Origin of the sequence: Ensifer sp. 22521 (assembly GCF_052044795.1) — a bacterium.
GTDB lineage: Bacteria > Pseudomonadota > Alphaproteobacteria > Rhizobiales > Rhizobiaceae > Ensifer.
The window spans coordinates 1-43244 of record NZ_JBQENM010000040.1; the positions used below are offsets into that span (position 1 = coordinate 1).

The 43244-nt window shown below is 62.6% G+C and carries 40 protein-coding genes, 1 tRNA gene and 1 pseudogene; 17 read left to right on the forward strand and 25 right to left on the reverse strand.

The annotated features are described in order from the left end of the window. Positions 1 to 616: 616 nt before the first annotated feature. The gene (locus ACTJKE_RS33945) at positions 617 to 2578 is read left to right on the forward strand and encodes a M23 family metallopeptidase (RefSeq protein WP_058325811.1); all 1962 of its coding nucleotides are present in this window, start codon (positions 617 to 619) and stop codon (positions 2576 to 2578) included. A 77-nt stretch (positions 2579 to 2655) separates the two neighbouring features. Here ACTJKE_RS33945 and clpB read toward each other — a convergent pair whose 3' ends face one another. Next, positions 2656 to 5262: an ATP-dependent chaperone ClpB gene (gene clpB, locus ACTJKE_RS33950; RefSeq protein WP_057254809.1), complete on the reverse strand. Its 2607-nt coding sequence runs from the start codon at positions 5260 to 5262 to the stop codon at positions 2656 to 2658. A 270-nt stretch (positions 5263 to 5532) separates the two neighbouring features. After that, the gene (locus ACTJKE_RS33955; protein WP_058325812.1) at positions 5533 to 6555 is read right to left on the reverse strand and encodes a hypothetical protein; all 1023 of its coding nucleotides are present in this window, start codon (positions 6553 to 6555) and stop codon (positions 5533 to 5535) included. Between the two features lie 129 nt (positions 6556 to 6684). Between ACTJKE_RS33955 and ACTJKE_RS33960 the strand changes: the two genes are divergently transcribed. After that, positions 6685 to 7269: a TetR/AcrR family transcriptional regulator gene (locus ACTJKE_RS33960; protein ID WP_057254807.1), complete on the forward strand. Its 585-nt coding sequence runs from the start codon at positions 6685 to 6687 to the stop codon at positions 7267 to 7269. Between the two features lie 89 nt (positions 7270 to 7358). Here the strand turns inward: ACTJKE_RS33960 and ACTJKE_RS33965 are convergent, their stop codons facing one another. From ACTJKE_RS33965 to ACTJKE_RS33985, 5 genes are all read right to left on the reverse strand, one after another. Next, a complete protein-coding gene (locus ACTJKE_RS33965; protein WP_058325813.1) occupies positions 7359 to 8021 on the reverse strand; it encodes a DUF4167 domain-containing protein in 663 nt (220 codons plus the stop codon). A gap of 333 nt (positions 8022 to 8354) precedes the next feature. Further along, positions 8355 to 9224: a peptide chain release factor N(5)-glutamine methyltransferase gene (prmC, locus tag ACTJKE_RS33970; protein WP_058325814.1), complete on the reverse strand. Its 870-nt coding sequence runs from the start codon at positions 9222 to 9224 to the stop codon at positions 8355 to 8357. A 3-nt stretch (positions 9225 to 9227) separates the two neighbouring features. Further along, positions 9228 to 10310: a peptide chain release factor 1 gene (prfA, locus tag ACTJKE_RS33975; protein WP_057254804.1), complete on the reverse strand. Its 1083-nt coding sequence runs from the start codon at positions 10308 to 10310 to the stop codon at positions 9228 to 9230. Between the two features lie 71 nt (positions 10311 to 10381). Further along, the gene (gene ptsP / locus ACTJKE_RS33980) at positions 10382 to 12649 is read right to left on the reverse strand and encodes a phosphoenolpyruvate--protein phosphotransferase (protein ID WP_057254803.1); all 2268 of its coding nucleotides are present in this window, start codon (positions 12647 to 12649) and stop codon (positions 10382 to 10384) included. A gap of 87 nt (positions 12650 to 12736) precedes the next feature. Then, on the reverse strand, positions 12737 to 14011 hold the full coding sequence (locus tag ACTJKE_RS33985) for an aspartate kinase (protein WP_057254802.1): 1275 nt from the start codon (positions 14009 to 14011) through the stop codon (positions 12737 to 12739). A 642-nt stretch (positions 14012 to 14653) separates the two neighbouring features. Here ACTJKE_RS33985 and ACTJKE_RS33990 point away from each other — a divergent pair. Next, a complete protein-coding gene (locus ACTJKE_RS33990; protein ID WP_058325815.1) occupies positions 14654 to 16186 on the forward strand; it encodes an ABC-F family ATP-binding cassette domain-containing protein in 1533 nt (510 codons plus the stop codon). Positions 16187 to 16256: 70 nt separating this feature from the next. On the opposite strand, the gene ACTJKE_RS33995 is transcribed toward ACTJKE_RS33990, so the two are convergent. After that, complete coding sequence (locus ACTJKE_RS33995) at positions 16257 to 16784, reverse strand: SAM-dependent methyltransferase (protein WP_093236125.1); 528 nt, start codon at positions 16782 to 16784, stop codon at positions 16257 to 16259. Positions 16785 to 16924: 140 nt separating this feature from the next. Here ACTJKE_RS33995 and ACTJKE_RS34000 point away from each other — a divergent pair, with 140 nt between their 5' ends. Beyond that, positions 16925 to 17476, forward strand: coding sequence for a dihydrofolate reductase family protein (locus tag ACTJKE_RS34000; RefSeq protein ID WP_058325817.1), 552 nt, complete (start codon positions 16925 to 16927; stop codon positions 17474 to 17476). A gap of 113 nt (positions 17477 to 17589) precedes the next feature. Beyond that, entirely contained in the window at positions 17590 to 18336 is a 747-nt protein-coding gene (gene ubiG, locus ACTJKE_RS34005; protein ID WP_093236124.1) for a bifunctional 2-polyprenyl-6-hydroxyphenol methylase/3-demethylubiquinol 3-O-methyltransferase UbiG, read from the forward strand. A gap of 26 nt (positions 18337 to 18362) precedes the next feature. Here the strand turns inward: ubiG and ACTJKE_RS34010 are convergent, their stop codons facing one another. From ACTJKE_RS34010 to ACTJKE_RS34030, 5 genes are all read right to left on the reverse strand, one after another. Next, positions 18363 to 18929, reverse strand: a complete 567-nt coding sequence (locus tag ACTJKE_RS34010) for a GNAT family N-acetyltransferase (protein WP_058325819.1) — start codon at positions 18927 to 18929, stop codon at positions 18363 to 18365. A gap of 106 nt (positions 18930 to 19035) precedes the next feature. Continuing rightward, complete coding sequence (locus tag ACTJKE_RS34015) at positions 19036 to 19464, reverse strand: DUF1178 family protein (RefSeq protein ID WP_058325820.1); 429 nt, start codon at positions 19462 to 19464, stop codon at positions 19036 to 19038. After that, complete coding sequence (locus ACTJKE_RS34020) at positions 19461 to 20318, reverse strand: carbon-nitrogen hydrolase family protein (RefSeq protein ID WP_058325821.1); 858 nt, start codon at positions 20316 to 20318, stop codon at positions 19461 to 19463. The genes ACTJKE_RS34015 and ACTJKE_RS34020 overlap by 4 nt, the downstream gene beginning before the upstream one ends. A 71-nt stretch (positions 20319 to 20389) precedes the next feature. Then, positions 20390 to 20647 (reverse strand): glutaredoxin 3, encoded by a 258-nt coding sequence (gene grxC / locus ACTJKE_RS34025; RefSeq protein ID WP_057254794.1) that lies wholly within the window; start codon positions 20645 to 20647, stop codon positions 20390 to 20392. Positions 20648 to 20694: 47 nt separating this feature from the next. After that, positions 20695 to 21471 (reverse strand): ComF family protein, encoded by a 777-nt coding sequence (locus ACTJKE_RS34030; protein ID WP_058325822.1) that lies wholly within the window; start codon positions 21469 to 21471, stop codon positions 20695 to 20697. A gap of 58 nt (positions 21472 to 21529) precedes the next feature. Between ACTJKE_RS34030 and ACTJKE_RS34035 the strand changes: the two genes are divergently transcribed. Next, positions 21530 to 22408: a methyltransferase domain-containing protein gene (locus ACTJKE_RS34035; RefSeq protein WP_057254792.1), complete on the forward strand. Its 879-nt coding sequence runs from the start codon at positions 21530 to 21532 to the stop codon at positions 22406 to 22408. Between the two features lie 26 nt (positions 22409 to 22434). On the opposite strand, the gene ACTJKE_RS34040 is transcribed toward ACTJKE_RS34035, so the two are convergent. From ACTJKE_RS34040 to ACTJKE_RS34065, 6 genes are all read right to left on the reverse strand, one after another. Then, positions 22435 to 22602, reverse strand: coding sequence for a Flp family type IVb pilin (locus ACTJKE_RS34040; RefSeq protein WP_082616149.1), 168 nt, complete (start codon positions 22600 to 22602; stop codon positions 22435 to 22437). 67 nt (positions 22603 to 22669) lie between these two features. Continuing rightward, entirely contained in the window at positions 22670 to 22990 is a 321-nt protein-coding gene (locus ACTJKE_RS34045) for a hypothetical protein (RefSeq protein ID WP_057254791.1), read from the reverse strand. Positions 22991 to 23169: 179 nt separating this feature from the next. After that, positions 23170 to 23583, reverse strand: a complete 414-nt coding sequence (gene mutT, locus ACTJKE_RS34050; protein ID WP_057254790.1) for an 8-oxo-dGTP diphosphatase MutT — start codon at positions 23581 to 23583, stop codon at positions 23170 to 23172. A gap of 4 nt (positions 23584 to 23587) precedes the next feature. Further along, entirely contained in the window at positions 23588 to 24403 is an 816-nt protein-coding gene (locus ACTJKE_RS34055; RefSeq protein WP_057254789.1) for a GNAT family N-acetyltransferase, read from the reverse strand. A 58-nt stretch (positions 24404 to 24461) separates the two neighbouring features. Further along, positions 24462 to 25703 carry a bifunctional glutamate N-acetyltransferase/amino-acid acetyltransferase ArgJ gene (gene argJ, locus ACTJKE_RS34060; protein ID WP_058323919.1) on the reverse strand — a complete coding sequence of 414 codons (1242 nt, stop codon included), beginning with the start codon at positions 25701 to 25703 and terminating at the stop codon, positions 24462 to 24464. A 219-nt stretch (positions 25704 to 25922) separates the two neighbouring features. After that, entirely contained in the window at positions 25923 to 26780 is an 858-nt protein-coding gene (locus ACTJKE_RS34065; RefSeq protein ID WP_058325823.1) for a peptidylprolyl isomerase, read from the reverse strand. Positions 26781 to 27023: 243 nt separating this feature from the next. On the opposite strand from ACTJKE_RS34065, the gene secA reads away from it, so the two are divergent. Continuing rightward, complete coding sequence (gene secA / locus ACTJKE_RS34070) at positions 27024 to 29738, forward strand: preprotein translocase subunit SecA (RefSeq protein ID WP_058323917.1); 2715 nt, start codon at positions 27024 to 27026, stop codon at positions 29736 to 29738. Positions 29739 to 29852: 114 nt separating this feature from the next. On the opposite strand, the gene ACTJKE_RS34075 is transcribed toward secA, so the two are convergent. Next, positions 29853 to 30086 (reverse strand): hypothetical protein, encoded by a 234-nt coding sequence (locus tag ACTJKE_RS34075; protein ID WP_057254785.1) that lies wholly within the window; start codon positions 30084 to 30086, stop codon positions 29853 to 29855. Positions 30087 to 30213: 127 nt separating this feature from the next. Between ACTJKE_RS34075 and ACTJKE_RS34080 the strand changes: the two genes are divergently transcribed. Next, positions 30214 to 31605: an oligosaccharide flippase family protein gene (locus ACTJKE_RS34080; protein ID WP_058323916.1), complete on the forward strand. Its 1392-nt coding sequence runs from the start codon at positions 30214 to 30216 to the stop codon at positions 31603 to 31605. Next, the gene (locus tag ACTJKE_RS34085) at positions 31602 to 32876 is read left to right on the forward strand and encodes a GNAT family N-acetyltransferase (RefSeq protein WP_057254783.1); all 1275 of its coding nucleotides are present in this window, start codon (positions 31602 to 31604) and stop codon (positions 32874 to 32876) included. Before ACTJKE_RS34080 ends, ACTJKE_RS34085 begins: the two co-directional genes overlap by 4 nt. Before the next feature lie 36 nt (positions 32877 to 32912). Here the strand turns inward: ACTJKE_RS34085 and ACTJKE_RS34090 are convergent, their stop codons facing one another. Beyond that, positions 32913 to 34553, reverse strand: coding sequence for an AMP-binding protein (locus ACTJKE_RS34090; RefSeq protein WP_057254782.1), 1641 nt, complete (start codon positions 34551 to 34553; stop codon positions 32913 to 32915). 146 nt (positions 34554 to 34699) lie between these two features. Continuing rightward, positions 34700 to 34784, reverse strand: a tRNA-Leu gene (locus ACTJKE_RS34095). 212 nt (positions 34785 to 34996) lie between these two features. On the opposite strand from ACTJKE_RS34095, the gene ACTJKE_RS34100 reads away from it, so the two are divergent. Continuing rightward, positions 34997 to 35509 carry a disulfide bond formation protein B gene (locus tag ACTJKE_RS34100; protein WP_058325825.1) on the forward strand — a complete coding sequence of 171 codons (513 nt, stop codon included), beginning with the start codon at positions 34997 to 34999 and terminating at the stop codon, positions 35507 to 35509. A 126-nt stretch (positions 35510 to 35635) separates the two neighbouring features. On the opposite strand, the gene ACTJKE_RS34105 is transcribed toward ACTJKE_RS34100, so the two are convergent. Both ACTJKE_RS34105 and ACTJKE_RS34110 read right to left on the reverse strand, forming a co-directional pair. Then, positions 35636 to 36193: an HNH endonuclease gene (locus ACTJKE_RS34105; RefSeq protein WP_034797858.1), complete on the reverse strand. Its 558-nt coding sequence runs from the start codon at positions 36191 to 36193 to the stop codon at positions 35636 to 35638. 107 nt (positions 36194 to 36300) lie between these two features. Next, positions 36301 to 36948: a DNA-3-methyladenine glycosylase family protein gene (locus ACTJKE_RS34110; RefSeq protein WP_057254780.1), complete on the reverse strand. Its 648-nt coding sequence runs from the start codon at positions 36946 to 36948 to the stop codon at positions 36301 to 36303. A 54-nt stretch (positions 36949 to 37002) separates the two neighbouring features. Here ACTJKE_RS34110 and gluQRS point away from each other — a divergent pair, with 54 nt between their 5' ends. Then, positions 37003 to 37884: a tRNA glutamyl-Q(34) synthetase GluQRS gene (gene gluQRS / locus ACTJKE_RS34115; RefSeq protein ID WP_057254779.1), complete on the forward strand. Its 882-nt coding sequence runs from the start codon at positions 37003 to 37005 to the stop codon at positions 37882 to 37884. On the opposite strand, the gene ACTJKE_RS34120 is transcribed toward gluQRS, so the two are convergent. Then, positions 37873 to 38781: a YihY/virulence factor BrkB family protein gene (locus ACTJKE_RS34120; protein WP_058325826.1), complete on the reverse strand. Its 909-nt coding sequence runs from the start codon at positions 38779 to 38781 to the stop codon at positions 37873 to 37875. The two genes, gluQRS and ACTJKE_RS34120, sit on opposite strands and share 12 nt — an antisense overlap. A 182-nt stretch (positions 38782 to 38963) precedes the next feature. Between ACTJKE_RS34120 and ACTJKE_RS34125 the strand changes: the two genes are divergently transcribed. The 6 genes and pseudogenes from ACTJKE_RS34125 to ACTJKE_RS34150 form a co-directional block, all read left to right on the forward strand. Further along, positions 38964 to 39797, forward strand: a complete 834-nt coding sequence (locus ACTJKE_RS34125; RefSeq protein ID WP_113513428.1) for an SDR family oxidoreductase — start codon at positions 38964 to 38966, stop codon at positions 39795 to 39797. A 23-nt stretch (positions 39798 to 39820) separates the two neighbouring features. Then, positions 39821 to 40024, forward strand: a complete 204-nt coding sequence (locus tag ACTJKE_RS34130; RefSeq protein ID WP_057254776.1) for a twin transmembrane helix small protein — start codon at positions 39821 to 39823, stop codon at positions 40022 to 40024. A 186-nt stretch (positions 40025 to 40210) separates the two neighbouring features. Then, on the forward strand, positions 40211 to 40789 hold the full coding sequence (locus tag ACTJKE_RS34135; protein ID WP_058325828.1) for a cob(I)yrinic acid a,c-diamide adenosyltransferase: 579 nt from the start codon (positions 40211 to 40213) through the stop codon (positions 40787 to 40789). Between the two features lie 76 nt (positions 40790 to 40865). Then, positions 40866 to 41657 (forward strand): rhomboid family intramembrane serine protease, encoded by a 792-nt coding sequence (locus ACTJKE_RS34140; RefSeq protein ID WP_058325829.1) that lies wholly within the window; start codon positions 40866 to 40868, stop codon positions 41655 to 41657. Between the two features lie 291 nt (positions 41658 to 41948). Next, positions 41949 to 42698: an electron transfer flavoprotein subunit beta/FixA family protein gene (locus ACTJKE_RS34145; RefSeq protein ID WP_057254773.1), complete on the forward strand. Its 750-nt coding sequence runs from the start codon at positions 41949 to 41951 to the stop codon at positions 42696 to 42698. 22 nt (positions 42699 to 42720) lie between these two features. Then, positions 42721 to 43244, forward strand: a pseudogene (locus ACTJKE_RS34150) (electron transfer flavoprotein subunit alpha/FixB family protein); the annotation flags it as partial.

Genomic DNA, 43244 nt, shown 5'->3' on the forward strand with positions numbered 1-43244 from the left:
AGAAAATAGGTGTAGTCTCTTGTTAAAACGTGACCGCCAAAGTCTCTTTCTGAAAGAACCCTTTCGAGTTCCTCACGAGCTCCGCCGCCCACGTTTCTCTTTCTCTATATTCAATTGTCAAAAAACCGACGAACTCACCGTCCGTCAAACCGTTTCCTCAAAGCCCGAAACTCGCGTCCCAGACCCCAAAATCAGCCTCAGCCAACCAGGGAAACTCTAGAGCGAAGGTCGTCGTCGCCAGCAGCGCCGCCGCCCTCGTCAGTGATCGGGCTTATAGACCCCCATCCTCACAGACGTCAACAGGCTTTTTGGAAAAAAATGACAGATTTCTGACAAAGGCCGGAAACGCAGGGCTTTGAGCCCCCAAAAAAGTTTTACCCTCTCTCCCGGGCCTGTGGAGACACATTTTGGCCCTCACTTTTTCACAATCCGCCGATCTAAGCGAGAACGACGATGCTTCGCGGATGCTTTCGCGCGGGTAGGCGTGGGATCTCTTGGATATCCGCCCTCTCCCCTCCCCCGCGATTTGACTCCGTTACGCGAAAGATGCACATCTTCGCGCAACGTATCGCAGGCAAGAATACGGTTTAGAGAAATCGGGGACACTCAGTTCGGCATGAACACCGACAAGAACATGGTCAGGTCGCTCGGCGATCAGCCGCCGATCCTTGCGCATGGCCGCCGCGCGCCCGACAGGCGTGAGATCTCCCTCCGCTGGCTTTCCGGCACCTTTCTGACCGGCATCACCTCAAGCCTTCTTATGGGCGTTGCTCTTTTTGCAGCACTCGACGGGCGCCAACAGTTGGCCATCCCCGCCGAGGCCTATGCGGCGCTCGACAGCGCGCCGAACGGAGACGAGCAGGCACGCGCGGTGCGCGGCGGTCGCATCCTTTCGCCCAAACTCGTCGCCAAGCCGGCCGACAAGACCGTCATGGAAGTTTCCACCATGACCCATGACGGCGAGAAGGAAGTGGTGCGCAAGCAGCCTTTCGTTCACGTCAAGATGGCGCTTGCCGCCAACCATCAGCCCTCGGAAAACTATCCGGACTTCGATCCGCTGGCGATCTTTTCCACCGACGAGGCGGACGAGGAATCCCCGGTCGCCCGCACCGGTACGCTCTATGGCTCGAACGTCGATTCCGAAGTGGCGCTGAAGACCGTCGATTTCCCGCTGAAAGGCGGCATTGCCTTCGACAGCTCGATGTCGCTCGAAGAGGTCGAGGAAAATGTCCGCACCAACGGTTCGGTCCTGACCGAGGGCAGCACCCAGGTCGCGTCACTCTATTACGTCGATCCGCAGCGCTTCGCGTCGGAGAGCGACGGGCTTGATCTGCTCCAGGGCCTGACCGCCCGCATCGTCGAGCAGAACAAGAGCGATGCCGCCTACGAGACCATCGACGAAGAAAGCACCGAATACGCCGACGACATCATTCCGGTGCGGCGTCAGACCGACATCGCGACCGTCATGGTCAATGCCGGTTATGCCAAGGCGCAGGCCGACGACGCCGCCGGCTATATCGGCGACGCGCTCGGTGCGAACGAACTGAGCGAGGGCGATGTTCTGCGCATCGGCATCATTCAGAACGGCGAAGCGCAGAAGGGCGACGAGGCCCGCATCGTGCGCGCCACCATCTATTCGCGCAACCGCCATGTGCTGACGATGGCGGTCGACGACAAGGGCCGCTTCGTTCCGGGTGCGGAACCGCCGAAGCTCGACGCGGTCGCCACCGCCTTCGATGACAACGGCGCGCCGGTCATGACCAGCAGCCACGATCTGCCGCGCGTCTATGATGGCATCTACCGCGCCGCTCTTTCCTATGGCATGAGCGCCGACATGGTCAGCCTCGTCGTCAAGCTGCTCGCCAGCAACGTCGATTTCCAGGCGCAGCTGAAGCCGACGGACTCGCTTGAAGCCTTCTTCTCCGTGACCGACGAACGCGGCATGGCGACGGAAGAATCCGAGCTTCTCTATGTCCGCGCCAAATTCGGCGATGCGGTCACCGCCTTCTACCGGTTCCAGGATCCGGAAGACAATTCGATCGACTACTTCGATACCGAAGGCAAAAGCATCCGCCAGTTCCTGCTGCGCAACCCCGTGCCGAACGGCCATTTCCGCTCCGGCTTCGGCATGCGCCGCCACCCGATCCTCGGCTTCTCGCGCATGCATACCGGCGTCGACTGGGCCGCGCCGCGCGGAACACCGATCATTGCTGCCGGCAGCGGCGTCGTGGAAAAGGCCGGCTGGGATTCCGGCGGCTATGGCAACCAGACTCTGATCCGCCACGCCAACGGCTACGTGTCGTCGTACAACCACCAGAGCGCCATCGCCAAGAACGTCAAAGTCGGCAACAAGGTCGTCCAGGGCCAGGTGATCGGCTGGGTTGGCACAACGGGCCTTTCGACCGGTCCGCACCTGCATTACGAGTTGATCGTCAACGGCAACAAGGTCGATCCACTGCGCATCCGCCTTCCCGGCGGCAAGTCGCTTTCCGGCGACGCGCTGGCGAAGTTCGAGAAGGAGCGCGATCGCATCGACGAGTTGCTGAACAAGGATGGCGCCGAAGTCGCAAGCAACTAGGCACCCCTCCCCTCTTCCAAAGTCTGCACAAGCAAAAAAGGCCGCCCCGAAGGGCGGCCTCTGTGTTTGATGCCTTGTCAGGCGGCTTCCTTGTCCGCCGTCGCTCCGCGCTTGAAGTTGAGGCGGTCGGAGCCGGCAAGCACCTTGACGGACGAACCATCCGGGAACTCGCCCTGCAGGATCTTCTCGGCGAGCGGATCCTGCAGGTATTTCTGGATCGCCCGCTTCAGCGGACGTGCACCATAGGCCGGGTCGTATCCCTTGTCGGCAAGGAAGGCTCGAGCGTCATCCTCAAGCTCCAGCGTGATCTTGCGCTCGGTAAGCAGCTTGCGCAGCCTTTCGAGCTGGATATCGACGATCGCACCCATCTCCGAGCGACGCAGCCTGTGGAACAGGATGATCTCGTCGACGCGGTTGAGGAACTCCGGCCGGAAGGCCGACTTGACGACATCCATCACCTGGTCGCGAACGACATCGCTGTCTTCGTTTTCGCCAAGTCCGACCAGATACTCAGCCCCGAGGTTCGAGGTCATGATGATCATCGTGTTGCGGAAGTCGACGGTGCGGCCCTGACCATCGGTCAGGCGACCGTCATCGAGCACCTGCAGGAGCACGTTGAAGACATCCGGATGCGCCTTCTCGATCTCATCGAACAGTACGACCTGGTAGGGCCGGCGACGGACGGACTCGGTCAGGGCTCCGCCTTCCTCGTAGCCGACATAGCCGGGAGGTGCACCGATCAGCCGGGCCACGGAGTGCTTCTCCATGTATTCCGACATGTCGATACGCATCAGCGCGGTCTCGTCGTCGAAGAGGAAACGGGCAAGCGCCTTGGTGAGCTCCGTCTTGCCGACGCCAGTGGGCCCAAGGAAGATGAACGAGCCGATCGGCCGGTTCGGATCCTGAAGCCCGGCACGCGAGCGCCTGACCGCACGGGAGACCGCCTGCACGGCGTCGCCCTGGCCAACGACCCACTTCGCCAGTTCGTCCTCCATCCTGAGCAACTTGTCGCGTTCGCCTTCCAGCATCTTGTCAACAGGGATGCCGGTCCAGCGCGAGACGACATGCGCGATGTTGTCGGGGGTCACGACCTCCTGCACCATCGGGTTGGCATTGGCGTTTTCCTGGCTTTCGGCATCGGAAAGCTCCTTCTCGAGCTTCGGAATGACACCGTAGGTCAATTCGCCGGCGCGCTGGAACTCGCCCTTGCGCTGGACGATCGCCAGTTCGTTGCGGGCTTCGTCAAGCTGCTTCTTGAGATCGGCAGCCCGGCCGAGCTTCTGCTTCTCGGCCTGCCAGCGGGCCGTCAGGGCCGATGCCTGCTCTTCGAGCGAAGCGAGGTCAAACTCGAGCTTCTCCAGCCGATCCTTCGACGATGCATCGGTTTCCTTCTTCAGGGCCTCGCGCTCGATCTTCAGCTGGATGATGCGTCGGTCGAGCTCATCGAGCTCTTCAGGCTTGGAGTCCACCTGCATCCGCAGACGCGACGCCGCTTCGTCCATGAGGTCGATCGCCTTGTCCGGTAGGAACCGGTCCGTAATGTAGCGGTTGGAGAGCGTCGCGGCGGCAACCAGCGCCGAATCCGAGATCCGGACCTTGTGGTGCTGCTCGTACTTCTCCTTCAGGCCGCGCAGGATCGAGATCGTGTCCTCGACCGTCGGCTCCTCGACCATGACAGGCTGGAACCGGCGGGCGAGCGCCGCGTCCTTCTCCACGTGCTTGCGATATTCATCAAGCGTAGTGGCGCCAACGCAATGCAGCTCGCCGCGCGCAAGCGCCGGCTTCAAGAGGTTGGAGGCATCCATTGCTCCTTCCGCCTTGCCGGCACCGACCAGCGTGTGCATCTCGTCGATGAACAGGATGATCTCGCCGTTTTCGGCCTGCACCTCGTTGAGAACGGCCTTCAGCCGCTCCTCGAACTCGCCGCGATACTTCGCACCGGCAATCAGCGCGCCCATGTCGAGCGCCATCAGCCGCTTGTCCTTGAGGCTTTCCGGCACGTCGCCATTGACGATGCGCAGGGCAAGGCCCTCGGCGATCGCGGTCTTGCCGACGCCGGGCTCACCGATCAGCACCGGGTTGTTCTTGGTGCGGCGCGACAGCACCTGGATGGTGCGGCGAATCTCGTCGTCACGGCCGATCACCGGGTCAAGTTTGCCTTCACGGGCATCGGCCGTCAGGTCGCGCGCATATTTCTTGAGGCTGTCGAACCCTTGCTCTGCATTTGCGCTATCGGCGGTGCGGCCCTTGCGGATGTCGTTGATCACCTGGTTGAGCTTGGTCGGGGTCACGCCGGCCTTGGCGAGAATGCCTGATGTCGCGGCCGAGCTCTCGATCGCAAGCGCCAGCAGCAGCCGTTCGACGGTGACAAAGCTGTCGCCAGCTTTCTTCGCGGCCTCTTCGGCACTCGAAAAGACCCGGGCGAGCGGCTGCGACAGGTAAACGGAGCCATTGCCACCGGAAACTTTGGGAAGCTTGGCAAGTGCTGCATCATTGCCGGCGCGCGCCTCGCGGGCGTCGCCCCCGGCGCGCTCGATCAGCGAAGCGGCCATGCCTTGATCGTCGTCGAGCAGCACTTTCAGCACATGCTCGGGCGTGAACTGCTGATGTCCTTGCGCCAGCGCATAGGTCTGCGCCGACTGCAGAAAACCGCGCACGCGCTCGGAATATTTTTCAATGTTCATACTCTACCTCCATAACCCGGCAGGCCCATCGCGTGGCACCCGTCGGTGGTTCAGGATCAGGCTCCCGCATTCGGCAAGCCTGTCAGTGTGGAGCGATCACCGCCTTGCGCCGGATCAACGCATCCGAAGCGAATATGGGGCACCGATTTTGGAAATTAAAGAGCCGTCGCTGGTCTCCGGCCGGAAATCTGCAACCGAAAAATGCGGCCGCTCGACGGTTTGCCGCGCGGCCACTTTTGTACTCAGGGAGGCGAGAAGCCGGTTGGTTCGCTAAGCCGCCATCAGCGACCGTTCGGCGAATGAAGCTCCGAACTCCTTCATGCGTCGCACGTAGTAGGCCGGGTCGATCAAAACCTCCGGGAGATAGAGGCCGGGAGCCGACGCTTCGCCACCTTCGAGGCCGAGCATGCGTTCCACGGCGAGCGCAACACCAAGGGCGGTTAGCGGCGCCTGGCCTTCGGGGTGCACGATCTCATGGCGATGGTCGAGAGGCTGGCCATCCTTCCCCCGTCCCGTCATCTCGATGACGATCTCAGTCGAGAACGGCTCGCCGCGGCGCCGGCTCGCGGATTCGCTATAGGCGAGATCCAGCCGGATATCGCCGGCATCGGTCCGGGCCGCAAGCGCCATGACATCGAAGGGCGAATAGGCGACCGCATCGAGTTCGACACCGTCGACGCTTCGATAGCGCGCCTCCGAATCCTCGCAGCCAGCCCAGTGGAGCCTGCCCTCCTTGACCGTCAATGCCGCCGGCGCGAGGCCGGTGATGCGATTGTAGTCGGCAAGTGCTGCCGGCCCGCCCATGTCCTGTTCGTCAAGCAGGACCCCGATGCGGATCGTGTCGATCGCCTCATAGGCCTTGGCGAATTCGAGGATCGGGAAGATGGCGGCCCCGGCAAGCCAGTGGCTGGCGAGCAGGATCGGCGCCTTGTCCGGCGCGTGGATATATTGCGCCATTTCCGGCCCCACTTCGAAGGTGCCGCTGGAAAGGCTGATATAGGGGACGCCGTGGCGCTGGGCGTAGCGCATCGAGCTCAGCTTCTCATCCTTCAGGAAAATGACGACGGCACTGAAACGCTTCTCGTCGCCAAGGCCGATATCCGGCCGCGCCAGATCGACGCTGACGCCGATGGCGTTTCCGACCTCGCGCGCGACGGCCTCGGCCTTGCCGAAATCACGGCCGCCGATAGCGATCGGCAATGTCGGGTGGAGCCGGCGGATGATTTTCGCCGCCTGCGATCCGACAACCCCGGAACCGCCGATGATCAAAACAGGCTGAAACTTGCTCGACATCTTCCTATCTCCTAAACGAAAAGTGTCTGGCTGATTGCCGAACCTACCATTAGTAACTTACTATTGGTAGATAGGTTGCCGAACGCCGCTTTCAAGAGCCACGAGCCGACGCGAAAAGGATTGCGATCGATGGCCCCGACCAAAAGCCGAAAGCTCGCCAAGCCCGAACGGCGTGCCCAGTTGATCGAGACCGCCAAGGAGATCCTGCGCGAGTGCGGCGCCGACGCCCTGACGCTCGGCCACCTCGCCGAACGCGCCGGCGTCAGCAAGCCGATCGCCTACGAGCATTTCGGCACGCGCGAGGGGCTTTTGATCGCGCTTTCCCAGGAAATCGAAGACCGCCACGCAACCAAACTGCAGGCCGCGCTTACGGGGGCACCGAAAGAGCTCGATGCGGTCGCCGACATCATCAGCTCGGTTTACATCGACTGTGCCGTCGACAGTGGTGAGGAATGGCAGGCCATCTCAGGAGCGCTACGCGGCAACGCGGACATGATCGCGACGCAGCAGCAACAGGTCGACGACTATGTCGCCGCGATCCAGGCGGCACTCGGACCCTTCGCGAAAATTCCCTCCGACGATTTGCGCCTGCGCTGCACCGGTATCGCAGGAGCAGCCGAGGCGATCGGCCGCGAGCTGATCCGCGGCCGGACGAACGAGACGGCCGCCAGCGCCAATCTTGCCGCACTGATCGTCGACAGCGTCGACGTTTGATCGCCGATGACCAGACAAAGAAAAACCCGGCCGTGACAGGCCGGGTTTTTGTCGTGCCCTGAGAATGGGCAACGCTGATAGACCGCCGCTTATTCGGAAGCGGCGAGCGCCGGTGCTTCCGGAGCGGCATCGCCCGAAGCCTGGGCTTCGTCAGCGGCACCTTCCTGTGCGCTGCGGCGCGGACGGCGTGGACGCGGCGCGTTGCGGCGGCGGGATGCGGCGCGGCCGGAGGCAGCCGGGGCTTCCTCTTCCATCGCGACTTCCGCCGGTGTGCCTTCGATCACCGGCTGCGGGCCCGTGCCGTCGATGACGACAGGCTGCGGCTCGGGAGCAGGTGCCTGAGCTGCGGCAACCGGGGTCGGCATGTCGTCGCTGTAGCCCTGATCCAGATCGTCCTGGTCCTGATCGGACCCGTCGTGGCCGCGGAAATCCTGACGGTCATCACGCTGGAACCGGTCCTGCATCTGCGCCTGTGCGGCAGCAATGATGCGGTTGTAGTGTTCGGCGTGCTGAAGGTAGTTTTCTGCGATGACGCGGTCGCCGGAGCTCTGTGCATCGCGCGCAAGCGTTGAGTACTTCTCGGCGATGTGCTGAGCAGTACCGCGAATCTTCACATCCGGGCCGGAGCTGTCATAGGTCCGCGTCAGCGGGTTCGAGCCCTTGCGGTTGTGGTTGTTGTTATTTCCATTGTTATTGTTGTTGCTATTGTTATTCCGCCCGCGGCCGCGCTTGTTTTGCTGTCCTGGCCTCATAGTACATTCACCCGAATTCTCTTGATAATGATGATCATGTGGTTTCGTCTTCCGGCCGGATCCGTTCACGCCCGACAGAACACGCGCCGTTGCGCTCGCACAATGGCGGCTTCGGCGCCGACTGGCGTCAAATTAACAGGTACCCGCACAAGGCACTTGTTGAACCCTAGCAACTCTTTCTTGAGAGCAATCCCCGTGGCCAGGTCATACCGGAACGAATCTTAGGTCCATGACCTTCTGCCCAGTGCGCGGGCAAACTAGCCCGCTTCCTCTGGGATTCCAAGCCCTTTCTTTGCCTGTGCAAGAAAGAAGATGCGTCAGTGCAGCATTTTTTCAACGGTTTGTGTCGCGTTCGAAGATCAGGACGCGGTCATTACCGCCGAGATCCTTCGCCTCTTCACGCAGACGGAAATTTTCGGCGCTAAACAACGCCGTCACCGCCTCTTTCTGGTCGAAACCGATTTCCAAGCCTATCACGCCGTTTGTCTCAAGATGATGACCAGCCTGAGAAGCGATGGCGCGATAGGCATCAAGCCCGTCTTCTCCGCCATCAAGCGCTGCGGCCGGGTCGTGAAGTCTCACCTCCGGCTCAAGCTCATGGACGACACTGGACCGGATATACGGCGGATTTGAGACGATCACATCGTAGCGACCATCCACCTTTTCGTACCAGTTGCTGAGAAGCGGCCGGAACCGATCCGCAAGACCGAGCGCAGCTGCATTCGCCGTCGCCGTTGCCAGTGCGTCCTTAGATATATCGGTAGCCGTGCCCCTTGCTTCAAGAACTTGCGACAGCAGCGCGATACAAATCGCCCCAGTACCGGTGCCGAGATCGATAAGCGCGCAACCGCCCTTTCGCGCTACCACCGCACGCAGATAAGGGATCATCCGATCGACGAGCGTCTCGGTGTCCGGGCGAGGCTCCAGCGTTTCCTTCGAAAGTTTCAGCGGCAGGCCGAAAAATTCGCGTTCACCAAGAATACGGTAGACCGGTTCGCGTGCCAGTCGCCGCGCCACCGCCACCCGGATCCGGGCAGCGTCCTCATCCGAAACCGGGTCCCTGCCCCGAGACACGACCGCGCTCAGCGACATGTCGAGCAGGCCGGAGATCAGATGCCGCACGTCGAGCGCCGCATTCTCTATGCCGCCCGCTTGCAGGCGGTCGCGGCTTTCGGCAACGAGGCTCGCGAGCGTTTCCGCCATGGCTCAGCCCCGCTGTTCGCCGAGCAGCGCCAGCTGGCTCGCCTGGTAGTCGGCAAGCAGCGCATCGACGACCTCGTCGATCTCGCCCATCATCATCCGATCGAGCTTGTAGAGCGTCAGGTTGATGCGGTGATCGGTGAGGCGGCCCTGCGGGAAATTATAGGTGCGAATGCGCTCGGAGCGGTCGCCCGAGCCCACTTGGCTCTTGCGGTCGGCCGAGCGTTCGCTGTCGGCGCGCTGGCGCTCCATATCGTAGAGGCGCGAGCGCAGGACCTGCATCGCCTTTGCCCGGTTCTGGTGCTGCGACTTTTCCGAACTGGTGACGACGAGACCGGTCGGAAGGTGGGTGATGCGCACGGCCGAGTCCGTCGTGTTGACGTGCTGACCGCCGGCACCCGACGAACGCATGGTGTCGATGCGGATATCCTCGGGCCGGATCTCGATGTCGATGTCTTCGGCCTCAGGCAGCACGGCGACGGTTGCCGCCGATGTATGAATACGGCCGCTCGCCTCGGTTTCCGGTACACGCTGCACCCGGTGCACGCCGGATTCGAATTTCAGCCGCGAGAACACCCCGCGCCCGGAAACTGTTGCGATGATTTCCTTGAACCCGCCGGCCTCGCCGTCGCTCGCCGAAAGCACCTCGACGCGCCAGCCCTTGCCGGCCGCGTAGCGCTCGTACATGCGGAAGAGATCGCCGGCAAAAAGCGCCGCTTCCGATCCGCCGGTACCGGCGCGAATTTCGAGGATGGCACTCTTCTCGTCGGCCGCATCCTTCGGCAGAAGCAGGATCTGGATTTCCTGCTCCAGTGCCTCGATCGTCGCTTCGACCTCGGGCTTTTCCATTTCGGCGAGATCGCGCATCTCCCGATCGGTCGATTTGTCCGCGAGCATGGCAGTGATGTCGGCAAGCTCGGTCATCGCCTTCTCGTAGGCGCGGATCTTCGTCACGACCGGCTGCAGTTCGGAATATTCCGAGGCGAGCTTGACATAAACGTCCGCGGCCGGGCCGGCCGACATGCGGGCCTCGATCTCACCGAACCGCCGTTCCAGTTCGCGCATCTTTTCAACGGGAAGCTTTGCCAAGTCTCACTCCAAATGCATCTCCCCTCGCCCGGATCATGGTCCGGACGAGGGTCGCGACGCGTCAATTCAATCTAAACCGGAATGCCGTTTTCCGCGGCGAAATCCACCAGCATCTGGCGAACGGACGTCTGGTCGCGTGTGTCGTCCAGCGCCGCATTGAGCGCGGCACCAAGCTTGCCCGCGTCGAGCGCCAGCAGCATCGCCTTGATCGGCCCTACGGCCGTCGGCGACATCGAAACCGAACGGAAACCTAAGCCCAGCAACGCCATGGCCGAGAGCGGCTTGCTCGCCATCTCGCCGCAGAGCGTCACCGGGGTTTCGTGCCGGTCGCCGGCGCGCACGATGTCGCGCAGGATCCTGAGGAACGGCCGCCCGAGCACATCGAAACGATCGGATACGCGGGCATTACCCCGATCGACCGCCATCGCGAACTGGAAGAGATCATTCGAGCCGACCGAGACGAAGTCCACTTCCATCATCAGTTCGTCGAGCTGCCACAAGAGCGCCGGCACCTCCAGCATGGCGCCGAACTGCAGCTTGCGCGGCAACTGTTCGCCAAGTTTCGACTGCCGCTCGATTTCCTTCTGCAGCAGGTCGCGTGCAATCCTGAGTTCGGAAACTTCGGTGACCATCGGCAGCATCAGCTTGAGCTCGGCACCGGCCGCCGCGCGCAGCATCGCGCGAAGCTGGGTCCGCAGCAGACCCGGGCGATCGAGCGAAAGCCGGATTGCACGCCAGCCAAGTGCCGGATTTTCCTCTTCCGCTGCGCGGAAATAGGGGACGACCTTGTCGCCGCCGATGTCGAGGGTGCGGAAGGTCACGGGCTTGCCGCCCGTCTGCTTCAGCACACTGCGGTAAAACGCTTCCTGTTCTTCCGCCTTCGGCATGGTCGAGGCGATCATGAACTGAAGTTCGGTGCGGAACAGGCCGATGCCTTCTGCCCCCGCCTCGTTCAGATGCGGCAGGTCCACGAGCAGGCCTGCATTCATTTGCAGCGTGATGCGCTTGCCGTCTCTGGTCAGCGGCTCGACGTCCTTCAGCGCCCGGAACTGCGCCTGGCGCCGTGCCCGGAAGCGAACCTTTTCCTCGTAGGCGCGCTGCAGGTCGGCGAGCGGCCGCAAGTGCACCTTGGCATCGTCGCCGTCGATGATGATCGCATCGCGGTTTTCCGCAAGCGCCACCGCGCCCGTCGCCTGGCCAATGACCGGAATGCCCATGGCACGGGCGACGATCACCACGTGGCTGGTGACGGCGCCCTCTTCGAGCACCAGACCGCGCACGTTTTCGCGCGGATAGTCGAGCAGTTCGGCAGCGCCCATGGCACGCGCGACGATCACCGCATCGGTCGGGAAGTCGCTGGCCGAAAGCTTGGCGCCATAGCCGGAAAGCTGGCGCAGCAGGCGGTTGGCCAGATCGTCGAAATCATGCATGCGCTCGCGCAAGTACGGGTCCGTCAGCCGGATCATCCGCGCCTTGGTTTCGCTCTGGACGCGCTCGACTGCCGCCTCCGCCGTCAGGCCGTTGCGGATCGCCTCTTCGAGCTTGCGCACCCAGCCGCGATCATGGGCGAACATGCGGTAGGTTTCGAGCACCGCCCGGTGCTCGCCCTCCATCGACACCTCGCGGCGCGACAGCATGTCGTCGATCGAGATGCGCAGCGACCCCAGCGCTTCGGCAAGTCGCTGCAATTCCTGGTCGGTGTCCTCGTTGAGGAGGTTGGTGACGACGATCCTCGGTTCGTGCAGGACGACATAGCCAAGGCCGATGCCTTCACCATAGCTGTTGCCCTCGATCGAGACGGGACGCGAGAGGTCGAGCTCGAGGCCCGGCTTGGTGATCTTCTTGAGCTCACCGGTCGCCACCATCTCGGCGAGAACCATGGCCGTCGTCTCGAGCGCCTCGACCTCGTCCTCGCGATAGTTGCGCATCGCCTTGTTCTGGACGACGAGAACGCCAAGCGCGCGGCCCGTGCGCAGGATCGGCACGCCGAGGAAGGAGTGGTAGATCTCTTCACCGGTTTCCGGCAGGTAGGTAAAGGCCGGATGCGACTGGGCGTCGGAAAGATTGAGCGGCCGCGCCGAGGCGGCGATCGTGCCGACGAGGCCCTGCCCCATCTTCAATTGCGCCAGGTGGACGGCCGCCTTGTTCAGACCTTCCGTCGCGTAGAGTTCGAGCACGCCGTCGGAACGCAGCACATAGACCGAACACACTTCCGCAACCATGTTCTGCGCGATCTGGCGCACGATACGGTCAAGGCGCTCCTGCGGCTCCAGCGGTTCCGCCATCAACTCGCGCAACCGCTTGAGGAGAACGCGCGGACCTGCGGAAAGGTCTCTCATCGCGTGGGGTCTCCCGAAATAGAGGTGACGGCGGCAAGGGGAAACGCGGGCAAAACCGCCGCGAATCCCAAATCGGTCGTCTGTCGATTAACTCTTATCGAGACCGTAAGCGGAATGCAAAGTGCGAACCGCCAATTCCGCATAGGGACCGTCGATCAGGATCGAAATCTTGATCTCGGAAGTGGTGATCGCCTTGATGTTGATGCCCTTGTCGGCAAGCGCGCGGAATGCGGACGCGGCGACGCCGGCATGGCTGCGCATGCCGATGCCGATGACCGATACCTTGACGAGGCCGGCCTCGGACTGGACGACGTCGTAACCGATCTTTTCCTTGTTGTCGCCGAGCACCTTCAGTGCCTTGTCGACATCGCCCGACGGAACCGTGAAGGTCATGTCGGTCTTCGAACCGTCCTCGGAGATGTTCTGAACGATCATGTCGACGTTGATATGGGCTTCAGCAAGCGGGCCGAAGATCGCGGCGGAGACGCCCGGCCGGTCGGCGAGACGGCGCAGCGAAATCTGGGCTTCATCCTTGGCATAGGCAATGCCGGTTACGACTTCCTGTTCCACGATCTCATCCTCATCACAAATCAGCGTACCGGGCGGATTGAGAAGGTCACCCATGCCCGGCGCATCGGGGTCTTCGAAAGACGAACGCACGAAGGTGCGGACCTTGTGCACCATGGCGAGCTCGACCGAGCGCACCTGCAGCACCTTGGCGCCGAGCGATGCCATTTCCAGCATTTCCTCGAACGCGATTTTCTTCAGCCGCCGCGCCTTCGGCTCGATGCGCGGGTCGGTCGTATAGACGCCATCGACGTCGGTATAGATGTCGCAACGGTCGGCCTTGACGGCAGCGGCAATAGCAACGGCCGAGGTGTCGGAACCGCCGCGGCCGAGCGTGGCGAGGCGATTATCGGGACCGAGACCCTGGAAGCCGGCAACGACAGCTACCTGGCCCTCGCCCATGCGGCGAATGATCTCGGCGCCGTCGATATCGAGGATGCGGGCAGCGCCATGGGCGTTGTCGGTGCGGATCGGGATCTGCCAACCCTGCCAGGAGCGGGCGTTGATGCCCATCGACTGCAGCGCGATCGAAAGCAGACCGGACGTCACCTGCTCGCCGGAAGCAACGATCGCGTCATATTCGCGGGCATCGTAGAAGGGCGAGTTGGCGCCGGTTGCCTTCGGCATGTTCTGCACCCAGCCGACCAGCTCATTGGTCTTGCCGGACATGGCGGAAACGACGACGGCGACTTCGTGGCCGGCATCGACCTCGCGTTTCACATGGCGGGCGACATTGTGGATGCGGTCCAAATCAGCGACGGAGGTTCCGCCGAATTTCATCACGATGCGTGCCATGTGCCTCTACCGGTACCCAATTTAGCGCGCGCAGGCGCGCGTGACAGGAAAGCCCCCGCCGGCGCCCGACGGTCAAAAAGCTTGGGAGACTTCTCGGACATCGGCAGTCACCGCTTCGGGGAGCGGAAAGTCGCGGCGTCTCTTAGCGGATCAGGGGGCGGCACGCAATGGCAAGCGGACACAGATTCGGACCGCGCCGTGCACCACGACCGGTGCATTTCGCAACAATATTGCCCAGGACAGGAATTCACGGAAACATCCGTACCGATAGACCCCGCAATGCCACGTTGAAAATTACCGGCTTCGATGCTAAAGGTGGCTCGCAACTTGAATTCGAGAAAGGGGGCTGCACGTGATGAGATTTTTCCGGCACCACCGCCAGCGTGGCCCCGTCCAAGCCCTGCAGACGCGTTTGCAGGGCTGACCAGACATCCTTTCGCGAAAATCGCGATCCTATCCCTGGTCTGCCCAGAGTGATGCAGTGCGGAACCGTTTCGGTTTAAGCGCCTGCATCGTCTTCCAATACCGAGCCGACGGCCCGTTGACAGCATGCGTGCTGTTCCGGGTCCAATCATCCGGAAACCCGGCCCGAAGTGCCGCCACGGATGTCTCGTCGTCGCTCGCGCAGTCCAGAGAACGACCATGGCCTTGATCAATATCCGCAACCTCGGTGTCAGCCTGAGCGCACCGCTTTTTTCCAACCTCAGCCTCTCCGTCGCCGCCGGTGACCGTATCGGCATCGTCGCCGCGAATGGCCGCGGAAAGACGACCCTGTTGAAATCGATCGCAGGCAGTTTCGATCCGACCGCCGGGGAAATCACGCGCTCACGCGGCCTGACCATCGGCCATGTCGAGCAGAACGTTGCGGCCGCATTGCTGCCCCTCTCCTTCCACGACGCCGTCCTTTCGGCCCTTCCGGCCGACCAGGCGGAAAACGAGAGCTGGCGCGTCGACATCGTGCTCGATTCGCTCGACGTGCCGGAAGTGCTGCGCCAGCGTGCGGTCTCGGAACTGAGCGGCGGCTGGCAGCGGCTCATGCTTCTCGCCCGCGTCTGGGTCAGCGATCCGGACGCCCTGCTCCTGGACGAGCCGACCAACCACCTCGATCTCGCCAAGATCGCCCGGCTCGAAGCCTGGCTGAACGCCCTGCCGCGCGACGTGCCGGTGCTCGTCGCCAGCCACGACCGCGCCTTCCTGGACGCCACCACCAACCGGACGCTGTTCCTCAGACCCGAGCAATCGCCAATCTTCGCGCTCCCCTATTCGCGGGCGCGCGCTACCCTCGATGAAGTGGACGCCTCCGAGGAGCGGCGCTATCAGCGTGACATGAAGGTGGCGCAACAGCTTCGCCGCCAGGCCGCCAAGCTCAACAACATCGGCATCAATTCCGGCAGCGATTTGCTGACCGTGAAGACGAAACAGTTGAAGCAGCGAGCCGAACGGCTGGAGGACGCGGCGAAACCGGCGCATCAGGAGCGCTCCGCCGGCGCGATCCGGCTCGCCAACCGCGGCACCCACGCCAAGATCCTGGTGACACTGGACGACGTCCCGGTCGAAACGCCGGACGGCACGGCGCTCTTCCGCACCGGCAAGCGCTGGATCTGCCAGGGCGATCGCATCGTGCTCTTGGGCGAAAACGGCGCCGGCAAGACGCGGCTCGTCAACCTGATCCGTGCCGCGATCGAGGAGCCCGGCCGCGCGCCAGATACACTGAAGGCGACGCCTTCGCTGGTGCTCGGCTACAGCGACCAGGCGCTTGCCGGGCTTTCGGACGACGAGACGCCGCTTGCCGCCCTCTCCCGCCGCTTTTCGCTCGGCGATCAGCGGGCGCGCACCTTCCTTGTCGGTACCGGTGTCGGCATCGACATGCAGGAGAAGGCAATCGGCCGACTCTCCGGCGGCCAGAAGGCGCGCCTCGCCATGCTGGTATTGCGCCTGAAGGAGCCTAACTTCTACCTGCTCGACGAGCCGACCAACCATCTGGACATCGAGGGCCAGGAGGCACTCGAGGCGGAGTTGCTGAAACACGAGACGAGCTGCCTTCTGGTCTCCCACGACCGCAGCTTCGTGCGCAATGTCGGCAACCGCTTCTGGCTGATCGAAAAGCGCCGGCTCGTCGAAGTCGAGGACCCGGAAGACTTCTTCGCCTCAGCTGCGGCGAGCGAACTCGGCTAGCGATCGCGCAAGCGAACCCGATGGCACCCGTGACGCCCGCGATGAGCGGGCGTCACCTTCTGCATCGTAGCTAGGAAGGCGGCCGGGCGATCACGCAGGCGACCTCGCCGCCGTCGAAGACGTGCGTCGACCGAGCCTCGACGTTCCACCGATGGCGAAGAACTGCCGCTTCGATCCGCGCGCCAACCTCATCCGCACCCGTGGACGGCTCGTCGTGAAAGAGAAAGAGGCGCCCTTCCGGCTTCAACAGCCGTACCAGCGCAGCAAACTCACGCGTGGGATCGCCCCGCGTAAAGACGCCGACGCGGATCGCAAACACCTTGTCGAAGCGGCGATGATCCAGATCGAGTGAGCGAAGGTCCGCGACCTGCACGATGGCCCGCCCGGCAGCAAGGTGTGCAGCATTTCGGCGCATTGCCGCCGCGACCATGGTGGCCGATCGATCGATGGCTACAATCCCCCCGTCGACAAGCCGCTCGCAAACCTTGGTCACTGCAACGCCGTGACCGCAGCCGATTTCGAGCAGCTGATCAGAAGGCTTCGGCGCAACGACAGCGACTGCCCAGTCGATCCTGCCAAGCGCCATGAATTCCCCCATCCGCCGCAGATCCTAAGAATGCTAGCACGGCGAAGAGCCATGCCGCGAATCAATCTGGTTCGAAAGATAAACCACTTGCAAAACTATATCAGTTTTGCCAATCTTCCCCATGCCAGGACATGCAGCAACGGAGAGAGACAATGCGCAGGGTCATCATGTGGGACATGGTCAGCGTCGACGGCTTCTTCGAAGCACCGGGGCATGACATCGGTTGGTTCGTCTTCGAGGACGAACTCGCCGCCTATATCGGCGAAACGCAACTCGAAGCGGACACTTTGCTCTTCGGCCGCGTGACCTATGAAATGATGGCGGCCTATTGGCCGTCCGCCGAAGGTAACATCGCCACCTTCATGAACGGCGTCGAGAAGTTCGTCTTCTCGCGCACGCTGACATCCGCCGATTGGCACAGGACGACACTCTTGACCGGCGACGCCGCCAAGGAAGTCGAACGGCTGAAGCAACGCGATGGCGGCACGATCTTCGTTTTCGGCAGTGCGGACTTCGCTGCAGGGCTGATCGCGAAGGGCCTCGTCGATGAGTATCGTCTCGGCATCAATCCGGTGCTTCTGGGCAACGGCGTGCCCCTGTTCAAGCCGGGGTTGAAGCGAACGGAACTCAAATTGACCCACTCTCGCCCACTGAAATCGGGCGTGGTCATCCTGCACTACCAGCCGCAGGCGGATGCGCAATAGAGCAGGTAGAACAACGCGCCCGCCTGACCTGCGCCCATCTGGCCCAGCGTCGGCTCTTGACTTCCCTGCCCGATCGTCCGACTTCACCAGAGACGATGCAAGGAGACGGCGACATGAGCGAGACCGCACGCACGACGATCGACCAGAGCGAGGTAGACCGGTTCTCCGCCATGGCTGCGGAGTGGTGGGACCCGACCGGCAAGTTCCGGCCGCTGCACAAGTTCAATCCCGTTCGCCTTGCCTACATTCGCGACAAGGTGGCCGAACATTTCGGTCGCGATCCCAAGGGCCCGCAACCGCTGAAAGGTCTGCGGCTGCTCGATATCGGCTGCGGCGGCGGCCTCCTGTCCGAGCCGATGGCGCGCATGGGTGCAGACGTCCTCGGCGCCGACGCCTCAGAGAAAAACATCGGCATCGCCAAGACGCATGCGGCCGGGAGCGGCGTGGCGGTCGACTATCGCGCTGTGACCGCGGAAGCGCTCGCCGAAGCCGGCGAGAGTTTTGACATCGTGCTCAATATGGAAGTGGTCGAGCACGTCGCCGACGTCGATTTCTTCATGACCACCTGTGCCCATATGGTTCGACCTGGCGGTCTGATGTTCGTCGCCACGATCAACCGCACCATGAAGGCAGCAGCCCTTGCCATCTTCGCCGCCGAAAACGTGCTGCGTTGGCTGCCGCGCGGCACCCACCAGTATGAAAAGCTGGTACGCCCGGAAGAACTGGAAAAGCCGCTCTCAGCGAGCGGTCTCGAAGTCACTGAACGCACCGGCGTCTTCTTCAATCCGCTCGCCAATCAGTGGAACCTGTCCAAGGATATGGACGTCAACTACATGCTCGTCGCCAAGCGTCCGCTGTAACGCCGCTGGCCGGCTCGTCTGCGGACTCAGCCGATCTCAGACTTGGCCTGCCATTCTCGTTTCAGCAGCGCATAGACGAGTTCGTCGCCCCAGGTGCCGTTGAACCGGTCATTCTCGATCAGATGCGCTTCGCGGCGCATGCCGAGACGTTCGACGACACCAACCGATCCCTTGTTCAGCGCATCGAGCCGGGCAAAAATCCGGTGGAAGTGCAGCGTCGAAAAGCCGAGATCGAGAATGGCGCGCATCGCCTCGGTGGCATAGCCCTTGCCGGCGAATGCCGGATTGAAGATGTAGCCGGTCTCCGCCTGCTCGGCCGCCCGGCTTGCGAGCTTCAGCAGCACCTCGCCAATCAGAGCGCCATCCTCCTGGCGTTCGACCGCGAACACCGCGACATCCCCGTCGTCAGCAAGTTCCGGCGCTGAAGCCTTGGCGAACTTCGCTCGCGCAGCCGTCTCGTCCAGCGGTTCTTGATAGAGATAGCGATAGACGTCCGGCAGCCGGTGATAGGCGAAGAAGGCTGCAAAATCGTCGGGCACAAATGGCCGGATGACGAGGCGATCGGTGGAAATGCGAAGCTCGGACAAAGTCATTGGCTGAAAAATCTCCCGTTGCGAAGCCGCGAGGTGGGAAGCAAGACGTTGTTTTTAAAGAGCAGGTAGCAAATAACGCGAACCCGAGGCGCCAATAGACCGCGCGTCAGTTGACCTCGTCAGGCAAGATCGGCAGCGGCGCGACCGCAATTCCTTCCTCAAGCAGCGCCACAGCCTCTTTCGCCGTCGCCTTACCAATCAAGCCGCGTTCTTCCGCTTCGCCGTAATGGATCTTGCGCGCTTCCTCGGGAAAGCGCTCGCCAACGTCCTCGGCGTTCTCGCGCACGGTCTTCACCAGTTCGCGGATCTTGGCGATCGTTTCTTTCTGCGCCTGATCCATGATCACCGCCCGCGTCGCTTCCTTCTTGCGCGCGGTCGCGACCGAAGGCGCCATCAGTTGCTTGGCAACGGACGTTGAATTGCAGGTGGGACAGGAAACCAGCTTGCGGTCGACCTGGCGGTCAAAATCGTCACTCGACGAAAACCAGCCTTCGAAGGCGTGGCCGTTGTCGCAGGAAATTGTATAGCGGATCAAGCGGCAACGCCTCCCTTCCCGGTTGGCACCACTTCATCGAGCACGAAACTGCGGGCGTTCTTCAAGTTCGGTATCTTTGCGCGTGCCGCATGCACGGCGGCGACATCAATTTCGGCAAGCACGATCGCCTCGCCGCTCGGTCCGGCCGAAGCAAGCACCCTGCCCCAGGGATCGACGATCATCGAATGGCCGAAGGTCTCGCGCCCGTCCTCATGCGTGCCGCCTTGCGCCGCGGCGATGACGAAGAGACCGTTCTCGATCGCACGGGCGCGAAGGAGGATTTCCCAATGCGCCTCGCCGGTCTGGCGCGTGAAGGCGGCGGGAACCGACATGATCTCGGCGCCGGCGACCGCCTGTTGCCGGAAGAGCTCCGGGAAGCGCACGTCGTAGCAGATGGTGAAACCAAGCTTGCCGACGTCGAGATCGGCAATGCGTGCCGTGCCGCCGGGCTGATAGGCAGCACTTTCCCGCCAGCTTTCGCCGTTGTCGAGGTCAACATCGAACATGTGGATCTTGTCATAGTCGCAGATCTTGTGACCATCTGGTCCGAACAAGAGGCCGCGATTGGCGATCTTGCCGTCGGCAAGCGCGATCGGCGTCGAGCCGACATGGAGGTAGATCCCGAGTTCACCGGCGAGCTTCGCCGCTGCACCGGCAATGATGTCGTTCGCCTCATCTTTCAGGATCGCGCGCAGAGCCGCCCGGTCCCGCTGGAGCGCGCCGGTCATTTCCGGCGTCTGGACATAGATCGCCCCTTGAGCCGCCGCCTCGCGCACCAGCCGGACCATCGTCTCCGCGTTGTCTAGCGGATCGACGCCGGAGCACATCTGAATGGCTGCAGCCTTGAAGGTCATCGTCGTTCTACTCCTGGTGCACGCGGCCAACACAGCCTCGCGTTGGCGATGTGCGAAACGTCAGATCCGCCTCAGGCCGCCAGCAGCGCATCGAGTTTGCCGGCGCGTTCCAGCGCGTGCAGATCGTCACAGCCGCCGACATGAATGTCATTGATGAAGATCTGCGGGAAGGTCGAGCCGCCATGCGCCTTTTCGATCATCACCTGCCGCACCTTCGGATCATAGGTTGCGTCATGTTCGAGAAAGGGCACGCCCTTGGTTTCCAATAGTTTCTTGGCCGCCGAACAATAACCGCAGAACTGACGCGTATAAATGACCACTGAAGCCATGATCCTCAATCGCTCCTTCACCGGCCACCGTGCCGGATAACTGATTGTCATATAAGACCGGATATGGCTCTTGCAAAGGTCAAAACCGTGACCGGCCCGGCTCCCGCCCGCTTCAGCGCACGGGTCGCTGCAGAGACGGTTGCACCGGTCGTATATACATCGTCGACGAGAACCACGCTGTTCCCACGGAGACCCGCCTTGCCGTCTTCCGAGACCGCGAAGGCACCGCGCACATTGTCCTCACGTGCCTGCCGGGCAAGGCCCACCTGCCGGCTTGTGCGTCGGATACGCTTGAGCACATCGGGTTGATAAGGCCTGCCGGAGAGCCGCGCGATGGCCCGTGCCAGTTCCGCCGATTGGTTGAACCGACGCCTCCAGAGCCGAAAGGCGTGCAATGGCACCGGGATGATCGCATCGGCCGAGGCAACCGCACCGTCACTCGCCCGGATCATCCATTCCGCCATCATCGGCGCAAGATCGGTGCGATCGCGATATTTCAGCCCGTGCACCAGATCACGGGCAATGCCCTCATGGATTGCCACCGACCGCAGACGGTCGAAGGCCGGCGGATTGGCAATGGCTTCGGGCGAAACCGAGCCCGGCCCATGGTCGACCGAAAAGGGCGTCCCGAGAATATCGCAAAAAGGGCGCTCGATCAGCGGCAACGTCGACCAGCAAGGAGCGCAAACCGCGCGATGGCTGCCTACCATCCGGCCGCAACCGCAGCAGACCGGCGGATAGACGAGATCGACCGCCCCGGAGACGAGCCCCCGCAGCACCCACCCCCACCCTTCCTCCGGAAACAGCGGTCTCTCCCATGCCATGCTGTTGACTTTGAACCTCCGAAGGTCTTTTTGCTGGCCAGCTTGCGGAGACAGTATCGTGGAAAAAATCTTTGACCAGAGCCTCGTCGAGGCACATCGGGCAAGGGCGCTCAGAAACGCCGATCCGAAGGCCGGTTTCCTTCTCGATATCGTCGCCCAGGAACTCGCCGAACGCGTCAGCGTGGTCGAACGTCACTTCGATCGCGCGCTGGAGTTGCACGGCTACACCGGGCAAACGGCCCACCATCTCATGGCAACGGGCAAGGTCGGTGCCGTCGAGCGCGTGGAAACGGATGCGCGATTTGGTTCTGCGCAAGCACCGGTAACGATCGCCTCGCTTGAAGAGGTTCCGGGCGAACCGGAAAGCTTTAACCTGGTGGTTTCGCCACTCTCCCTACACCTGACCAACGACACGCCGGGCGCCTTCATCCAGGTTCGTCGGGCGCTGAAGCCCGACGGGCTTTTTCTCGCCGCCATCCCGGGCAGCGGTACGCTGCAGGAACTGCGCGAAGCGCTCCTAGCCGCCGAGGCGGAATTGACGGGCGGAGCCAGTCCGCGGGTCATCCCCTTCGCCGATGTCCGCGATGTGGGCGCGCTGCTGCAACGCGCCGGCTTCGCGCTGCCGGTCACGGACACCGAAACCTATACGGTGCGTTACGATTCACTGTTTGCGCTGATGCGCGACTTGCGCGCCATGGGCATGGCCAGCCCGCTCACTGCCCGAAGCCGCCTGCCCGTTTCGCGTCGCTTCTTCCTGCGGGCCGCGGAAATCTATGCCGAACGCTTCTCCGATCCGGACGGCCGCGTCCGCGCGACATTCTCGGTGATCTATCTGTCCGGATGGGCGCCGCATGAAAGCCAGCAGAAGCCGTTGAAACCGGGCTCCGCGAAGCAGCGGCTGTCGACAGCGCTCGGCACCAAGGAACAACCGCTTTAACAAGGGCGGTCGTGTTTGCCCCGAACTCAGGCCCCCTGAAAAGCCGTCGCGACGGAGTTGTAGACGGCTGAGAGGACGTTGCCGATCTGTTCGGCCCCGAGGATCACGCTCAGGGAGACGATGGCGGCGATGAGCGCGTACTCGATTGCGATACCAGCGCTTCTATCGCGAAACAGGCGTTTCAGCTTTTCCATGCTCCCCAGTCCGGTTCGTGTTCAGTCCGAAACGTGCGGCAGCAGCCGAAAACCGGAGGCGTTCGGGTCAGCACCCGCTCTTGCGACCGTCCGCATCGATGATGCAGACCGCACCGGGCATCTCCTGCAGCACGCTACGCCGTACCGTATAGCGCTTGGTGGTCCCGCTCGAGGGGATGGAGCCGGTGGAAATATTGTCGTAGTCGACGGGCGTATTGGCCATGATGCGCCTGTCGTTCTTCGAAGACAGCATCGGCGTCAGGATCAGCGTCAGCGCGATCACTGCCGTTCCAAACAGCAGGGACAGATTGAGCACACCCGTCCGGCGGGACTGATTAGTCACCAGATCCTTTTCCTGAACCGTGCTCCAGAAATCGTCGTCCACCATCCCAGCCTCACAAACGCACAAAGCACGGCGAACGCAAGCGCCCTTCCCAAGCTTGGTTCCACCGCACTGCCTGAAATCAGTACGCCGTTCACCAACAATGCGTACCGAAAATGAATTGAGCTATCTTTGCGCGAGGGAGATAAACGATCGATTAATAATCAATCAGATTTCGGGTAGGTTCAGAGCAAATCCATAAGAAATGGTATCAACGGCTCGTCAGCCGGCGGCATCGGGTAGTCGCGCAGGGCCTTTGGCCTGACCCATTTGATCGCTTGGCCCTCGCGTCCGGTCGCCACCCCTTCGTAGCGCCGGCAGACATAGAGCGGCATCAGCAGATGGAAGTCCTCATAGGTGTGGCTGGCGAAGGTCAGTGGCGCGAGGCACGCGACCTTGGTGCGGATGCCGAGTTCCTCGTCCAACTCACGGATCAGGGTTTCCTCGGGCGTCTCGCCGGCTTCGACCTTGCCGCCCGGAAACTCCCAAAGACCCGCAAGCGACTTTCCTTCCGGCCGTTGCGCCAGCAGAATGCGGCCGTCGCTGTCGACCAGGGCGCAGGCGGCGACGAGGACGATCTTCTTTCCGCTGACGTTCATGGCCTCAAGCCCCCGGCGTTCTGTAGATGTAGCTGTAGACCTCGGAGAAACCGGCACCGCGATAAAGCGCCAGCGCCGCGCTGTTTTCCGCCTCGACCTGCAGCCAGGCCTTTTTTGCTCCCCGCAGCCGCGCCCAGCGCAGGCAGACATCGAGCATCGCCTTGCCGACACCCTTCCCGCGAACCCGCTCGTCCACGGCAAACTGCATGATGCCGGCGAGGTCGTTGTCCTGCACGACGAGTGCCACGGCGGTCGGCCCGGTCTCGGCATCTTCAAACAGGAAGAGGCCGCTTTCCGGCTTGATCGCATTGATGATCTCGGTAAGCGCCGCCTTCCTCTTCGGATCGCCCTTGGCGATGCCGATACAGGCATCGACGAAGCGACCGACGTCCTTGATCGGCAGGTGATCGATGCCGTCGCCGAATTCACGCTCGGCAAGATCGGCCGTCATCACCAGGCTGCGGCTGAATGCCGTCCAGCCTTCGGCATCCATATGGGCAACGAGTTGCGGCGGCGTCAGCGGCGTCTGGCGCACGGTCAGGGGCCGGCCATAGTCCGCAAAGCGCCTGGCCGCCTTTTCAAGGCGCACTGGAATATCGCGATAGTCGGATGGATCGAGCGGGTTGACGGAGTTGAGACGCTTGGAATCATGGCCCGCGTTGAGCCGGATCAGCCAGCTGCCGTCATAGTGCACCGATGCTGCCGGCCAGGCCCGGAAGCCCACGGCCTCGAGACGGCGCACGCTCGGAAGATCCACCATTACCACTTCCCCACCTTCGGCCGCGACGTTGCCCGCCGGCCGAGCATCACTCGATGTCATTTTGCTACCTCTCGCCAGTCCGGGATACCAGACTGCTTACGATCGCTCGACCGGAGCCTCAGCTGCGGTAATCGCCGTTGATCTCGACATATTCCTTCGTAAGGTCGCAGGTATAGACCGTGGCGCGACCGGAGCCGAGGCCGATATCGACGCGGATGGTGATGTCCTCGGCCTTCATGACGGCAGTGGCAGCCGCTTCCGAATAGGTCGGATCGCGCTCGCCTTCGACGGCCACCCGCACATCGCCGAACCAGATCGCCAACCGATCGCGTTCCGCCATCTCGCCTGATTTGCCGACGGCCATGACCACGCGGCCCCAATTGGCGTCTTCGCCAGCAACCGCCGTCTTCACCAGCGGCGAATTGGCGATCGAGAGCGCGATGCGCTTGGCGGCTGCGTCGTTTTCAGCACCTTCGACGGTGACTTCGACCATCTTGCGCGCGCCTTCACCATCGCGCACCACCTGGAGCGCCAGATCGCGCAGCAGGTCGTTGAGCGCGACGCGGAAGGCGTCGAGGCGCGCATCGGCCGCGTCGGAGATTGCCGGCTGCCCGTCGGCTGCCGCCGCACCCGTTGCAAAAAGCATCAGCGTGTCGGAGGTCGACGTGTCGCTGTCGACCGTGACCGAATTGAAGGTCGGGCCGACGCCCGCGGAAAGCAGAGCCTGCAGTGCGGCCGGCGCGATGTCTGCATCGGTGACCACGAAGGAGAGCATCGTTGCCATGTCGGGCGCGATCATGCCGGCGCCCTTGGCAATACCGTTGATCGTGACCTTGACGCCACCGATTTCGGCCATGCGGGTCGCAACCTTCGGATAGGTATCCGTCGTCATGATCGCCTTGGCGGCTTCGAACCAGAAATCTTCCTTGCCGGCAACGGCCAGATCGTCGAGCACGCCCGCAAACTTGGTCGCATCCAGCGGTTCGCCGATGACGCCGGTCGAAGCGAGGAACACTTCGCTCTCCGCACAGCCGACTGCCTTCGCCGCAGACTTTGCAGTCAATTCCGTGGCTTCGCGTCCCTTCTTGCCGGTGAAGGCATTGGCGTTGCCGGAGTTGACGACGACAGCGCGCGCGATGCCGCCGGCAAGGTTCTGGCGGCAGAAATCAACAGGAGCAGACGGGCACTTGGAGCGGGTGAAAACACCGGCTGCAGCGGCCGGCTTGTCGAACACCATCATCAGCACGTCGGTACGGTTCTTGTACTTGATGCCGGCGGCAGCGGTCGCCATGCGGACACCGCGGACGGAAGGCATTTCGGCGAAGGTTTTCGGAGCAAGCGGAGAAACGGAGCCGGACATGGGAAACCTGCTGTGACGTGTTGGGGCCAAAGCATTTCCAGGAAAAGTGCGTAGCGGTTTTCCGTCAGGAAATGCGTAAGAACAAAGACCTGGAGCGGTTTACAACCGAAGCTGCTCCAGATCTATCTTGCGACAAATGCCCGAACGGTTTTCACCGCCGGGCATCGACAAAAAGCGGTGATGGCAGGTCCCGCGAGCGGCAGGGCCTGCCAATCGAAATTACTTGGCTTCCTGCGCCTTGTTGGCCTCGTCATAGGCCTTCTTCAAAGCGGGATCGGAAATCTCGACGCCTGCGTCCTTTTTGGCGGCAGCAAGCAGCTCAACGTATTTGTCACGCATGACAAGCTGACGAACCTGCGGCTCGACCTGCTCCAGCGGCGGCGGGGCCTGCGGGCGCTTGTCTTCGACCAGGATCACGTGGAAGCCGAACTGGGTCTTGACCGGAGTCTTGGTGTAGGCACCCTTGTCGAGTGCGAAGACAGCTGTATCGAATTCCGGCACCATGCGGCCCTTGGTGAAGTAGCCGAGGTCGCCGCCGTCGTCCTTGTTCGGATCGGTCGACTTCGCCTTGGCGAGATCGACGAAGCTCTTGCCGGCGTCGAGTTCCTTGATGATTTCCTTGGCCTCATCCTCGGTCTTGACCAGGATGTGGCGTGCCTTCACCTCTTCCTGCACCGGGATCGCGGCGATCTCCTTGTCGTAGCGCGCCTTCACCTCTTCCTTGGTGATGGCGTCGACGACATGCTTCTTGAAGTAGGCATTGTGCAGTTCGCGCTCGGTCAGGTAGGCGACGCGCTGCTTGAAGGCCGCATCATCCTGCAGGCCTTCCTTTTCGGCAGTGTTCGAAAGGAGCTTGACGTCGATGATCGCCGAGAGGGCGGCGGCGCGCTTCTGCTCCTCCGGCATCTGCTGCAGCTGCGGGTCGAGACCGCCCAGCGCCAGCGTGAGCTCGGACTGGCGCACTTCCTCGCCGCCAACCTTGGCGATCACCGGATCGGCGTCTTCCGCGCGCGCGCCACCATGAACGGCCATCGCCGCAACCAGTGCCGCGGCGGCCAGGGTTTTCAACTTGGACATGCTCACTAACCTTTCACATTAGCCTTCGGCGCAATTACCTGCGACTTGTAGCGGCTGCACACCACCAGAATGTGGCGGTTCTGTAGCCGTCCGGCAGTGCAAGTGCGTTGACATAATTCGACCCCCCTCTTATCTGTCACGCAACCTCGCGTCCAGAACAGTTTCCGGGCGTTTCACGGCATTGCGCGGTTTTCGCGGCGCGGCCATGAGACCTAAGGCAACAAAAAAGAAAGGACCATTCGTATGGTCAGTCTCGGCGGCCTAGCCCGCAAGTTGTTTGGTTCCGCCAATGAACGTCGCGTGCGCGGCTACAAGGCTCGGGTGGACGCCATCAACGCACTTGAAGCCGAAACGAAGGCTTTGTCGGATGAGGCACTCGCCGCCAAGACCGTGGAATTCCGCCAGCAATTCGCCGACGGCAAGACGCTCGATGACCTGCTGGTACCGGCTTTTGCTGTTGCTCGCGAAGCCGCCCGCCGCGTGCTCGGCCTGCGTCCCTTCGACGTTCAGCTCATCGGCGGCATGATCCTGCACGAGCGCGCGATCGCCGAAATGAAAACCGGTGAAGGCAAAACCCTCGTCGCGACGCTTCCGGTCTATCTGAATGCACTCGCCAGCAAAGGCGTACATGTCGTTACCGTCAACGACTACCTCGCCCAGCGCGACGCCGGCACCATGGGCCGCGTCTACAGCTTCCTCGGCATGACGACGGGCGTCATCGTCCACGGTCTCACCGACGAGCAGCGCCGCGACGCCTACGCCTGCGACATCACCTACGCGACCAACAACGAACTCGGCTTCGACTACCTGCGCGACAACATGAAGTACGAGCGCGGCCAGATGGTCCAGCGCGGCCACTTCTTCGCGATCGTCGACGAAGTGGACTCGATCCTCGTCGACGAAGCGCGCACGCCGCTGATCATCTCCGGCCCGCTCGACGACCGCTCGGATCTCTACAACACGATCAACGAGTTCATTCCGCTGCTTTCGGCCGAGGATTACGAAATCGACGAGAAGCAGCGCTCGGCCAACTTTTCGGAAGACGGCACGGAGAAGCTCGAAAACCTTCTGCGCGAGGCGGGTCTTCTCAAGGGTGAATCGCTCTACGACATCGAAAACGTCGCGATCGTCCACCACGTCAACAACGCGCTCAAGGCCCACAAGCTGTTCCAGCGCGACAAGGACTATATCGTTCGCAACGGCGAGATCGTCATCATCGACGAGTTCACCGGCCGCATGATGCCGGGACGGCGCTATTCCGAAGGCCAGCACCAGGCGCTCGAAGCCAAGGAAAAGGTGCAGATCCAGCCTGAGAACCAGACGCTCGCCTCGATCACCTTCCAGAACTACTTCCGCATGTATTCCAAGCTTGGCGGCATGACCGGTACGGCCTCCACCGAAGCGGAAGAGTTCGGCAACATCTACGGCCTCGAAGTGATCGAAGTGCCGACCAACCTGCCGATCAAGCGTATCGACGAGGACGACGAGGTCTATCGTACGCAAGGCGAAAAGCTGAAGGCGATCATCGACGAGATCAAGTCGGCGCACGAGCGTGGCCAGCCGATGCTGGTCGGAACGACCTCGATCGAAAAGTCCGAACAGCTTGCCGACCTCCTGAAGAAGTCCGGCTTTGCGAACTTCCAGGTGCTGAACGCGCGCTACCACGAGCAGGAAGCCTTCATCGTCGCCCAGGCCGGCGTGCCGGGCGCGGTCACGATCGCCACCAACATGGCCGGCCGCGGTACCGACATCCAGCTCGGCGGCAACATCGACATGCGCATCCAGCAGGAACTCTCGGAAATCGAGCCCGGCCCGGAGCGCGACCAGCGCATCGAGGCGATCCGCGCCGAAGTGCAGAAGCTGAAAGAGCAGGCGCTCGCTGCCGGAGGCCTCTACGTTCTCGCGACCGAACGTCACGAAAGCCGCCGCATCGACAACCAGCTTCGCGGCCGTTCCGGCCGTCAGGGCGACCCGGGCCGCTCCAAGTTCTACCTGTCGCTTCAGGACGACCTGATGCGCATCTTCGGCTCTGACCGCATGGACAGCATGCTGCAGAAGCTGGGTCTCAAGGAAGGCGAAGCGATCGTCCATCCCTGGATCAACAAGGCGCTCGAGCGCGCACAGAAGAAGGTCGAAGCGCGCAACTTTGACATCCGTAAGAACCTCCTGAAATACGACGACGTGCTCAACGACCAGCGCAAGGTGATCTTCGAGCAGCGTATCGAGCTGATGGATGCCGAAAGCGTCACCGAAACCGTGACCGACATGCGCACCGAGGTCATCGAGGACATGGTCGGCAAGCGCATTCCAGCGAAGGCCTATGCCGAGCAGTGGGACGTCGAGGGCCTCAGGGCCGACGTGCAGCAATACCTCAATCTCGATCTGCCGGTCGTCGAATGGGCGGCCGAAGAAGGCATCGACGAGGCCGATATCCTCGAACGCGTCACCACCGCCGCCGAGAAGGAAGCCGCAGATCGCGCGGAACGTTTCGGTCCGGAGATCATGCAGTATGTCGAGCGCTCCGTCGTGCTGCAGACGCTCGACCATCTCTGGCGCGAGCATATCGTCAACCTCGATCACCTGCGCTCGGTCATCGGCTTCCGCGGCTACGCACAGCGTGACCCGCTGCAGGAATACAAGTCCGAGGCTTTCGAACTGTTCCAGGCCCTGCTCGGCAACCTGCGCCAGGCGGTAACCGCACAACTCATGCGCGTCGAACTGGTGCGCGAAGCAGCCGAAGCGCCGCAGCCGGCACCGCCGGTCATGCACGGCCACCATATCGACCCGTTGACGGGCGAAGACGACTTTGGTGGCGACGGTGGAACGCTTCTGGCCACGGCCCCCGTGCAGCGCGATGCGAGCGATCCGTCGAGCTGGGGCAAGGTCTCGCGCAACGAACTCTGCCCCTGCGGCTCCGGCAAGAAGTACAAGCACTGCCACGGCATCTACGAGGCATAAGAGACGCAGGATAAAAGTGCGGGTTTCTCCGCTCCCGGGTTCCTTACAGGAAATGCCGCCTTCGGGCGGCATTTTCGTTTCCGGTAGCGCGCTTCCTGGAGCGCGCGGGATGCTCTAGCGATCGAACGACTTGGCGTAGGTGATCAGGTTTTCGAGCGCGCGAATGCCCGTGTTGTTGATGTGGCGGCGGCCGAGCGTGGTGTCGATGCGGAAGGCGATGTCTTCCGCATTCGCCGCCTTCAGATCAGCGAGCCGTTCAATGCCGGTCTCCTCGAGACAGCCGACCATGCGCCAGCCGATGGATTTCGCCCGCATCATCCGTTCTCGCTCACTGTCGCTTTTCGGCATTGCCTCGTCCCGCCAATACAACCGCGCTGAACCGTTTGTTAACGCTGTTCTGGCAGTACTGAAGCCCTGTATTGCGTAATCTCAGGGTGTTCTCGTGTTCATGGCGGTATGTCAAACGGCCGGACGAATGCTGCCGTCGGCGCTGAGACACCGCCTGTCCGCGCTGATCGGCGCAGTTGCCGCTATTCTGACCGGCACCGACATGAAGAACACGGCCCGCCGGATGGCGCTCGTCGCCTTCGCGGTTCGCATTTTCAGCGCCGCCATCGCCTTTCTGTCGCAGATCATCCTCGCCCGGATGATGGGCGAGTTCGAATACGGCATCTTCGTCTTCGTCTGGGTGCTGGTGATCCTCTTCGGCAGCCTCTCCTGCGTCGGTTTCCATTCCGTCGTGATCCGTTTCCTGCCGGAGTATCAGGCGACTGCGGCGCTCGACGAGATTCGTGGCGTAACGACGACAGTGCGCGTTTTCGCCCTCACCTCCGCCACCACGGTCGCCGTCGTCGGTCTGCTCGGCCTCTGGCTCTTTTCGGCGCACATCGACGCCTATTACCTCGTGCCGCTCTATCTCGGCCTCTTCACCCTGCCGATGATCGCCCTTGGCGACGTGATGGACGGAACCTCGCGGGCCCATGGCTGGGCGCTCTCCGCCCTGAGCCCCACTTTCATCATCCGCCCCCTGCTGGTGCTGGCATTCATGGTGCTGGCAGTCACGGCAGGCGCGCCCCACACGGCGCAAACGGCCATGGTCGCGGCCATGGCGGCCGCCTATGTCACAACCGTCTCGCAGTTCCTCGTGCTGACCTATCGTCTCCGCTCGCGCTATGTGGAAGGGCCGCGGCGGATCGAGCTTGGCCGCTGGCTCCGGGTTTCGATCCCCATCTTCCTGGTCGATGGCTTCGGCTTCCTGCTGACCAATTCCGACGTCGTGATCGTCGGCCTCTATCTCGATCCCGAGGACGTCGCGATCTACTTCGCAGCCGCCAAGACCATGGCGCTGGTGCACTTCGTCATGTTCGCCGTCAAGGCGGCAACGGGCCCACGCGTTTCGAACGCCATGGCCCGTGACCGCAGGCAGCTCGCGGGCATCGCGATCGAAAGCGCGCGTTGGGCCTTCTGGCCGTCGCTCCTGGTTGGCGCGCTGGTGCTGCTGGCGGGCCCCTTCCTGCTTTCGCTCTTCGGGCCGGCCTTCGTCACCGGCATGCCCTTGATGATGATCCTCTTTGGCGGCATTCTCGCCAAGGCCTTCGTCGGCCCGGCGGAAACGCTTCTGACGATGGCGGGCCAGCAGACGCTCTGCGTGATCCTCTACGCCGGCGCGCTGGTGGCCAACATCGCACTCAACCTGAGCCTCATCCCTCTCCTCGGACTGACCGGCGCTGCTCTTGCAACCGCAGGTGCAATGTTCTTCGAGGCGATGTTGCTGCATATCGCCGTCCGGCGTACCTTCGGCTTCGCGCTCTTCGCCTTCGCGAGCGTGCGGGCCGGCAATGATAACAACGGGGCTGTCCATCCATGATCGGCAATACCAATCTTCCGAGCGATGCAAACAGTCGGGCCGCCCGGGTCCTTGGCGGGCTGGCACAGCCTGGCGATGCGGGCCCGACCGCGGAGCATTTGATCGAGGTCGGCCGCCCTGGACGCCATCTCGCCATCTACCCGGCCAAGGCCGGCTACGAGTTGCAGCGCGAGCTCGACTTCCTGTCGAACCGGGCACTGGAGCCGAACGTCTTCTTCACCGGCCGCTTCCTTGCACCGGCGATGCCCCGCCTCGAAGAACGGGTGATCCGGCTCGCCATCATGCGCGACAACGACGAGCGTCGCAGCCGCTTGCGGTTCCTGATGCCGTTCTCGATCGAAAAGCCCGGCTTCTCAATCGGTGCGCCGATCATCCGCGCCTGGTCGAACCCCTTCGGTCCGCTCGGCGTCCCGCTTCTTGACGCTGAAGACGCGGCAGAAACCATCGACAACCTGTTCGAAGCCTTTACCGCGCCCTCGACCGGCCTGCCCTCAGTGCTCGTCCTTCCCGACATGCGCCTCAACGGCAAGGTGGCCCGCCTCACCCGCGCCGTCGCCATCGGCCGCAACCTGCCACTGACGGTGACCGACACCTTCAGCCGCCCCATGCTCGAAAGCCTGCTCGACGGTCCGACCTATCTGCGCAACGCCATCAGCCCAGCGCATTTCCGCGAGCTGCGGCGGCAGTGGAACAACCTCGCAAAAGAAGGCGCGCTCACCTATTCGGTCGCCCGCCAACCCGCCGAAGTCCGCTTGCGCATGGAGGAATTCCTGGCGCTCGAAGCATCGGGATGGAAGGGAAAGGGCCGCAGCGCCATGGTGCTCGATCGCTTCCGTGCGGCCTTTGCCCGCGAGGCGATCACCAATCTTGCCGACGGCGACAGTGTGCGCATCCACACGCTCGACCTCGACGGAAGGGCGATCGCATCCATGGTGGTGTTCCTGATGTCGGGCGAGGCCTACACCTGGAAGACCGCGTACGACGAGCGCTATGCCAAGTTCTCCCCGGGCAAGCTGCTGCTGGCGGAACTGACGGAATGGCACCTCGACGATGCCAACATCGCCCGCTCCGATTCCTGCGCCGTGCCGGATCACCCGGTCATGAGCCGGTTCTGGCAGGAGCGCGAGGAAATGGGCACGCTGGTGATCGGCCTGCAGCAAACCCGCGACCGCGAAGTGCGCCAGGTCGCAGCCCAGCTCCACCTCTACCGCAACACCCGCAACATGGCGCGGATCCTGCGTGACAAGATCAAGGCGCTGGCCGGGCGCTAGAGAGGTCCGCTTGGGCACCGCGGGACGTTCGCGACATCACTTGCCGCGCGCCTCCGCTATTGCCTGTTCGCGCAGGAACCGTCTGATAACCTTGCCCGAAGTCGTCAGCGGCAGGCTATCGACGAAGGCGATCTCGCGCGGATATTCGTGCATCGACAGCCGCGTCTTCACCCACTCGCGAACGGACGTGGCGACACGCTCGTCACCAACCACGCCGGGCCGCAGGACGACATAGGCCTTGACGATCTCGGTGCGGACGGGATCCGGCTTGCCGACGGCAGCGGCGAGTTGCACATCCGGATGACCGGCAAGGCAATCCTCGATCTCGCCGGGGCCGATGCGGTAACCCGACGAGGTGATGACGTCATCGTCCCGGCCGAAGAAGGTGAAATAGCCCTCCTCGTCCATCACGCCCTGGTCGCCCGTCGTCATCCAGTCACCGATGAACTTCTTCTCCGTCGCCGCCTCGTTGCCCCAATAGCCGAGGAACATCACCGGATCCGGGCGCTTGACCGCCACCTGGCCGACGCTTCCGGCCGGCAGTTCATGACCTTCGGCGTCGATGATCGCCACCCGGTGGCCCGGTGCCGCCTTGCCCATCGATCCAGGCTTGACGACGCCGAGATCGGCGGCCGAGGAGATGACGATGTTGCACTCGGTCTGGCCGTAGAACTCACTCACTTCGAGGCCGAGCGCCGCCTTTGCCCATTCATAGGTCTCGCGACCGAGAGATTCCCCGGCAGAACCGATGGTCCGGAGGTTGAGGCGATAGCGCTCGCGCGGCTTCTCAACCGCCTTCATCAGCCGGAGCGCCGTTGGCGGAATGAAGGCGTTGCGAACGTCCATCTCCTCCAGGATGCGAAAGGCGGTATGCGGATCGAACTTCTGCGCCGGCGATGACACGACAGGCACACCGTTAAGCAGCGACGGCAAGAGCGCGTTGAGCAGCCCTCCCGCCCAGGCCCAGTCCGCCGGCGTCCACATGCGGTCGCCGGGTTGCGGCAGGAAATGATGATGAAACTCGAAGCCCGGCAGATGGCCGAGCAGCACCCGGTGCCCGTGCAGCGCCCCCTTCGGCGGCCCCGTGGTGCCCGAGGTGTAGATCATCAGCGCCGGATCGTCCGGGCCCGTATCCACCGGCACAAAGCCTTCGGGGTCGCCGGATGCGAGTGATGAAAAGGCGATCGTCCCCGGCTGCGGCTGATCTTCCGCCAGCACGACGAGGCGCAGTTCCGGCAGCCGGTCCCGAATCGCGGCGATGCGCTCGAAGCCGAAACCGTTGGTAACAACCGCCGCGACGCCGGCGTCACGCAGCCGGTACTCGAGCGCTTCGACGCCGAAGAGCAATGCAAGCGGCAAGGCGATCGCGCCGTGCTTGTAGATCGCCGCATGGGCAATCGCCGTTTCGAAGCCCTGCGGCAGGAGAATTGCGACACGTTCGCCCGGCGCAATGCCCTCGCCCACGAGCCCTTGCGCGAAGGCAGAGGATTGTCGGGCAAATTCGCCATAGGTCAGCGCCCGATGCGCGCCATCGGAATCGAAGTGCTGGAGACAGACGCGCTCCGGCTCACGCGCCGCCCAGGCGTCGCTGACGGCAACGCCAATGTTGAACCTCTCCGGGATCTGCCATTGGAAGGCGCGGTAGAGTTCGTCGTAAGTCTCGATTCTCGGTAACATGACACTGCCATGACAGATTTCTGCTGCAGCGCACCTAACACCTTCGCAAGCGACAGTTCAATGACCGGCGCGGCAAGCACTGGCCAAGGCGCGTCCAAGCCGGAAACATCGGTCGGGGATGATGTCTGTGAATTCGGGTGGTGTGGTGGTGCCCCATGCCGGGGTCGAACCAGCACTCCTTTCGGAACTCGATTTTGAGTCGAGCGCGTCTACCAATTCCGCCAATGGGGCTCAGGGAAGTGCGATATCAGCGGCTCGGATTTACACGAAGGTTTTCACTGCGGTCAACCATCATTTTCAGCATGCCCCGATGACAATCACGAAAGCGTGCGGACCTGTCGCGGCTACCGCGATTTACAGGGCGCGCGATCCTGCCTAAGAAGGCGCCATCCAGTTTGCACTGCGGCATGTGTCGGTTCCGAGCTGCCGCCCGCGAGGTATAGATGATCGACGCCGCCACCCAATCCCGCCAGCACCTGCTGATCGCCATTGTCGTGACACTTGGCATGGCGGCAACTGTCGGCGGGGCGCTCGGCTTCGAGCATATCGGTGGCTACATCCCCTGCGCGCTCTGCCTTTTGCAGCGCGATCCCTACTACTGGGGCATTCCGGTCGGCATTCTCGCCATCATCACCAGTGCGCTGAAGCTGCCGGTGTGGCTGACACGCACGCTGCTCGCCATCGTCGGAATTCTGATGCTCGTCGGCGCCGGCATGGGCGTCTATCACTCGGGCGCCGAATGGCACTTCTGGGAAGGCCCCTCCACCTGCGCGACGACGGCACAGGGCGTGTCGTCGAATGTCGGCGATCTGCTCGGCGATCTCGATTCGAAGCACGCTCCGTCCTGCACGGAGGCCGCATTGCGGGTGCTCGGCCTTTCCTTCGCCGGGTGGAACGTGATCGCCAGCCTCATCCTCGCAGCGATCGCCCTGCGCGGCGCTGCAAAGGCGCGCTGATCTCCCTGGGCGGACTCAGGAATGCGGACACTTTCGCGCCGTAACCACCCGACACGGGTTGGCGAAGGCACGCACCTGTCCTGATCCCGCTCTGGGGCTTGATCCGGCAAGAAGGCACGAACAGCGTCAGGGCTGCAGTTCGACGTCCCAGTAGAGATAGTCCATCCAGCTTTCATGCAGATGGTTCGGCGGAAAGAGCCGGCCGTTGTTGTGCAGGTCCTGTACCGTCGGCTGGAAGGGCCTCTGGTGCGGGAACATGCCGGCCTGCTTCGGCAGCTTGCTGCCCTTGCGCAGATTGCAGGGGGAGCAGGCTGCGACGACGTTGTCCCAGGTCGTCTGGCCGCCGTGAGCGCGGGGCACCACGTGATCGAAGGTGAGATCGTCGGGCGAACCGCAATACTGGCATTCGAATTTATCGCGCAGGAACACGTTGAACCGGGTGAAGGCCGGGTGGCGCGAGGGCTGCACGTAGCTCTTGAGGCAAACGACGCTCGGCAGTCGCATCGAGAAACTCGGAGACGACACCGAATGTTCGTACTCGGCAAGGATGTTTACACGGTCAAGGAAGACGGCCTTGATCGCGTCCTGCCAGGACCAAAGCGACAAGGGGTAGTAACTAAGCGGCCGATAGTCAGCGTTCAAGACGAGCGCTGGTAAGGCCTGAGGTGAGACTGCAATCGTCAAGCGTATTCTCCTGATCGATTCGGCATCTGCACCTTCTATATTAGGCCCGTTGCAACAGGATTGTGAAGCCGGAAACAAAAATGCATGCGCTGGATTCGCTTTTTCCTTCAAGGTGTCACAGGAACAGCATCTCGGCGCATTTCCTGTGCATAATAGGCCCAGAAGAGCCGCGCAGCGACACTGCGCCAGGGCGACCAGGAGGCGGCAAGCGAATCAATTTCGCGTGCGGTCGGGCGCAATTCGAGGCCCAGCCCGTGGCCGATCGCGTTCTGCAAGGCGACGTCGCCAGAGGGGAAGACATCCGGGTGGCCGGCGCAAAACAGCAGATAGACCTCCGCCGTCCAGCGTCCCACGCCCTTGACCGCCGTCAGGTCCCGGATCGCCTCGGTCGCTTCGGCGTCGCAGATCGCATCGAGATCGATCTCGCCGCCCACCACCACATCGGCGACGCGACGCAACGCATCCGCCTTGGCGCGGGAGAGGCCGATGACGCGGCAGTCCTCATCGCTGAGCGAAATCACCCCTGATGCCGTCACCTCGCCGAGCCTCTCTTCCATCCGCCGCCAGATCGCCGCAGCGCTTGCCTTCGAGACCATCTGCGAGACGATGATGCTGGCGAGGCCTCGGTAACCGGGATTGGTTCGGCGGAGCGGCACGGGCCCGGCCCTGGCGACCACGTACTCCAGACGCGCATCGAGCATCACCAGACCGGAAAGCCCGGCTTCGATATCCTCATGTGTCCGGATGATCCGCATGACGCCTCCACAAAGCGGATGATTTTTATACGCCTTCCATGGCAAAGGGAAAGGATGCCAGACACGCCACCCGTTTTCCGCTTTGCCCCCAGCCCGAACGGCCTGCTTCACCTCGGCCATGCGCTTTCCGCGGTGCTGAACCACGACATGGCGAAGGCCGCGAACGGCCGTTTCCTGCTGCGCATCGAGGATATCGACCAGACCCGTTGCCGCCCGGAATTCGAGGCAGCGATCTCCAGGGATCTCGCCTGGCTCGGCTTGGACTGGGAGCGCCCCGTGCGCCGCCAGTCGGACCATTTCGGCGCCTATGCGTCGGCGCTTGAACGGTTGAATGAACTCGGCGTGGTCTACCCCTCGATCATGACCCGCGGCGAGATCAAGGCCGCCGTCGCAGAAGCCGAAGCCGGCGGCCGGACCTGGCCGCGCGATCCGGATGGCAGTCCGCTCTATCCCGGACGCGAGCGCACCTATTCGACCGGTGAGCGAACGGCCATGCTTGAGAGTGGCAGAGCCTATGCCTTGCGGCTCGACATGCAGAAAGCGATCAGCCTCTTCGGCAACGCCCGCCTCACCTGGAGCGAGAGCGGTGCCGGGCCGGCGGGCGAAGCCGGCATCATTGCTGCCAACCCCGCCGCCTGGGGCGACGTCATCCTGTCGCGTTCCGATGCACCGTCAAGCTACCATCTGTCCGTCGTGACAGATGATGCGCTGCAGGGCATTACCCACGTGGTGCGCGGCCGCGATCTCTATCACGCAACCTCCGTGCACCGGCTGCTGCAGCGGCTTCTCGACCTGCCGGAGCCGCTCTATCATCACCACCGGCTAATCCTTGGGCCGGATGGCCGCAAGCTCTCCAAGAGCAACCAGGATACCGGCATTGCGGCATTCCGTGCCGCCGGCCGCACCCCGGAAGAGGTCCGGGCCCTAGTCGTTTAGGTCCTCGTATTCGCGGCCCGCATCGGTGCCGCTGCGGAACTGGAAGCTGCGCCGCACCATGCGTTTGACCCGGTATTTCAGGATTGCCGCGTTGATCTCGGCGCCGATGATGAAGATCGCCGCGATCATGTAGAGGAACACGAGCACGATCATGATCGACGCCAGGCCCGCATAGGTCGAGACATAGGTGGCGAAGGTCGCGAGATAGGAGGCGAAGGCATAGGCGCCGATCGTCCAGCAGACGAGCGTCAGCACGATGCCGGGGAGCACGTCGACCACCTTGCGGTGACCGTCCGGCAGCCAGAGATGCGACACGAGCAGCCCACCGGTCAACATGATCAGGGCGAGCGGCAGGCTCCAGTTGTCGACTGTCGCCAGCACACCGCCGAGCCACGGCCACCATTCCCCGGTGTAACGCACCGCCAGCGGCACCGCGACCAGCAGGATGCTGAGCGCCGCAAGGATCAGCACGCCGGCGAGCACGAAGCCGAGGCTCGCTAACCGGGTCATGTACCAGTAACGGCTCTCGCTGACGCGATAGGCGCGGTTCAGCGAGACGCGCAGCGCTTCCACGCCGTTGGAGGCAAAATAGGCCGCGGCAAGAACGGAAATGGTCAAAAGCCCGCCGCGCGGGATCGTCAGCACCCGCACGATCTCGTCGGCGACAGGCTTGGCGATCGATTCGGGCCAGGCGTCGAAGATCAGGTGTACGGCCGTTTCGGCAAATTGATCAGCGCCGAGAAAGCTGCCGAGTGCTGTGCCGAAGATTAGAAAGGGAAAGACGGCAAGCAGCGACGACAGAGCCACATGGCTCGCCATCGCCCAACCGTCATCGAGGCTGAAATGCCAGAGCGCATCGAATACGACTTTCCAGGTGATGCGTATGAATGCTGGCATTCCATTCCAATCCTACAGGGCTCCACGACCGCGTACTCCCGCGCTGTCGTCCCGGTGCCGTTTCCTTGGCTTCACACGATCCCAACGGCGACAACGCTGGCGGGTTCCGGCTTGCGCAATTCAATTGTATCCCGCCGATGAATATGGGAAACGGAGGCAGGATTTCTACAGGAATCGATCGGATGACTGATCGCCCCACAATCATTGTCACCGGATGTTCGTCCGGGATCGGCGCCTACTGTGCGCGCGCGCTCCATGCCGACGGCTGGCGTGTCTTTGCCACCGTGCGCCGGGAAGAAGACCGCCAGTCCCTTGAAGCTGAGGGCATCGAGACCTTCCTGATGGACTATACCAAGCCGGAAACCATCGCCGCCCTGGCAGACACGGTGCTGGCGCTTTCCAGCGGACGCATCGACGCGCTGTTCAACAACGGCGCCTATGGCCAGGCAGGTGCCGTCGAAGACCTGCCGACCGAAGCGCTTAGGCTTCAGCTCGAGACCAACGTCATCGGCTGGCATGACCTGACGCGGCGGGTGATTCCGTCGATGCGGGCGCGTGGCAGCGGTCGCATCGTGCAGTGCTCCTCCATCCTCGGCATCGTTCCCTATCGCTGGCGCGGCGCCTACAACGCCTCCAAGTTTGCGATCGAGGGCCTGTCGCTCACGCTCAAGATGGAGCTTGCCGGCAGCGGCATCGAGGTGAGCCTCATTGAGCCCGGACCGATCACGTCCAAGTTCACGACCAATGCCGTTGCCTATATCGAGCGTTTCATCGATCTCAAGAATTCGGTGCACCGTGTCGAATATGAACGGCAGATGCGACGTTTGAGAGGCGAAGGCAAACCCGCGCCCGGCAAGCTCGGCCCGGATGCGGTTTATGCGGTTTTGAAGCACGCGCTGACAGCAAAGAAACCAAAACCGCACTATATTGTAACAAGGCCCGCCAGGCAGGGCGCGCTTCTGAAAAAGCTCCTGCCGGCAGCGTTGTTTTATCGCATCATCGGCCGACTTGGCTGAGTAAAAATGCAAGGAAGAATGCGATGTCTAGTTTCTTCACCGGCCTGACCCTGTTCGTCATGGGCTTGGTCGCCATAGTTTTGCTCCGCGGCCTCTTGAACATGATGAGGGGCGGCAGCGCCAGCAAATCCAACAAGCTGATGCAGGCCCGCGTGCTGCTGCAAGCGATCGCGATCGTCCTGATCATGGTAACGCTGTGGGTCACCGGCGGCGGCCGCCCGACCTAGATGACGCAATTCCGGACGCAAAGCCGTTCCACACCTTTCCTGGAATTGCCCGACCTAGATGACGCAATTCCGGACGGAAAGCCGTTTCACACCTTTCCTGGAATTGCCCGACCTAGATGACGCAATTCCGGACGGAAAGCCGTTTCACACCTTTCCTGGAATTGCTCTAGAGGACCGTGACGACAGATGGTGAAGCTCAACAAGATCTACACCCGGACGGGTGACAACGGCACCACCGGGCTTGTTACAGGTCCGCGCCGCCTCAAGAGCGACCTCCGGGTCGATGCCTATGGCGCGGTGGATGAAACCAACGCCTTCGTCGGCTTGGCGCGGCAGCACACGGCCGACATCCCGACGCTCGACGACGCGCTGATGCGGATCCAGAACGATCTCTTCGATCTTGGCGCCGATCTCGCAACGCCCGACACCGGCGAACCGCCGCAATACGAACCGCTCCGGATCGTCACAGCGCAGGTAACCTGGCTGGAAACCGAAATCGACCGGCTGAATGCCGAGCTCGAACCCTTGCGCTCCTTCGTGCTTCCAGCCGGCAGTCCTGCCTCAGCGGCGTTGCATGTCGCCCGCGCCGTCGCGCGGCGGGCCGAGCGGCAGATGGTAGCGCTCGCCAACGTCGAAGGAGAGATCGTCAGCAAAGAGGCGATCGCCTACATCAACCGCCTCTCCGATTTCCTGTTTGTCGCGGCGCGTTCGGCAAATGACAAAGGTCAATCCGACGTCCTTTGGATTCCCGGAAAAAACAGATAACGTCCGCTTCCGCATCGTTCCCAAGCCGGATTCGGGTTGAGGAACCGTGGCATGGAACGACGCTTCGGGAGAGAGCATGTTCATACCGCTTCACGATACGAACACCCTGAAGCACATCAAGGTCCAGTACGTCACGATCAGCCTGATCGTCATCAACATCGTCGTCTGGCTGATCACCGGGCCGATCGCCTCGGAAGAGTTCGCCAATGCCGCGATCCTCGGCTTCGGCTATATCCCGGCGCTCATCTTCGACTATGCCCAGCTCGATCCGTCACTGATCATCGTTCCCGATGGCTTCACCTTCGTCACCTATTCCTTCCTGCATGGCGACTTCATGCATCTGGCGATGAACATGCTGTTCCTCTGGGTGTTCGGCGACAATGTCGAAGACGCGCTCGGGCATTTCCGCTATCTCGCCTTCTATCTCCTCTGCGCCGCCGCCGGAGCCCTTGCACATGGGCTTCTCGATCCGGCCTCAGAGGCACCGCTGATCGGCGCATCCGGCGCGATCTCAGGTGTCGTCGCCGCCTATTTCCTGCTGCATCCGAAGGTGCGCGTCTGGGTTCTGGTGTTCGTCCGCATCCCGCTGCCCCTGCCCGCGGCCATTCCGCTGGCCTTCTGGATCGGCCAGCAATTCTTCATGCTGGTCGTCGATCCCGGCAGCGGCGTTTCCTGGAGTGCCCATGTCGGCGGCATCGTCGCCGGCCTCATCCTGGTGGTCATTTTGCGACGCCGCGACGTACCGCTTTTCGACCGCACCATCGTCACGCCGCGCGCCGTCCGCCACAAGGCGGAACCGGTCACGGCCAGGCAGCAGCCGGCTCCGGATGCGACAAAACCGCCGATGCCCTGGGGACGCCAGAGCTGAGCGGAGCCTGGCCTTTTCCGCCCAATCAACGCGGATCGGGCGGTTTTTCAAGGACTTGCCTGCCCCCGGCCCCGCATTGACGACCTGTAGAAGACTGGCCTCGGAACCCGCTTGCCATCCGCTTATCTTACGTGTACGTAAACGTCATTCCAATTCTCGGGATTATATCGATTTAGCGCCATGCACAGCGATTGTAATTGGAGAAAAAACGCGTATCGATGTCGCCAACCGACAATCAGGCGGCTCCGTTAAGGCGCATTTTCCTGCGAAAGCTCTTGGAGGGAAGAATCCATGAAAATACTTGTGACGGTGAAGCGGGTGGTTGACTACAACGTCAAGATCCGCGTGAAGGCAGACGGTTCGGGCGTCGAGCTTGCCAACGTGAAGATGTCGATGAACCCCTTCGACGAAATCTCGGTCGAAGAAGCGCTGCGGCTGAAGGAAGCCGGCAAGGCGGAGGAAGTCGTCGTCGTTTCCGTTGGTCCGGCCAAGGCCGAAGAGACGCTACGCACGGCCCTTGCCATGGGCGCCGACCGCGCCATCCTGGTTGAGACCGAAGACCAGGTCGAGCCGCTCACTGTGGCCAAGATCGTCAAGGGCGTCGCCGAAGCCGAACAGCCGGGCCTGATCATCGTCGGCAAGCAGGCGATCGACGACGATTCGAACCAGACCGGCCAGATGCTGTCGGCTCTGCTCGGCTGGGCCCAGGGCACCTTTGCCTCCAAGGTCGAGATCGGCGATGGCAAGGCAACCGTGACCCGCGAAGTCGACGGCGGTCTGCAGACCATCGACATCAAGCTGCCGGCAGTTGTCACCACCGACCTGCGCCTCAACGAACCGCGCTACGCCTCGCTGCCCAACATCATGAAGGCGAAGAAGAAGCCGCTCGACAAGAAGACCCCTGCGGACTTCGGCGTCGACACCGCTGCCCGCCTCAAGGTGCTGAAGACCGAGGAGCCGTCGGGCCGCAAGGCCGGCATCAAGGTCAAGTCGGTCGCCGAGCTCGTCGAAAAGCTCAAGACCGAAGCCGGCGTGCTCTGATTTAAGGAAGGGAGATATCATCATGGCCATTCTTCTTCTGGCTGACCACGACAGCAACCACCTTTCCGACCAGACCGCCAAGGCGCTGACCGCCGCCTCCAAGATCGCCAGTGGGACTGGAGCCGATGTGCATGTGCTGGTCGCCGGTAGCGGCGCCAAGGTGGCAGCCGAACAGGCGTCCAAGCTCGCAGGCGTTGCCAAGGTGCTCGTCGCCGACGACGCCTCGCTTGCCAACAACCTCGCAGAGCCGCTGGCAGCCCTCATCGTATCGCTCGCCGGCAACTACGACACGATCGTCGCAGCGGCGACCTCTGTCGGCAAGAACGTCATGCCGCGCGTCGCAGCGCTGCTCGACGTCGCCCAGGTCTCGGAAATCATCGAGGTCGTCTCTTCCGACACCTTCAAGCGCCCGATCTATGCCGGCAACGCCATCCAGACGGTACAGACGACGGAAGCCAAGCGCGTCATCACCGTGCGCACCGCCTCCTTCGCCTCTGCCGCTGAAGGCGGTTCGGCTGCGATCGAAAGTGTCGCGGCTGCCGCCAA

Coding starts and splice junctions, on each gene's coding strand:
- ACTJKE_RS33945 (WP_058325811.1), top strand. CDS start 617: ATGAACACCGACAAGAACATGGTCAGGTCGCTCGGCGATCAGCCGCCG.
- clpB (WP_057254809.1), bottom strand. CDS start 5,262: ATGAACATTGAAAAATATTCCGAGCGCGTGCGCGGTTTTCTGCAGTCG.
- ACTJKE_RS33955 (WP_058325812.1), bottom strand. CDS start 6,555: ATGTCGAGCAAGTTTCAGCCTGTTTTGATCATCGGCGGTTCCGGGGTT.
- ACTJKE_RS33960 (WP_057254807.1), top strand. CDS start 6,685: ATGGCCCCGACCAAAAGCCGAAAGCTCGCCAAGCCCGAACGGCGTGCC.
- ACTJKE_RS33965 (WP_058325813.1), bottom strand. CDS start 8,021: ATGAGGCCAGGACAGCAAAACAAGCGCGGCCGCGGGCGGAATAACAAT.
- prmC (WP_058325814.1), bottom strand. CDS start 9,224: ATGGCGGAAACGCTCGCGAGCCTCGTTGCCGAAAGCCGCGACCGCCTG.
- ptsP (WP_057254803.1), bottom strand. CDS start 12,649: ATGAGAGACCTTTCCGCAGGTCCGCGCGTTCTCCTCAAGCGGTTGCGC.
- ACTJKE_RS33985 (WP_057254802.1), bottom strand. CDS start 14,011: ATGGCACGCATCGTGATGAAATTCGGCGGAACCTCCGTCGCTGATTTG.
- ACTJKE_RS33990 (WP_058325815.1), top strand. CDS start 14,654: ATGGCCTTGATCAATATCCGCAACCTCGGTGTCAGCCTGAGCGCACCG.
- ACTJKE_RS33995 (WP_093236125.1), bottom strand. CDS start 16,784: ATGGGGGAATTCATGGCGCTTGGCAGGATCGACTGGGCAGTCGCTGTC.
- ACTJKE_RS34000 (WP_058325817.1), top strand. CDS start 16,925: ATGCGCAGGGTCATCATGTGGGACATGGTCAGCGTCGACGGCTTCTTC.
- ubiG (WP_093236124.1), top strand. CDS start 17,590: ATGAGCGAGACCGCACGCACGACGATCGACCAGAGCGAGGTAGACCGG.
- ACTJKE_RS34010 (WP_058325819.1), bottom strand. CDS start 18,929: ATGACTTTGTCCGAGCTTCGCATTTCCACCGATCGCCTCGTCATCCGG.
- ACTJKE_RS34020 (WP_058325821.1), bottom strand. CDS start 20,318: ATGACCTTCAAGGCTGCAGCCATTCAGATGTGCTCCGGCGTCGATCCG.
- grxC (WP_057254794.1), bottom strand. CDS start 20,647: ATGGCTTCAGTGGTCATTTATACGCGTCAGTTCTGCGGTTATTGTTCG.
- ACTJKE_RS34030 (WP_058325822.1), bottom strand. CDS start 21,471: ATGGCATGGGAGAGACCGCTGTTTCCGGAGGAAGGGTGGGGGTGGGTG.
- ACTJKE_RS34040 (WP_082616149.1), bottom strand. CDS start 22,602: ATGGAAAAGCTGAAACGCCTGTTTCGCGATAGAAGCGCTGGTATCGCA.
- ACTJKE_RS34045 (WP_057254791.1), bottom strand. CDS start 22,990: ATGGTGGACGACGATTTCTGGAGCACGGTTCAGGAAAAGGATCTGGTG.
- mutT (WP_057254790.1), bottom strand. CDS start 23,583: ATGAACGTCAGCGGAAAGAAGATCGTCCTCGTCGCCGCCTGCGCCCTG.
- ACTJKE_RS34055 (WP_057254789.1), bottom strand. CDS start 24,403: ATGACATCGAGTGATGCTCGGCCGGCGGGCAACGTCGCGGCCGAAGGT.
- argJ (WP_058323919.1), bottom strand. CDS start 25,703: ATGTCCGGCTCCGTTTCTCCGCTTGCTCCGAAAACCTTCGCCGAAATG.
- ACTJKE_RS34065 (WP_058325823.1), bottom strand. CDS start 26,780: ATGTCCAAGTTGAAAACCCTGGCCGCCGCGGCACTGGTTGCGGCGATG.
- secA (WP_058323917.1), top strand. CDS start 27,024: ATGGTCAGTCTCGGCGGCCTAGCCCGCAAGTTGTTTGGTTCCGCCAAT.
- ACTJKE_RS34075 (WP_057254785.1), bottom strand. CDS start 30,086: ATGCCGAAAAGCGACAGTGAGCGAGAACGGATGATGCGGGCGAAATCC.
- ACTJKE_RS34080 (WP_058323916.1), top strand. CDS start 30,214: ATGCTGCCGTCGGCGCTGAGACACCGCCTGTCCGCGCTGATCGGCGCA.
- ACTJKE_RS34085 (WP_057254783.1), top strand. CDS start 31,602: ATGATCGGCAATACCAATCTTCCGAGCGATGCAAACAGTCGGGCCGCC.
- ACTJKE_RS34090 (WP_057254782.1), bottom strand. CDS start 34,553: ATGTTACCGAGAATCGAGACTTACGACGAACTCTACCGCGCCTTCCAA.
- ACTJKE_RS34100 (WP_058325825.1), top strand. CDS start 34,997: ATGATCGACGCCGCCACCCAATCCCGCCAGCACCTGCTGATCGCCATT.
- ACTJKE_RS34110 (WP_057254780.1), bottom strand. CDS start 36,948: ATGCGGATCATCCGGACACATGAGGATATCGAAGCCGGGCTTTCCGGT.
- gluQRS (WP_057254779.1), top strand. CDS start 37,003: ATGCCAGACACGCCACCCGTTTTCCGCTTTGCCCCCAGCCCGAACGGC.
- ACTJKE_RS34120 (WP_058325826.1), bottom strand. CDS start 38,781: ATGCCAGCATTCATACGCATCACCTGGAAAGTCGTATTCGATGCGCTC.
- ACTJKE_RS34125 (WP_113513428.1), top strand. CDS start 38,964: ATGACTGATCGCCCCACAATCATTGTCACCGGATGTTCGTCCGGGATC.
- ACTJKE_RS34130 (WP_057254776.1), top strand. CDS start 39,821: ATGTCTAGTTTCTTCACCGGCCTGACCCTGTTCGTCATGGGCTTGGTC.
- ACTJKE_RS34135 (WP_058325828.1), top strand. CDS start 40,211: ATGGTGAAGCTCAACAAGATCTACACCCGGACGGGTGACAACGGCACC.
- ACTJKE_RS34140 (WP_058325829.1), top strand. CDS start 40,866: ATGTTCATACCGCTTCACGATACGAACACCCTGAAGCACATCAAGGTC.
- ACTJKE_RS34145 (WP_057254773.1), top strand. CDS start 41,949: ATGAAAATACTTGTGACGGTGAAGCGGGTGGTTGACTACAACGTCAAG.